This window comes from Pseudoalteromonas sp. S3785 (assembly GCF_005887365.1).
Taxonomy (GTDB): Bacteria; Pseudomonadota; Gammaproteobacteria; order Enterobacterales; family Alteromonadaceae; genus Pseudoalteromonas.
In genome coordinates this window covers 1-57,671 of sequence record NZ_PNCT01000055.1, presented here as the reverse complement: position 1 = coordinate 57,671, position 57,671 = coordinate 1, and the positions used below count along the sequence as shown (strand labels likewise).

Annotated in this window: 47 protein-coding genes and 1 pseudogene (1 of these 48 running past the window's edge); 26 read left to right on the top strand and 22 right to left on the bottom strand. The window is 41.7% G+C overall.

The genetic code is table 11. From position 1 onward, the window contains the following. The 6 genes and pseudogenes from ilvA to CWC17_RS14355 all read left to right on the top strand — a co-directional run. On the top strand, window positions 1-281 hold the end of the coding sequence (gene ilvA / locus CWC17_RS14380) for a threonine ammonia-lyase, biosynthetic (RefSeq protein ID WP_138613621.1). Its footprint begins 1,273 nt before the window's first position; 281 of the gene's 1,554 nt are visible here — the last part of the coding sequence; the start codon falls outside the window, past its left edge; it ends in the stop codon at window positions 279-281. A 143-nt stretch (window positions 282-424) separates the two neighbouring features. Next, window positions 425-1,411: an ABC transporter substrate-binding protein gene (locus tag CWC17_RS14375; RefSeq protein WP_138613619.1), complete on the top strand. Its 987-nt coding sequence runs from the start codon at window positions 425-427 to the stop codon at window positions 1,409-1,411. A gap of 62 nt (window positions 1,412-1,473) precedes the next feature. After that, window positions 1,474-2,649, top strand: coding sequence for a methyltransferase (locus tag CWC17_RS14370; protein ID WP_138613617.1), 1,176 nt, complete (start codon window positions 1,474-1,476; stop codon window positions 2,647-2,649). Window positions 2,650-2,713: 64 nt separating this feature from the next. Continuing rightward, on the top strand, window positions 2,714-3,373 hold the full coding sequence (gene can / locus CWC17_RS14365; RefSeq protein ID WP_055014553.1) for a carbonate dehydratase: 660 nt from the start codon (window positions 2,714-2,716) through the stop codon (window positions 3,371-3,373). An 8-nt stretch (window positions 3,374-3,381) separates the two neighbouring features. After that, a pseudogene (locus CWC17_RS14360) lies at window positions 3,382-3,834 on the top strand (NAD(P)H-binding protein); the annotation flags it as partial. Window positions 3,835-4,148: 314 nt separating this feature from the next. After that, complete coding sequence (locus tag CWC17_RS14355) at window positions 4,149-4,295, top strand: hypothetical protein (RefSeq protein ID WP_212747441.1); 147 nt, start codon at window positions 4,149-4,151, stop codon at window positions 4,293-4,295. A 79-nt stretch (window positions 4,296-4,374) separates the two neighbouring features. Here CWC17_RS14355 and ubiK read toward each other — a convergent pair whose 3' ends face one another. After that, a complete protein-coding gene (ubiK, locus tag CWC17_RS14350; RefSeq protein ID WP_138613615.1) occupies window positions 4,375-4,638 on the bottom strand; it encodes a ubiquinone biosynthesis accessory factor UbiK in 264 nt (87 codons plus the stop codon). 161 nt (window positions 4,639-4,799) lie between these two features. On the opposite strand from ubiK, the gene rep reads away from it, so the two are divergent. Then, window positions 4,800-6,818: a DNA helicase Rep gene (gene rep, locus CWC17_RS14345; RefSeq protein WP_055014556.1), complete on the top strand. Its 2,019-nt coding sequence runs from the start codon at window positions 4,800-4,802 to the stop codon at window positions 6,816-6,818. On the opposite strand, the gene CWC17_RS14340 is transcribed toward rep, so the two are convergent. The 3 genes from CWC17_RS14340 to elbB form a co-directional block, all read right to left on the bottom strand. Then, window positions 6,811-9,384 (bottom strand): sensor domain-containing diguanylate cyclase, encoded by a 2,574-nt coding sequence (locus CWC17_RS14340; protein ID WP_138540943.1) that lies wholly within the window; start codon window positions 9,382-9,384, stop codon window positions 6,811-6,813. The two genes, rep and CWC17_RS14340, sit on opposite strands and share 8 nt — an antisense overlap. Before the next feature lie 181 nt (window positions 9,385-9,565). After that, a complete protein-coding gene (locus CWC17_RS14335; RefSeq protein WP_138613613.1) occupies window positions 9,566-9,961 on the bottom strand; it encodes a c-type cytochrome in 396 nt (131 codons plus the stop codon). Window positions 9,962-10,164: 203 nt separating this feature from the next. Next, on the bottom strand, window positions 10,165-10,812 hold the full coding sequence (elbB, locus tag CWC17_RS14330; protein WP_138613611.1) for an isoprenoid biosynthesis glyoxalase ElbB: 648 nt from the start codon (window positions 10,810-10,812) through the stop codon (window positions 10,165-10,167). 524 nt (window positions 10,813-11,336) lie between these two features. Between elbB and polA the strand changes: the two genes are divergently transcribed. The 3 genes from polA (at window position 11,337) to CWC17_RS14315 (ending at window position 15,616) form a co-directional block, all read left to right on the top strand. Beyond that, the gene (gene polA, locus CWC17_RS14325; protein WP_138613609.1) at window positions 11,337-14,066 is read left to right on the top strand and encodes a DNA polymerase I; all 2,730 of its coding nucleotides are present in this window, start codon (window positions 11,337-11,339) and stop codon (window positions 14,064-14,066) included. Window positions 14,067-14,513: 447 nt separating this feature from the next. Further along, window positions 14,514-15,101, top strand: coding sequence for a YceI family protein (locus tag CWC17_RS14320; RefSeq protein ID WP_138613607.1), 588 nt, complete (start codon window positions 14,514-14,516; stop codon window positions 15,099-15,101). Continuing rightward, entirely contained in the window at window positions 15,098-15,616 is a 519-nt protein-coding gene (locus CWC17_RS14315; protein WP_138613605.1) for a DUF1285 domain-containing protein, read from the top strand. Before CWC17_RS14320 ends, CWC17_RS14315 begins: the two co-directional genes overlap by 4 nt. Window positions 15,617-15,626: 10 nt before the next feature. Here the strand turns inward: CWC17_RS14315 and yihA are convergent, their stop codons facing one another. Beyond that, entirely contained in the window at window positions 15,627-16,286 is a 660-nt protein-coding gene (yihA, locus tag CWC17_RS14310; protein ID WP_055017789.1) for a ribosome biogenesis GTP-binding protein YihA/YsxC, read from the bottom strand. 279 nt (window positions 16,287-16,565) lie between these two features. On the opposite strand from yihA, the gene CWC17_RS14305 reads away from it, so the two are divergent. The 3 genes from CWC17_RS14305 to CWC17_RS14295 all read left to right on the top strand — a co-directional run bounded on the left by CWC17_RS14305 (window position 16,566) and on the right by CWC17_RS14295 (window position 19,062). Continuing rightward, window positions 16,566-17,198, top strand: coding sequence for a c-type cytochrome (locus tag CWC17_RS14305; RefSeq protein ID WP_055014564.1), 633 nt, complete (start codon window positions 16,566-16,568; stop codon window positions 17,196-17,198). Between the two features lie 739 nt (window positions 17,199-17,937). After that, window positions 17,938-18,534 (top strand): Der GTPase-activating protein YihI, encoded by a 597-nt coding sequence (gene yihI, locus CWC17_RS14300; protein WP_138613603.1) that lies wholly within the window; start codon window positions 17,938-17,940, stop codon window positions 18,532-18,534. 12 nt (window positions 18,535-18,546) lie between these two features. After that, entirely contained in the window at window positions 18,547-19,062 is a 516-nt protein-coding gene (locus CWC17_RS14295) for a DUF2489 domain-containing protein (protein WP_055014566.1), read from the top strand. A gap of 48 nt (window positions 19,063-19,110) precedes the next feature. Here CWC17_RS14295 and hemN read toward each other — a convergent pair whose 3' ends face one another. Together hemN and yjgA are read right to left on the bottom strand one after the other, a co-directional pair. After that, window positions 19,111-20,484, bottom strand: coding sequence for an oxygen-independent coproporphyrinogen III oxidase (hemN, locus tag CWC17_RS14290; protein WP_138613601.1), 1,374 nt, complete (start codon window positions 20,482-20,484; stop codon window positions 19,111-19,113). A gap of 111 nt (window positions 20,485-20,595) precedes the next feature. Next, a complete protein-coding gene (yjgA, locus tag CWC17_RS14285; RefSeq protein WP_138540933.1) occupies window positions 20,596-21,129 on the bottom strand; it encodes a ribosome biogenesis factor YjgA in 534 nt (177 codons plus the stop codon). A 144-nt stretch (window positions 21,130-21,273) separates the two neighbouring features. Here yjgA and pmbA point away from each other — a divergent pair, with 144 nt between their 5' ends. From pmbA to CWC17_RS14270, 3 genes are all read left to right on the top strand, one after another. Further along, window positions 21,274-22,623 (top strand): metalloprotease PmbA, encoded by a 1,350-nt coding sequence (pmbA, locus tag CWC17_RS14280; protein ID WP_138613599.1) that lies wholly within the window; start codon window positions 21,274-21,276, stop codon window positions 22,621-22,623. 277 nt (window positions 22,624-22,900) lie between these two features. Continuing rightward, on the top strand, window positions 22,901-23,389 hold the full coding sequence (locus tag CWC17_RS14275; protein ID WP_138541910.1) for a DciA family protein: 489 nt from the start codon (window positions 22,901-22,903) through the stop codon (window positions 23,387-23,389). A gap of 243 nt (window positions 23,390-23,632) precedes the next feature. After that, window positions 23,633-25,708 carry a M13 family metallopeptidase gene (locus CWC17_RS14270; RefSeq protein WP_138613597.1) on the top strand — a complete coding sequence of 692 codons (2,076 nt, stop codon included), beginning with the start codon at window positions 23,633-23,635 and terminating at the stop codon, window positions 25,706-25,708. Window positions 25,709-25,788: 80 nt separating this feature from the next. Here CWC17_RS14270 and CWC17_RS14265 read toward each other — a convergent pair whose 3' ends face one another. The 4 genes from CWC17_RS14265 to CWC17_RS14250 form a co-directional block, all read right to left on the bottom strand. Then, window positions 25,789-26,856, bottom strand: a complete 1,068-nt coding sequence (locus CWC17_RS14265; protein ID WP_138613595.1) for a phosphotransferase enzyme family protein — start codon at window positions 26,854-26,856, stop codon at window positions 25,789-25,791. Window positions 26,857-26,861: 5 nt separating this feature from the next. Beyond that, window positions 26,862-27,260: an 8-oxo-dGTP diphosphatase MutT gene (mutT, locus tag CWC17_RS14260; RefSeq protein ID WP_055014573.1), complete on the bottom strand. Its 399-nt coding sequence runs from the start codon at window positions 27,258-27,260 to the stop codon at window positions 26,862-26,864. 59 nt (window positions 27,261-27,319) lie between these two features. Beyond that, window positions 27,320-30,028 carry a preprotein translocase subunit SecA gene (gene secA / locus CWC17_RS14255; protein WP_138541913.1) on the bottom strand — a complete coding sequence of 903 codons (2,709 nt, stop codon included), beginning with the start codon at window positions 30,026-30,028 and terminating at the stop codon, window positions 27,320-27,322. Between the two features lie 365 nt (window positions 30,029-30,393). After that, the gene (locus CWC17_RS14250) at window positions 30,394-32,421 is read right to left on the bottom strand and encodes a methyl-accepting chemotaxis protein (RefSeq protein WP_138613593.1); all 2,028 of its coding nucleotides are present in this window, start codon (window positions 32,419-32,421) and stop codon (window positions 30,394-30,396) included. Window positions 32,422-32,537: 116 nt separating this feature from the next. Between CWC17_RS14250 and CWC17_RS14245 the strand changes: the two genes are divergently transcribed. Continuing rightward, window positions 32,538-33,308 carry a Rossmann-fold NAD(P)-binding domain-containing protein gene (locus CWC17_RS14245; RefSeq protein WP_138613591.1) on the top strand — a complete coding sequence of 257 codons (771 nt, stop codon included), beginning with the start codon at window positions 32,538-32,540 and terminating at the stop codon, window positions 33,306-33,308. Here the strand turns inward: CWC17_RS14245 and hutH are convergent. The 3 genes from hutH to hutC form a co-directional block, all read right to left on the bottom strand. Next, window positions 33,286-34,839, bottom strand: a complete 1,554-nt coding sequence (gene hutH / locus CWC17_RS14240; protein ID WP_138613589.1) for a histidine ammonia-lyase — start codon at window positions 34,837-34,839, stop codon at window positions 33,286-33,288. The two genes, CWC17_RS14245 and hutH, sit on opposite strands and share 23 nt — an antisense overlap. Window positions 34,840-34,841: 2 nt before the next feature. After that, window positions 34,842-36,515, bottom strand: a complete 1,674-nt coding sequence (hutU, locus tag CWC17_RS14235; protein WP_138613587.1) for a urocanate hydratase — start codon at window positions 36,513-36,515, stop codon at window positions 34,842-34,844. A gap of 67 nt (window positions 36,516-36,582) precedes the next feature. Next, window positions 36,583-37,290, bottom strand: a complete 708-nt coding sequence (hutC, locus tag CWC17_RS14230) for a histidine utilization transcriptional repressor HutC (RefSeq protein WP_138613585.1) — start codon at window positions 37,288-37,290, stop codon at window positions 36,583-36,585. A 112-nt stretch (window positions 37,291-37,402) separates the two neighbouring features. Between hutC and hutI the strand changes: the two genes are divergently transcribed. Both hutI and CWC17_RS14220 read left to right on the top strand, forming a co-directional pair. Then, the gene (gene hutI / locus CWC17_RS14225) at window positions 37,403-38,650 is read left to right on the top strand and encodes an imidazolonepropionase (RefSeq protein WP_138541919.1); all 1,248 of its coding nucleotides are present in this window, start codon (window positions 37,403-37,405) and stop codon (window positions 38,648-38,650) included. A 122-nt stretch (window positions 38,651-38,772) separates the two neighbouring features. Further along, the gene (locus CWC17_RS14220; RefSeq protein ID WP_138613637.1) at window positions 38,773-40,437 is read left to right on the top strand and encodes a GGDEF domain-containing phosphodiesterase; all 1,665 of its coding nucleotides are present in this window, start codon (window positions 38,773-38,775) and stop codon (window positions 40,435-40,437) included. 89 nt (window positions 40,438-40,526) lie between these two features. Here CWC17_RS14220 and CWC17_RS14215 read toward each other — a convergent pair whose 3' ends face one another. Together CWC17_RS14215 and rraA are read right to left on the bottom strand one after the other, a co-directional pair. Further along, window positions 40,527-41,582: a formimidoylglutamase gene (locus tag CWC17_RS14215; protein ID WP_138613583.1), complete on the bottom strand. Its 1,056-nt coding sequence runs from the start codon at window positions 41,580-41,582 to the stop codon at window positions 40,527-40,529. 76 nt (window positions 41,583-41,658) lie between these two features. After that, a complete protein-coding gene (rraA, locus tag CWC17_RS14210; RefSeq protein ID WP_004589330.1) occupies window positions 41,659-42,156 on the bottom strand; it encodes a ribonuclease E activity regulator RraA in 498 nt (165 codons plus the stop codon). A gap of 202 nt (window positions 42,157-42,358) precedes the next feature. On the opposite strand from rraA, the gene CWC17_RS14205 reads away from it, so the two are divergent. The 3 genes from CWC17_RS14205 to CWC17_RS14195 all read left to right on the top strand — a co-directional run bounded on the left by CWC17_RS14205 (window position 42,359) and on the right by CWC17_RS14195 (window position 45,901). Then, window positions 42,359-42,898 (top strand): phosphatase PAP2 family protein, encoded by a 540-nt coding sequence (locus tag CWC17_RS14205; protein ID WP_055014582.1) that lies wholly within the window; start codon window positions 42,359-42,361, stop codon window positions 42,896-42,898. Next, window positions 42,895-43,932: an MJ1255/VC2487 family glycosyltransferase gene (locus CWC17_RS14200; RefSeq protein WP_138613581.1), complete on the top strand. Its 1,038-nt coding sequence runs from the start codon at window positions 42,895-42,897 to the stop codon at window positions 43,930-43,932. The genes CWC17_RS14205 and CWC17_RS14200 overlap by 4 nt, the downstream gene beginning before the upstream one ends. An 88-nt stretch (window positions 43,933-44,020) precedes the next feature. Further along, on the top strand, window positions 44,021-45,901 hold the full coding sequence (locus CWC17_RS14195) for a methyl-accepting chemotaxis protein (RefSeq protein WP_138613579.1): 1,881 nt from the start codon (window positions 44,021-44,023) through the stop codon (window positions 45,899-45,901). A 31-nt stretch (window positions 45,902-45,932) separates the two neighbouring features. Here the strand turns inward: CWC17_RS14195 and CWC17_RS14190 are convergent, their stop codons facing one another. The 5 genes from CWC17_RS14190 to priA all read right to left on the bottom strand — a co-directional run bounded on the left by CWC17_RS14190 (window position 45,933) and on the right by priA (window position 51,033). Then, window positions 45,933-46,307 (bottom strand): gamma-butyrobetaine hydroxylase family protein, encoded by a 375-nt coding sequence (locus tag CWC17_RS14190; protein ID WP_138541924.1) that lies wholly within the window; start codon window positions 46,305-46,307, stop codon window positions 45,933-45,935. 62 nt (window positions 46,308-46,369) lie between these two features. Beyond that, window positions 46,370-47,698, bottom strand: coding sequence for an ATP-dependent protease ATPase subunit HslU (gene hslU, locus CWC17_RS14185; protein ID WP_138541925.1), 1,329 nt, complete (start codon window positions 47,696-47,698; stop codon window positions 46,370-46,372). Between the two features lie 11 nt (window positions 47,699-47,709). After that, on the bottom strand, window positions 47,710-48,228 hold the full coding sequence (hslV, locus tag CWC17_RS14180) for an ATP-dependent protease subunit HslV (RefSeq protein ID WP_004589336.1): 519 nt from the start codon (window positions 48,226-48,228) through the stop codon (window positions 47,710-47,712). A gap of 79 nt (window positions 48,229-48,307) precedes the next feature. Beyond that, on the bottom strand, window positions 48,308-48,835 hold the full coding sequence (locus CWC17_RS14175) for an SPOR domain-containing protein (protein WP_138541926.1): 528 nt from the start codon (window positions 48,833-48,835) through the stop codon (window positions 48,308-48,310). Between the two features lie 11 nt (window positions 48,836-48,846). Further along, window positions 48,847-51,033 carry a primosomal protein N' gene (priA, locus tag CWC17_RS14170; RefSeq protein WP_138613577.1) on the bottom strand — a complete coding sequence of 729 codons (2,187 nt, stop codon included), beginning with the start codon at window positions 51,031-51,033 and terminating at the stop codon, window positions 48,847-48,849. A gap of 232 nt (window positions 51,034-51,265) precedes the next feature. On the opposite strand from priA, the gene rpmE reads away from it, so the two are divergent. Next, the gene (rpmE, locus tag CWC17_RS14165; RefSeq protein ID WP_008115018.1) at window positions 51,266-51,481 is read left to right on the top strand and encodes a 50S ribosomal protein L31; all 216 of its coding nucleotides are present in this window, start codon (window positions 51,266-51,268) and stop codon (window positions 51,479-51,481) included. Between the two features lie 520 nt (window positions 51,482-52,001). After that, complete coding sequence (locus tag CWC17_RS14160) at window positions 52,002-53,243, top strand: malic enzyme-like NAD(P)-binding protein (protein WP_138541928.1); 1,242 nt, start codon at window positions 52,002-52,004, stop codon at window positions 53,241-53,243. Window positions 53,244-53,304: 61 nt separating this feature from the next. Here the strand turns inward: CWC17_RS14160 and metJ are convergent, their stop codons facing one another. After that, entirely contained in the window at window positions 53,305-53,625 is a 321-nt protein-coding gene (gene metJ, locus CWC17_RS14155) for a met regulon transcriptional regulator MetJ (protein ID WP_004589341.1), read from the bottom strand. Between the two features lie 268 nt (window positions 53,626-53,893). On the opposite strand from metJ, the gene metB reads away from it, so the two are divergent. Continuing rightward, the gene (metB, locus tag CWC17_RS14150; RefSeq protein WP_138541929.1) at window positions 53,894-55,141 is read left to right on the top strand and encodes a cystathionine gamma-synthase; all 1,248 of its coding nucleotides are present in this window, start codon (window positions 53,894-53,896) and stop codon (window positions 55,139-55,141) included. Between the two features lie 6 nt (window positions 55,142-55,147). Next, complete coding sequence (gene metL / locus CWC17_RS14145) at window positions 55,148-57,493, top strand: bifunctional aspartate kinase/homoserine dehydrogenase II (protein ID WP_138613575.1); 2,346 nt, start codon at window positions 55,148-55,150, stop codon at window positions 57,491-57,493. Window positions 57,494-57,671 lie beyond the last annotated feature (178 nt).

The following is a 57,671-nucleotide window of genomic DNA, read 5'->3' as shown; positions in this document are numbered from 1 at the left end:
TACGGTTTGAATTTCCAGAATACCCAGGCGCTCTAGCACGCTTTTTAGATACCCTAGGTAGCAATTGGAATATTACTTTGTTCCATTACCGTAATCATGGGGGGTCTATCGGAAATGTACTGGCGGGCTTTGCGATTGAGCCTAGCCAATTTGAGATGTTTAACGAGCACTTAAACCGCTTAGGTTACAGTGTGCAAGACGAAACACATAACCCGTGTTTTACGCAGTTTTTAACCTCTCAGCCACAAAGCTCAAACGTTGGTAACGTAGCCTCAGCTTAAGGCTTCATAAGCAAGTATGCGCCTTTGCATGCTTGCTTTATTGTGTGTTTTAAATATAGTTACACCTAATGACTACTATTTGGAACACTCAGTTGCTTATTAAAGGATTAATACTTGCAAGCTTGCTTTTTTGCAGCCAGCTAATGGCTCAAGAATCAGTCACTTTACAACTAAAATGGACCCACCAGTTTCAGTTCGCCGGCTATTATATGGCTCAGCAAAAAGGCTACTACAAAGACGCCGGACTTGATGTAACCATACGCGAAGCCAATCCTAAAATGCCTGACACTTTCACACCTGTAGCAAGTGGAGAAGCCCAGTTTGGCGTAGCGCATTCGGGTATTTTACAACAAAGAGTAAACGGCCAACCGTTTGTAGCAATGGCGGCTATTTTACAGTTTTCTCCGTACTGTTGGATGGTAAAAGACAGCTCTGATATTTTTCACCCTCGCGATTTTACCGCTAAACGTATTACCGAAGTGAGTAAAAAAGACAGTACCGAGCTGCTAGTTATGCTTAAACGCAGCGGTATTGATATTGCTACTTTAGAGGTATACGAAGGCGATGAGCCTGCACTGCAAGCGTGGCAAGAAAACAAACTTGATGCAATGCAAGTGTATGTCACCACTCAGCCTTACTTTATGACTCAGCAAGGGGTATCGCACCGCCTTATATGCCCACAGCGTTATGGTATGGATGTATACGGTGATGTGTTATTTACCAGCGAATCAATGCTTAAAAAGCACCCGCAAACGGTCGAAAAGTTTTACCAGGCGAGCTTAAAAGGTTGGCGTTATGCCTTAATGAATATGGATGAAGCCATAGCTATTACTCAGCAAGTGTATGCGCCAAACAAAAGTTTTCATCAGCTAGCCTACGAGGCCGAAGTATTGAAAGACTACATAATGCCGCCTACGACCCATTTAGGGAATATGTCGATGGCCAAGTGGCGCTTAATTGCAGATTATTATGGCATTAAGCAAATGCAATTTGACGAGCACAAAGCTGGGTTTGTTTATAAATACCAAGAGCCAGAGCGATTACAACTGTCGTGGATGCTAATAGCCGCCTTTATTGTGAGTATTATTTCGATCCCCCTTTATTTGCGTTTAATACTTGGAAAAAAATAACCGCTTAATGCTGCTCTGCGCAACTGGTATAATTAAACGTCTTTTTACTATTTTAAGTTGTTATGAACCTAGCTGAGCAGTTTGCAGCACTCGATGCAGTGCTAATGAATACCCGCGAATATTGGCAATGTACAGCATTTGATTTTGATGAATTACCCTGGCCTGAGCTACAAGCGGCGTTAAATAACTTATCAGATGAAGATGTCGCAAGGCTTGATAACGATCAACAACAGCTTTATCAATTTTTTAGCCCATTTATTGCCGGGGTAGAGCAGCTACCTGAGCTGTGCAATTTACCAAAAAGCCAGCAGCAACGTAGTGAATACCCGTTTTGGATAAGTAACGGTATTAAAGGGCGTAAGTTTGAGCAACTGCAAGACTTTGTTTCAGCATTGCCTTTTACAACGCAACCTGTTTTAGAGTGGTGCGCGGGCAAAGGCCACTTAGGGCGTATGCTTGCTTATAACGGGGCGCAAAGTGTGCGAAGTGTTGAGCTACAAGCACACCTATGTGAGCAAGGAGAGCACAGTGCACGTAAGCAAGGTTTAGCGATGCAATTTAGCCAAGCAAATGTACTTGAAGATGATATAAGCCACTTTTTTAATACCGACACACATGCGGTGGCACTGCATGCATGTGGCGCCCTGCACCAAACATTTATGCAACACGCCAGTGCCGCTAGGGTAAAACGTATTAGTTTTTCGCCGTGCTGTTATCACTTATTTACTGATAATAAGTACCATGCAATGAGTGAGCTTGCCCTTACCAGTAAGCTGAATTTAACGCACCGCGATTTAAAGTTGGCGCTGCAAGAGACAGTTACAGCCCCTTCACGTGTGGCTAAAATACGAAAAACTGAGGTGGAATGGCGCTTAGGGTTTGACGCACTTCGAAAGTCAATTACTAATGAGCAGTTTTACGTAAGCGTGCCATCGGTTAATAAGGCGGTATTTTCTGGCTCGTTTGCACAGTTTTGCGCTTGGGCGGGTGATAAAAAGTCTCTAATTATCCCTCAAGATACTGATTACGATAAGTTTTTAGCTGTTGGTAAAACCCGCAAAAAAGTGACAGAGCGAATCGAACTGGTTCGACATGTGTTTAGAAGAGCAATAGAAGTTTGGCTTGTGCTCGATCGTGCTTTATATTTGCAACAGCAAGGTTATCATGTTTCAGTTAGCACCTTTTGCGAGAAACAGTTAACTCCTCGCAATATTTTAATTCTTGCAAACACCAACTAAAAAGGCGCTCATTATTTGTCTTTTTTGGGGTGTAATTCCTATCCCAATCTAAATAAGAGATGCAATGAGAAAGCTAAAAAATTTATTCGAAAACAACAAACGTTGGGCTGCACGTACAACCGAAGCCAATCCTGAGTTTTTTAAAATATTATCAATGCAACAAAACCCAGAGTATTTGTGGATTGGCTGCTCCGACTCGCGTGTTCCTGCAAACCAAATTGTTGATTTATTACCAGGTGAACTATTTGTACACCGCAATGTGGCTAATGTAGTGGTACATACTGACCATAACTGTTTATCGGTAATGCAGTACGCGGTAGAGGTGCTTAAAGTAAAACATATTATGGTGGTGGGACACTACGGCTGTGGTGGTGTACAAGCGGTATTAAATAACGCCAAATTTGGTTTTATTGATAATTGGTTACGCCATGTTGGCGATGTAAAAGAAAAACACTTAGCGCAGCTTAATGCAATGGGTGAGCAACAGCGTTTAAGTCGCTTAATTGAGCTAAACGTTATTGAACAAGTACGCAACGTGTGTAGAACAAACATAGTGCAAGATGCATGGGATAAAGGGCAAGAGCTCACGATTCATGGCTGGGTATATGGATTAGAGAACGGCCACTTACACGACTTATCATCGGTTGTAACCTGCGCCGATGAAGAAGCCGAGGTGTATAAAAAAGCCGTTGCACATGTACTCGCTAAAGCCGGTTGCGAGTAGTTTAAGCAATGACTAAAACGGCGATAATCATAGGGGCAACAGGGGTTGTGGGGAGTGAGCTATTAGCGCTTTTACTGCAAAGCCCTGAGTTTTGTAAAGTGGTTGCTATTACTCGCCGTAAGCTAGACATTAAACATACTAAGCTCACTAACCAGATTATTGATTTTGATTATTTAACTAACTACTGCGCGTTATTTAAAGGGGATGTGCTTTTTTCGTGTTTAGGCACTACCAAAAAGCAGGCTGGCTCAATCGCGGCGCAGCGTAAAGTTGATTTTGATTATCAGTTTATTGCGGCGCAAATGGCAGCAAACAATGCAGTGAGCCATTATTGCTTGGTGTCATCAAGTGGCGCTAATGCACACAGCATCAGCCCTTACTTAAAAATGAAAGGCGAGCTTGAGCAGCATATAAAAACGCTGGGCTTTGCAAAAGTAAGTATATTCCAGCCGTCTTTATTAGGGCCTGTTGACCTTTCAGGGTTATAACTTGTTCAATCTAGGGGCCATTTAATCGCGGCGCGAGGTTTGTAACCTAGTGGGCTAAGTAAAAACCGAGTAACAAAGAGTAAATGGCCCCTAGGCAGAACCCGAAGGGCAGCACCTGTTTGGCATTTATACGTCGTTATCGCCTATTTATGGGGAGCAACCACACTACATAGGCTCTGCCTTGCCTAAATACCAAACAGACTGCTGCAAATTTAACCTCGAAAGGTAAACAGGCCCTAGTCGGTGAGCGAAGCGATACACGAATAGCTGAGCAAATAGGCGCATTTGTGTTACCTGTTATTACTCAACTTCCTTTTTTAAACCGTTATAAACCTATTACGGGCAAGCAAGTGGCGCAAAAAATATGTGCTGTGAGTTTGGCGCAGCAACAACCACTGCAATACTATGTATTAGATGCATTGTTTAGTACATAGTGGATAAATGTTTAAGTTAAAAGCCAAAAAGCAGCCTTGGCTGCTTTTTTTTGGCTGAGTATACATACGTAAATACGTGCTACTCGGCGTTATTTTTAGCATTTAGTTGTTGTTCTAGTAACACAACTTTTGCTTCAAGCTCTGTGAGTTTTTCACGAGTACGAATAAGTACTTGGCTTTGCACATCAAATTCTTCGCGGCTAACAAAGTCCATTTCAGCCAGCTTACTTTGTAAAACTTGTTTGGTTTTACCTTCGAGTGTATCTGCTAGGTTTTTTACACCTTGCGGCATGTTATTGGTGATTTGCTTAGCAATTTCTTCAAGTTTTGCTGGATTGATCATAATCGTCCCTTGCTGTTGCCCTAAAATGATAATGACTAATATTACCTTATACCTAAGGCATTTAATACATGATCACCATAATGGAATTAATTAATCTAATGGCTATGCCTGTATCTGTGGTTACGGTAAAATTAGCTGCCTTTTAAAACTCCATGGTCGTTATGAAACTCAATCCAAAACAAGATGAAGCAGTAAAATATATTAGTGGTCCGTGTTTAGTACTCGCGGGTGCAGGCTCAGGTAAAACGCGCGTAATCACTAACAAAATTGCTTATTTGGTGCAAAAGTGCGAGTACAAAGCACGTAATATTGCTGCGGTAACGTTTACGAATAAAGCGGCCAAAGAGATGCGCGAGCGTGTATTACAAACACTTAATAAGCAAGAGGCAAAAGGGTTGTGGGTATCAACCTTTCATACATTAGGCTTGGAAATAATAAAAAAAGAGCTCAAAACACTTGGCTTTAAAGAAGGTTTTTCACTGTTTGATGACCAAGATACTAACCAGCTGTTAGGTGAGCTAACCGAAGACGAGCTTAAAAAAGATAAAGACCTACTAAACCTACTTAAGATGCAAATAGGCAGCTGGAAAAATGAATTAATTTTGCCTGAGCAAGCCATACGCGAAGCACGTGATGCGCAAAAAGCGTTATTTGCGCAGCTTTACGCCCGTTATCAAAATCAGCTGCGAGCATATAACGCACTGGATTTTGACGATTTAATCATGATCCCCACTTTATTACTTAGTAATAATGCCACCTCACGAGAGCGTTGGCAGCAACGATTTAGGTATTTGCTGGTGGACGAATACCAAGATACCAATACCAGCCAGTACCAGCTTGTTAAGTTATTAGTAGGCGAGCGAGCGCGTTTTACTGTGGTAGGGGATGACGACCAATCTATTTACTCATGGCGCGGAGCCCGTCCCCAAAACTTAGTGCTGTTAGGTAAAGATTACCCCGGACTTAGGCTCATAAAGCTTGAGCAAAACTACCGCAGTGCCCAGCGCATTCTTAAAGCTGCAAATATTTTAATTGCTAATAACCCGCACGATATCGAAAAAAAGCTATTTAGTGAACTTGGTTACGGTGAGCCAATTAAAGTGATTGGCTGTAGGGATGAAGAGCATGAGTGCGAGCGAGTTGTTGCTGAAATAATTTCTCATAAATTTATGAAACGTACCAGCTATAAAGATTACGCTATTTTGTATCGCGGTAATCACCAGGCACGCGGTTTTGAAAAATCATTAATGAGTAACCGCATTCCTTATAAAATTAGTGGCGGAATGTCGTTTTTTTCGCGCTCAGAAATTAAAGATATTATGGCGTATTTACGCTTATTGGTTAACCAAGACGACGATAACGCATTTTTACGCATAGTTAATACACCGCGCCGTGAAATAGGCACCGTTACACTTGAAAAGCTAGGCACGCTTGCAAACGAAAAACACCAAAGCTTATTTGCCACTTGTTTTGATAACGACTTAGGCTACCGACTCAAAGGCCGTGGTTTAAATGCGCTTTCGGGGTTTGCACGTTGGGTTGTTGAGCTTTCAGATAATGCAGTGCGTAGCGATACACTCGAAGCGGTAAAAGACTTAGTGCGTAATATTAATTACGAAGCGTATTTATATGAGTCATCGCCAAGTGCCAAAGCGGCAGAAATGCGCATGAAAAACGTCTCTGAGTTGTATCGTTGGATCACCGATATGCTCACCGGCGATGCCGATAACGAACCAATGACCTTACCAGAAGTAGTCAGCAAACTAACACTTCGCGATATGCTAGAGCGTAACGAGGAAGAAGATGAATCCGATGCGGTACAGTTACTTACTTTGCATGCATCTAAAGGCTTAGAATACCCGTACGTATTTATGGTTGGTATGGAAGAGGGGTTATTGCCACACCAAGTAAGTATTGACGAAGAAAACGTAGATGAAGAGCGCCGTTTAGCATACGTAGGGATCACCCGGGCCCAGCAAGAGCTGACACTAACGTATGCAAAAATACGTCGTCAGTTTGGCGAAACTTCACAAACAGAGCTAAGTCGCTTTGTGCAAGAGTTACCGCAAGATGACCTAGCGTTTGAAAACAAAAAAGCCCCCAGCTCGCAAGCTGAGCGCATGGAAAAAGGCCAAGCACGGGTCGCTAACTTAAGGGCTATGCTGAAAAAACCTAGTTAATAGACTGCGCAGCGTTGTTATTAGCCTCTATTGGCTGCGATAAGCCTTGCTGCTTAGCAACAAATAAGTTTAGTCCGTATTTATCAAGCAAGGCTCTAAAGTTGAGTATAGAAGGGCCTTTGGCAATGACTTTTATGCCTTTTAGCTGAGTGATTGCCAGTACACCTTGTAATTGCAAGTTAAAGCTTTCTTGTTGCAGTACGCGTTTACTAAAGGTTGAGCTAAGTAGTACATAATCGAAGGTAATGTCGGTCAGTGCATTTAGCTCACAGCGGTCTTTTGCAAAGTTATTTAAGCCAATGCTGTAGCCAAGCTGCGAGAGTTTTTTAAGGTTTTCTAGTTGAGTTGCACAGGCGTAACGTATTTCTTGGTCGTCAAAGAGTAAACACAGTTGGCTTTGCCCTTGCAGCTTACTTAATACCTCAGTAAATAAATTGAATTCAAGCGCTTCTAAAAGTAGCCCTGAGCAAGGCATCAATACCATGGCCACATTGGCCGCTAAGGCATGGGCGTAAGCGTGTTGCAATAGCTCTAACTCAACTTGGAGGTGCTGCTCTTTATCGGTTGCAAACTTTTTCAGCACTTCAAAACAGGTATAACCTAATACAGGGTGCTCACCAAATGCTTCAAACAGTGACTCTGATTGCTGTTGCTCATCAAGGTTTATAATATCAGCACTTCTAAAGCTCATCGGAAGTGAATCAAGATGGTGCTGTGCTGGAGATTCTGCACTTGTTAGTGTCTGCATTAATAGTGGATGGAACAACTCATAGCGGTCGCGGCCGGCATTTTTAGCGTAATACATAGCGGCATCGGCATCGCGAATAATTTCATCGGTATGCTGATAACTCGAATTTGAGTAAGTTATACCAATACTTGCACCACTTTGAACGCAGGTACCTTTACTGCAAAATGGCTTTTTCATTATATTAATAATGCGATCAGCCACATCTTCTGCTTGTTGTAACTCTGTTAAGTGGGTAAGCAAAATGACAAATTCATCACCACCAAGGCGGGCGAGCAAGTCGTGTTCACGAATACAATGGGAAAATAAATCAGCCACACTTATTAAAAATTGATCGCCAGCATGGTGCCCTAGTTGATCGTTTATATCTTTAAATTTATCTAAATCAATAAATAAAACAGCAAAGTGGTGCTCAGGAAAGCGATGGTAATGCTGCAATGTTTTTTCTAGCTGGGTTAAAAACAGGCTGCGATTAGGGAGGCCTGTTAATGAGTCATGATGTGCATCATGATAAAGCTGTTGTTCTACTTTTTTACGCTCATCAATTTGCATTTGTAAATGTAAGTTGGCCTGCTGCAACGCTTTTGTTTTTTCATTAACGCGATACTCTAACTCTTGGTGGCTAGATTTAAGTGCTTGCGTGGCTAACTTTGTTTGCAGAACTGTGGCAATTTGATGCGAAACAAATGTAATAAGTTCGCAGTCATCTTTACTAAAAATATGTTTATTATTGTACGCTTGGCATGCAATCAGGCCGATAACGCCTTGCGATGTTTTAAGTGGTGCGCCTAGCCAGCTGGTGGCCATTTGTTCTTCTGGTATTGGGTTATTTCGTTGTACGTCACCACTTTCTAACAGCTCTTTAGCTCTACTTGGGTGAATAAGTTGGGTTTGCTCGCTGCTAATAACTAGCTCACTATAACCTTTTGCAAACTTTCTAGGCTCGGTGTTGTCTTTAAATTCATCTACACAATATGGGAAGCTGATCCAGCCTGTTTCTTTGTTATAAAGTGCAATGTATAAGTTTTCTGCGTATGTAATGGTTTTTATTATTTGATGAATTTTTACATAGGCATCATCTAAGTTTTGCGCTTGCGTTGCCAACTCCGATATTTTAAACAGAATTTGTTGGCGTTGTAGTGCGCGTTTTCGTTGTTCAATTTCTAGGTTTAATGCCTCATTACTTTGTGTCAGTGCGCGGGTACGAATTTTTACTTCGGATTCGAGCAACTCTCTTTTTTTAACCCGCTCTATTGCTGTCGCTAAATATAAAGACATTACTTCGAGTAAGTGCACTTGCTGGCTGCTGTAGTCTTGCTGTTTGTCGTAACTTTGCGCAGCAAGCACACCAATAATATTTTGCTCTTGGTAGATAGGCACGCCTACCCAATGTTCTGCAGGTGAGCCAAGCGCTTTAAATAAGCCATTTTGAGCAGCGCTTTGCATTTCTTGCTTGGTAAAGCACGTGGTTCTGCCAAGTCTGTAAACATAGCCTGTAGCGCCTTCTTCAAAACTATTATCCTGATTAAGGGCAACTGATATACCATCTTTTTCATCGCAAAAATAAGAAAGCTCAAGAGCATGAGTATATTGATTAGCAAGTACTACATAAAAGCTTTTACTAGGTAGGTATGCTTGTAAAATGTCATGGATTGCGGGATAAAGTAAGGTTAATTCGGCAACAGAGCTCGCTTGCTCTGATAATTGAATCAAGGCATTTTGTAAGTGGTGAGATTGCTTATACTTTTCTAATAGCGTTCTGAGACGTTTATTCTGATGCGCTAATTTACTAAGGTTAGCGGCCTTATCTTCCGATGACATGAATCATATTATTTTATTATTGTATGTTTATTAAACGTATAATTTCACTTTTAGTTGCGATCGTCAAGTAACTAATGCCCTAAAACTGCCACTAAAACATTATTTTAGCAACAAAAAAAGGCCTATTATAAAAATAGACCTTTTTTAAATAATCACCCTAATTATCAGAGGGTTAATTAAATTATTTAGATGTCATGAAATTAATAGCTGCGCTAATCTCATCATCAGAACAATCCATACATGTTCCTTTTGGCGGCATCGCATTAAAGCCATTGATAGCATGATCAAGCAACACATCTTTACCTTTAGCGATACGGGGTGCCCAGTCATCAGCTGATTTAGGTGCACCTAATGCGCCAGTACCGTGACAGGCAAAACAGGCGCCTTGGTAAACTTGCTCACCAGAACGAGGGCCACTAGGCGCTGCCGCAGCAGCAGCTTTTTCGCCTTCAAGATAAACAGCGCCAACTGGAGCTAAACGCTTTTTAATCGCATCTTCAGTCATAGAGTTATCATATGGCTGTGCGTATGCGGTGGTTGCTAGCACTAATAATGCTGCAGCTGATAGTTTTTTCATTTTGCCTTGCTCACTTCGATTTGAACGTGATCAATCACGATTATAGATGACGGAAATTAAACCGATTATACCTCTGTGTAACAATTTATAAAACGCCCACTGGTGTTTTTATCAATAAAACTGTCTAATTTTTGCGTTAACGCAATAAAATTGCATGTTTCAGTTAATAAACTTTTATAATCGGTGGCTTAGTAAATCACTATTTAAGCTAATGCTAATACGTTTTTAACCAATTTTTCGATCCCCGCATCGGCATCTAAAATAGACTGCGCCAGCATATAAGCAGGGGTGGTAACGAGTTTATTGTCTTCATCAATCACAATATCATCAACTGCACAGGCTGCGTGAGTAGAGCCTAGCTGGGTTAAAGCGTTTACGGTCTGTTCATCATTACCTATGGTTAAAGTAGCCTTGGGATATATAAACGGAATTAAAGCCGGCGCAATACACATGTAGCCAGCCGCTTTTTGTGCACTGGCAAATTGTTTACACGCTGCTAAAACTATTTCGTTTATCTGCGCATCAGCGCCTTTAACGGCAAAGTCACATAAGTTTTTAGCGGCGCCAAATCCCCCAGGGACTATTAACGCATCAAATTCAGATGCTTTTAATTCGCTTAAAGGTTTTATATCACCACGGGCAATGCGTGCTGCCTCAGTGAGTACATTACGGTTGCTTGGCATTTCTTCGCCGGTGAGGTGATTAATCGTGTGAAGTTGTTTTATATCAGGAGCAAAACATTGATATGCAGCACCATTTTTAGCTATGTGTAGTAATGTTAATACTGCTTCGTTTATTTCACTGCCATCGTACACACCACAGCCGGCTAATATTACAGCTATCTTTTTCATGCTTCTGTGCTCCTTAAGTATTTTAAATAAGTCGTTTGGGTGAAGTTTAACACGGGGTAAAACACTCACTAAAATAATTTTTTAGCTTAAAAAGTATTCGCAGTGCAAGTTGTATTGCGGTTTATGCCATTTTTGCCAGTGCGCTTATAAAAAAAATTATAAAGGATCGCTATGATCTTTGATCCATTATGCTAGAATACTCCTCCGGTTATTTAAATGGATACAAATAACTAAAGTGACTAACAGCGGATGTATCAGTTAGAAAACCTTTTTCCACATTGGTTTTAAAATAATAAAAAAAGAACCTCGTATTATCTTTTTTAAACAAAACAAGCAGTTATTTATTTTTCTAAGCATTTAATTATGTATTGGAGGAATAGTTCGTGGCTGTTATCTACAAAGTTATCCACAGGTTGCTCTGCAATAATTATAGCTACTAAGCGTAATTCACTGTCGTTTTATTCACAACCTTATGGCATGCTTGTAATAATATTACTCTTTTGTATTTAGGATCCAAATTCACCATGGCTCAGATCCCCGAAAACCCGCTAATTTTAGTTGATGGCTCTTCATATTTATTCCGTGCTTATCACTCTCCACCGCATTTAACCAACTCAAAAGGTGAAGCAACAGGCGCTATTTATGGCGTGGTTAACATGCTTAAAAGTTTGATCAAACAATATGATCCGAGTCACATGGTGGTGGTGTTTGATGCCAAAGGCAAAACGTTCAGAAACGACATGTATAGCGAGTATAAAGCTAACCGTCCGCCTATGCCTGACGATTTACGAACGCAAATAGCGCCACTGCACAGTATTATTAAAGCAATGGGCTTTCCACTGATCAGTATAGAAGGTGTTGAAGCCGACGATGTGATTGGTACGTTTTCGCGAATAGCGACTGAGCAAAAGCGCCATGTATTGGTTTCTACCGGCGATAAAGACATGGCTCAACTAGTTAACGAGCATGTGACGCTAATAAACACCATGACCGATAGCATTTCAGATCCTCAAACCGTTGTTGAAAAATTTGGTGTAGGACCTGAGCTAATCATCGATTATTTAGCATTAATGGGTGATAAAGTTGATAACATCCCAGGTGTTGAAGGTTGTGGACCTAAAACAGCTGTTAAATGGCTACAAAAATATGGGTCACTTCAAGGTGTTATTGATAATGCCGGCGATATTAAAGGCAAGATTGGTGAAAAACTTGCAAACGCCCTAGATCATTTACCACTAAGTTATGAGCTTGCCACCATTAAATGTGATGTTGAGGTAGAGTCAGACCTAGACACCTTTAAAGTACAAGAGCCAAATAAAGATGAGCTTATTGCACTGTATGGTGAGTGTGAGTTCCGCCGCTGGTTAGCTGAGCTACTTGATAATCCAAAAGGTGCAGAAAAAGCACTCCCTACTGAGGAAAATGAACTACCAAAAGTAGAAGACGCTCATTATGAAACTATTTTAAGCGAGTCACAGTTTGATGTGCTTATAGAGCAGCTAAATAGCGCTGAGCTATTTGCTTTTGATACCGAAACAACCAGCCTTGATTATATGCAAGCGCAGTTAGTAGGTATGAGCTTTGCTGTAAAAGCAGGCGAAGCCGCTTACTTACCCATCGCACATGACTACCCGGGTGCACCAGAGCAATTAAGCCTTGAATATGTAATGCAAAAGCTTGGGCCAATTCTCGCCGATGCTAACAAAGCTAAAGTAGGGCAAAACCTAAAATACGACAAGAGTGTACTGGCTAATGCCGGCTATGAACTCAATGGCATTAAGTTTGATACTATGCTTGAGTCGTACGTATTTAATAGTGTGGGCACTCGCCATGATATGGATTCATTAGCGCTTAAATACTTAGGCCATAAAAACATTAGCTTTGAAGATATTGCCGGCAAAGGGAAAAAGCAGCTTACCTTTAATCAAATTGAGCTTGAAAAAGCTGCGCCTTACGCAGCAGAAGATGCCGATATTACACTGCGTTTACACCAAGTACTGTGGCCAAAATTAGAAGCTGATGAGAAGTTAAAGTCAGTATTTGAAACCATAGAAATGCCCCTAGTTGATGTTATTTCTGATATTGAGCGCACTGGTGTAGCTATAGATAGCAATATGCTTGCCGCACACAGTCAGCGTTTAGGCGAGCGTTTACTTGAGCTTGAAAAAGAAGCGTTTGAAATAGCTGGCGAACCATTCAACCTAAGCTCGCCAAAGCAGCTGCAAGTACTTTTATTTGAAAAACTTGAGCTGCCAGTCATTAAAAAAACACCTAAAGGTGCGCCTTCAACGGCTGAAGAAGTGCTACAAGAACTTGCTCATGATTACCCATTACCTAAAGTGATTATTGAGCATCGTGGTTTATCTAAGCTTAAATCAACGTATACCGATAAATTACCATTGATGGTAAATGAGAAAACACAACGCGTGCATACTTCTTATCATCAAGCTGTTACGGCCACAGGGCGTTTAAGTTCTACTGATCCTAACTTACAAAATATTCCTATTCGCTCTGAAGAAGGGCGCCGTATACGTGAGGCATTTGTAGCGGCGCCAGGTTATAAAATTGTGGCTGCCGATTACAGCCAAATTGAGCTGCGTATTATGGCGCATTTATCGCAAGACAAAGGGCTACTAAATGCCTTTGCTAATGGGTTAGATGTACACAGTGCCACTGCTGCTGAGGTATTTGGTGTTGAGCTTGATAAGGTAACCACCGATATGCGTCGTAAAGCGAAAGCAGTAAACTTTGGTTTAATTTACGGCATGTCAGCCTTTGGTTTAGCGCGTCAGCTTGATGTACCACGTCACGAAGCGCAGCACTACATAGATAAATACTTTGAGCGCTTCCCTGGGGTACTTGATTACATGGAAACAACGCGTGAGAAAGCGGCTGAGAACGGGTACGTAGAAACTATTTTTGGTCGTCGTTTACACTTACCAGAAATTAATGCACGTAATGGAGCTCGCCGTAAAGGCGCCGAACGTGCAGCAATCAATGCACCAATGCAAGGCACAGCCGCCGACATTATTAAAAAAGCAATGTTGAGTGTACATCAATGGGTTAATGAGCAAGCCCCTAACACGATTAAATTACTCATGCAGGTACACGATGAGTTGGTATTTGAAATTAAAACCGACTGCGCACAAGCTTACACCAAGCAAATTTGTGAACTAATGTCGCAAGCTGCGAGCTTAGATGTGCCTTTAATTGTTGAAGCCGACGAAGGTGAAAACTGGGAACAAGCCCATTAACCTCAAAACATGCTTATAGTTTAAAAGCGCCGCAAGGCGCTTTTTTATTGCCTCTAAATAACTCACTCAATTAGGCGAATCGATATACGTATTTCTGTGCGTAAACAAAGTTTAGTTAAAAGTAGGTTAATTTAAGCAACTATTTGTATTAAATAGTTATATGTTCGTCAATTCGAACTATTTTGGCGGAATATGATTGTATTTTTATGCGCGCTTTTGTTAAAGTGCGCGCGTCCTCATCCTGTAGGACATCCTGTTGATGATGCATCTGAAAAGGTGCAACAAATTGATAGCTTCTCCCCAGTTTGCTATACCGGCCTGCTTGTTTTAAGCAGGCCGTTTTTTCTTTTCAATCCCCTTTATTATTTATTTTGAGTTGGTATGCATATACCGCAAGTGGTAGTATCGAAAGCGCTATTATTCTCATTTAAATTTAAGGAGTGCGTTATGTTTAAAACGTTAGCCGCTGTAGGTTTATCGTTAACTAGTCTTGTTTTGTCTAATGCCGCTCATGCAGATTGGCAGCTCGTTAATGATAAAAGCCAAGTAAGTTTTGTTTCTATAAAAAAAGACACGATTGCTGAGGCGCATCATTTTACTAATCTAGAAGGGACACTTTTAGACAGCGGTGCGTTTAGTGTAAATATTGACTTAACCTCTGCAGAAACACTGATCCCCATTCGCAATGAACGTTTAACTCAATTTGTATTTGAAGCGGCAAAATTCCCTAACGCAATTTTAACCGCAGATTTAAAAAAGCAATTAAGTAATATTAAAAAACCAGGCCAACATGTATTAAAAGCGGTTGATGCGCAGCTTGATTTTCATGGTAATAAAAAGCCATTAAAAATAAATGTACTTGTTAGCAGTTCAAAAAATGGCGATTTAAGTGTGTCGTCATTTACGCCTGTGATTGTAAATAGCCAAGACTTTGGTGTGACCGAAGGCGTTAAAAAGCTACAGCAATTAGCTGGTTTACCTGCCGTTGCTACAGCCGTACCAGTTACTTTTGCGCTAACACTTAAAAAACAGTGATCTCCTTAGCGGCGCTTAGTAAGCAATTAAGCGAGCCTAGTAAACCGTTTGATAGTTGGCAGCCAACCCAGTGTGGTGAACTGCCAATTACTATTAACGAACAAGGGCTGTGGTTTTACGATGGCAGCGAGATTACTCGCCTCGCTATGGTAAAACTATTTGCCAGTGTTTTATGCAAAGAAGGCGAGCAGTTTTACTTAAAAACACCCATCGAAAAAATAGCGATAGAAGTACAAGATGCGCCATTCGTTATCGTAAGCTGGCATATAGAGAGCACAGCGCAAGGGCAGGTTATGTGTTGTATAGATAATTTAGCACGGCAATGGTTAATAAGTGCTGAGCAGCCTCTTTATATAAAAAACTATAAAAATGCAGCGGTGCCTTATTTGCAATTACCTTATGGGTGTAGCGCGCGGGTATCACGAAGTGTGTTTTATCAGTGGGCTGAAATAGCCGACGCAGATGAGCGCGGCTATTTTATAAAATCTGCAGGTGAAAGGTTTTATCTCTCATAGATGCTTATTTTTAAGCGTCTGAGTTATCTTCATCACTTGGCTGTGGTGCAACAGCCACGATTGGTCCTAAGTACCACTCATCTAATTTTTTGGCGACTTCCGGTAAACCCGTCCCCTTAAGTGATGAAAAAGCATGAACAGTAATATCACCGTCTAGTTCACTTAATTCACGACGTACTTGTAATACTTGTGCTTTACGCGCACCTTGTTTGAGCTTATCCGCTTTAGTTAAAAGCGCCAATACAGGGATTTCACTGCCAATAGCCCAATTAATTAAATCTTTATCTAAATCTTTTAATGGGTGACGAATATCCATTAATACCACAATGCCTTTTAAACTTTGACGTTTTTGTAGGTATTCACCCAGTGACTTTTGCCATTTCTTTTTCATTTCAATGGGCACTTTAGCAAAGCCATAACCAGGTAAGTCGATTAAGCGCATATCATCCACTTCACCTAATTCAAACGTGTTGATCAATTGCGTACGACCCGGTGTTTTACTGGTACGAGCAAGTTTTTGATCTGTCAGTGCATTAAGAGCACTCGACTTACCGGCATTAGAGCGACCTGCAAACGCGACTTCAATTCCCGTATCAGCAGGTAATTTAGTGATGTCTGGCGCGCTTGTAACAAAAGACGCAGTATTATATTTGATACGAGATTTGAGCACAGGCTCTCCTAAAACGTAAAAGTTAATCTTATTGAGCTAAATTGACTCAGGGCGCGTATTTTATACTATAAAGGATGTATTAAAAAGCGTATTTAAACACCTAAAAATGCTATAAATGGCACTATTAAAGCTGCTTAAAGGTTAATCTAGGTCAAAACCCTATAAATTATAAGCTTAATATGAGTAGAAAACGTGCCAGAGAATTTTTTATCGTGTAGAATACATGAATTACAACATCCATATTGTAGATGATACAGGGTCGGAAACAGAGAATTCACCATGAAAAAAATAGCACTATCTTTAACAATATTGCTTGGTGCGTTGTCAGCAAGCAACGCAACAGCATTTGATGGCGATGTAAACGCAGGTAAAGAAAAATCAGCAACGTGTGCGGCTTGTCACGGCCCAGACGGTAATGCACCGGTTAATATTTACCCTAAACTTGCAGGCCAGCATCCAGATTACATCCTTAAACAACTTAAGGATTTAAAACTAGGTATGACTTCAGGCGGTAAAGAAGGTCGTATGGATCCTGTAATGAGCGCGATGGCTATGCCACTTAGCGAACAAGACATGAAAGACCTATCTGCTTATTTTTCTTCATTGAACATGACTGAAGGCGCCACCCCTAAAGACGTGGTTGAAGTTGGTCAAAAGCTTTACAAAGCGGGCGATGCTGAACGTGGTATTCCAGCTTGTGCGGCGTGTCATGGTCCGCGCGGCAATGGTTCGTCACTTGCTAAGTTTCCTAAAATTTCTTTCCAGCACCCAGAGTACATTAAAGCTCAGCTAGAGAAATTCCGTGATGGTACCCGTAAAAACGACCATAACGGTATGATGCAAGATATAGCGAAAAAGCTAACAGACAAAGATATTGAAGTACTTTCTCAATATTTGGGTGGTTTACACTAAAGTCGTATTTATTTAGTATTTGCTAATGTAATACTATGAAATATGGTTAAAAAGCAGCTTACGCTGCTTTTTTTGTGTCCGTAATTTAACGATATCACCCTTTAGTTTGTGAGATATTTGCCATACCGAATTGTGAGAAATAACTTATTTTTAAACTTTTTAAGTGTGTAACTTATTAATTTATATTGTTTTTAATGAATTTATATGTGTGACATGTAAGAAAAATTATATAAACCAGTTGTAACAAAATTATTAATGGGTAAATTAACCACTGTCGCAAAACAACAATAACAACATGGATTATGCTAAAGGAAAATAGCGCGGCACGACTGAATAGCATACTGAAGGTGCTACAAAAGGAAATAACAAGAAAGCGTCAGGATGACCGTAAATAATAAAATCTCAAGGAAGTTAAAAATAAAAACAAAATGGAATGTAACAAGGAAGGTTAAAATAATAACAATACGGACTGATAATAATAAAAATAATAAAGACTAAAAAAGTCGAAGGGAGAAGTGTCCAGATAATGGCGCTCAGATTAGTAGGCGGTAGAGATGTTTTCTCTACCGCCTTTTTATTTGTCCTGTTACAATACCCACCGTTTAGCAATAAGCTAATGCGCTAACTCAACAAGCAACCCAAGCTTTAATGCGCAAATCGAATTCTTCTGGCTAGGCCAGCACTGCGATGCTCATGTTATGTGCCTCGCTCAAAACCTCTTAAGTGAGATGATCAAGATATGAGTAGAAAGAAAAAGTCACGTAAAATTCCTTCAAACGGCCCTGTTCGTTTAAGCCAAGATAAGCTTAAAGAAATGCGTGCGTTAAAGGAGCAACGTGTTAAAAAGCCAAAGGGCGCTAAGCCTGGCTCTCGAAATGCACCTGAGCTATTAGATAGCGACACTAAAAAAGTAAGTTCAGCACCAAAAGATAAACGTGTGGGCAGTAAAAAAGCGGTACCTTTAGTGGCTGCCGCACCACAGCCGCAAGTAGAAATGAAGCGTAACTTAAAGCCAATGGCAGAGCTTAAAAAGGCGACAGAGCCAGAGCTGACACCAGAGCAAGAGCTAGAAGCGCTTGAAAACGATGAGCGTTTACTTAAGCTCGTTGAGCGTCATGAACAAGGTGAAATGCTGACGGGTAAAGATGCAAAGTATTTTAATAGCCGTATTGCACGCCACCAAGTGCTTTGTAAGTTACTGGGTATAGAAGATGAGGATGAGGACGAGTTTGAAGATGATTTTGAAGACAACGTCGAAAGCGACGGTAACTCAGACTTTGATAAATACCTTTCAGATGATTTAGCCAATGAGTGGCTAGATGATGACGATAAATAGTAAGGGCGCTTAATGAGTACCGCAGTGATTGTAGCCTTGTTTGTAGGTGCTGTTATTATTGCTGGCTTAGCATTTTATGCAGGTCAGTTACTCTATAAGCTTAACGCGCAAAAAAAGTTAATTGCGCAAAAGCAAGCAGAGCAACAGCAAAAGCTTAAGCAGTCGCGCTTAAAGCGAAACGCTAAACTTGCAGATAGCATTCATTTAATTGCTCGTGCAATGGCTGAAAAGCAATGTGAGTATTCTGAAGGCTGTTTACGGATTTGGGTGTTAATGTCTCAGTACGCTTTTGAAGATGAGCGAGATTTAACCGAGGCGTACCCAGGCATTTATAAAATGTATAATGTCGTTAAAGAAATGCCGACTCACGATGCACGCAAAAAATACTCTAAAAAAGAGATTTTTAAACAAGATACAGCTCGTTGGCGAGCAGAAGAAAACTTTAGCGATGAGATTAAAGCCGATTGCGACAAAATCATTGTCGAGTTTAAAGCTGCGCCGGGCAGCGAAAACATAGTGTTTAATTAAGCTCAAAAATAAAAAAAGCAGATTTAGGTCTGCTTTTTTATGCCTGCTTTAAATCACCCGTGAGAAACGGGTTTTACTTATTTGCTTTTGTAAGTGAGCATCAAAGCACATACATATAATACGAATAAACAAGTTCCCACGAGGCGTGACGCGTATTACGTTATCATTTATATGTACCATCTCATCGTCTATTAAAGGCTGTAGTGCCAACAGGGCATCTGCAAAATACTCATTAAATTGAATAGTATGTTTTTTCGCAAAAGCCTGTGTGTCTAATTCAAACTGGCAGATAAGGGATTTAATAGCCTCTGCACGTATTACATCATCATGCGTTAAATGCATTCCTTTATGTATAGCGCTCCCAGCTTGCGTTTCAATGGCGTGATAATAATGCTTAAGCACTTTTTGATTTTGTAAAATGGCCGTGCCAATTTGTGAGATGGACGAGACCCCTAAGCCTAACAAGTCGCAATTACCGTGGGTGGTATAGCCCTGAAAATTGCGATGTAGCAGCCCTTTGTTTTGCGCAACTGCCAGTTCGTTGTCGGCTTTTGCAAAATGATCCATACCAATAAACTGATAACCTGCTGATGTCATTTGCGACAAGGTGTTTTTAAACATTGTGAGCTTGTCGTGGGCTTTGGGTAAATCAGCTTCTTTTATTTTACGTTGCGCAGCAAAGCGCTCCGGTAAATGCGCGTAATTAAATACAGAGACTCTGTCTGGGCTTAAGGCAATTAATTGCGCTATTGTTTTCTCAAAGCTTTGGGGTGTTTGTTTAGGTAGGCCATAAATCATATCTGCATTTATTGACTTAAAGCCTAGCTCGCGGGCTTGGGTTATCAGCGCTTTAACGGTCTCAACTTGCTGTGTGCGGTTAACTGCTTGCTGTACCTCATCGTTAAAATCTTGAATACCAAAGGATACGCGGTTAAAACCTAAAACCCGTAAGTGTATAAGCATATCTTTAGCAAGGGAGCGTGGGTCTATTTCAATGCCACGTTCAGTGTTGCGGGTAAAATGAAAGTGCTGCTCTAGCAAATTAATTAGGCGCGTCATTTGCTTTACAGTTAAAAAGGTTGGCGTACCACCGCCTAAGTGCAATTGCTCTACCGTGTAGTGTTTGAATAATGGGGCATGCGCTGTTATTTCTTTTGCTAAATAATCTAAGTACACATCGGCTTTAGACTGATGGCGCGTAATCACCTTGTTACATCCGCAGTAATAGCAAAGCTCACTGCAAAATGGGATATGAATATACAAAGAGAGTGAGCGACTCGATGATGATTTAATAGCGCTAACAAGGTCTTGTTGCTGATATCCCTCGCTTAAAGACAACGCGGTAGGATAGGAGGTATAACGCGGCCCTGACACGTTATACTTATTTATAAGAGTTTGATCCCATTTTGGAAGCTTTATCATCACGCGCACCTTATATATTAATCAGGGGGTGAGTATAAAAAGCTTTTAAGGAAGGAGTTTTGATCTACAACAAAAAAGGTGCCTAAGCACCTTTTAAAAGAGTATGTTTTGTTAATACGTTATGTTGTGGGCATCTTTTAAGTATTGAAACAATTCTTTATAGCCCTTGCCTGGCTTCTCGGCTTTAACCTCTTTGGCGGCGTTGCGAACCAATTGGCGCATTTTTTGGCGCTCAAGGGTCGGGTATTGCTCAATAGTTTCGTTGATTAAATCGTCGCCTTGTTCAATTAAGTCAGTACGTAATTGCTCAATTTTTTTAATTAAAACCTCAGCTTGGTTATTTTTATTAAGCATTACGTCAATAATTGCTTTAATTTCTTCAACGTTTTCTACTGTGCGCAGCGTTTTAGCAATGTAATTTAAATGACGACGGTACGCATCGCTTTTATTGCTAATTTTATCAGCAACCACCATGGCTTCTTTTAAATCGTCATTGAGTGGTAAGCGTTCGCGTTGTTTTTTCCCCATTTTAGCAATTTCAGAACCTAACTGGTGAAACTCTTGCGCGTCTCGCTTTAGCTCACTTTTTGATACGTAAATAATTTCTTCTTCAATTTCAGCAGGCTTGCCTTTTTTCTTCGCCATGGGGTGCTCTTAAGTAAAAATAACTTTTGCTATTATACGCGATTCTTTTAGTGATTAATATTAGCTGATGTGGTGCAGTGAGTGTGTTAGCATTTAAAGATAAGAAATGCGTGCAATATTGCCTTAAGGCTCAGGACTTAATTTATGAAAAGCCAACAACACGATCCAATTTATTCTCAAATCTCTCAAGTAAAAGATGCCGTAGCTGAAGTGCTCGAGCATGCTAAAAAATTGGGGGCTACTGCCGCAGAAGCTGCAATGTCGAGTACATCGGGTTTATCGGTAAGTACACGCATGGGTGAAGTAGAAACCATAGAGTTTAACCAAGATGGCGGTTTAGGTATCAGTGTTTATGTAGGGAATAATAAAGGGTCGGCATCTACTGCTGATCTCAACCCAAAAACACTACGCACTGTAGTCGAAAAAGCCATTGATATTGCCAAGTTTACCTCCGATGACCCATTTAATGGCATTGCGGATAAAGAGCTACTTGAGTTTGCACCTAAAGATCTCGATTTATATCATCCGTGGGATGTAAGCCCTGAGCAAGGTATTGAACTTTGCCATGCCGCCGAGCAAGCCGCCTTAAATGCTGATGAGCGTATTGTAAATTCAGATGGTGCAAGTTTTTCATCTCACCAAGGTTTACGTGTATACGGTAATAGCCATGGTTTAATTGCTGGTTTTCCACGTACGCGCCATAGTATTAGTACTATGGTAATAGGTAAAGAAGGCGAGCACATGCAGCGCGATTCGGCGTACACTGTTGCGCGCGATCAAGCTGGTTTAAACGATGCTGCAGCAGTGGGCCTTGAAGCTGCAACCGAAACACTTGCTAAGTTAAACAGCCAAAAACTAGGGACTATGAAAGTACCTGTTATTTTTAGAGCCGATATAGCTAACTCATTGTTTGGACATTTGGTATCGGCTATAGGCGGTGGAGCGCTTTATCGTAAATCGAGCTTTTTACTCGACAGCCTAGGCACCCAAGTATTTAGTAAGAGCGTTAATATTGCTGAGCGTCCACATATATTAAAAGGGTTAGCATCATCACCTTTTGATAGTGAAGGGGTTAAAACAATTGACCGTGAAATTATTCAAGGCGGTGAACTGCAAACGTATTTATTGGCAAGTTATGCAGCACGTAAATTAAGTATGGCCCCAACAGGCCATGCAGGCGGTATTCATAACTGGTTAGTAGAGCAAACGCATAACGATTTAACCGCGCTATTAAAAACCATGGGAACAGGCTTATTAGTTACCGAGCTGATGGGGCAAGGCGTAAACACCGTTACCGGTGACTACTCGCGTGGAGCAGCTGGTTTTTGGGTTGAAAACGGTGAAATTCAGTACCCTGTTAGTGAAATTACCATTGCCGGAAATTTAAAAGACATGTTTAAAGGTATTTCGGCCATAGGGGGCGATATTGAGCGCAGAGGCGGCATTCAAACCGGCTCAGTGCTTATAGAACAAATGCAAATAGCAGGCGCTTAATACCAATCCGCAATAATACTTAATTATTTTTAGGGGCTAAACGTGTCGCTATCTGCGTCAAAAAATTCTCATTTAGAGCAACTAAATAGCGAATTTTTTGCCTTGCTATCAACACGTTTATCCATCCTCAAAATAGATCACTTAATTATGCGCATTGGTATAATATTAATTTGCACTAATACTTAATTAGGCAAATTGAGATCCTATAAGCACTCATTTAGGCCAAGTATTTAAGGGCTTGGCTTAAACGTGTTTTATTTAATTGATGAGGTGTTGAATGGCTAAAGATAGGTACGCACCAAAACCCCTAACTGACATTATGGCAGGTCTTAATAATCGCTTATCTGCTTATGCAGGTAAAAGCCAAGCGCTAGATAAACAGCAAGTATTGCTTAAAGAGTTTTTAGGCCCAAAGCTTGCTGAAAAATGCCGTGTAAGTAATTACCGCGATGGCACGCTGATGATCGAAGCTGTATCGGCAGCAATTGCCCTTAAACTTAATTATTTAAAAATGGATATGCAGTCGCATTTTAGAGCGGCAGGCATGGCAGAGCTCGGCCAAATTAAAATTGTCGCAAACCCTCAAGCAACAGCGCGCTTAAGCCCAACAACAGATAAACGAGGCCCCGTAGGCAAAGCACCTGGCAATTCAAGAAAAATGAGCCAGCAAACCTCAGATTACCTTAATGCCATTGCAGCCTCTGCGCCCCCTTCACTCAAAGAAAAGCTAGAGCGCCTTGCTCAGCATGGAAAAAATAAGTCTTAATTGCCCTATTTATGTAGTTGGTAGGGCTATTTTGTTGTCTCGTCTCACGGCAAATACTTTGTTACATATTCTATTTTATTGTTTCTTTAATGGGGTTTATCATACAAATTCGGCGTGTTGTTTTAACCGCCTAAATATTAATTTCATTAAGTGAAAGCATTGCGGGGCGCTTTTTATCTTTCTCTGTGGCGCCATATCTTAATGAAATAGGTATTTTATTCTTTACTAACAAACGGAATAATTATGAAAAAAGTAACTATTACCGCCGCAAGTATTGCACTTGCGCTGGGCCTAGTAGGTTGCGGTGAAAAACAACAAGAAACACAAGTAGCCGATACAGCTACTGTTGCAGCACCTGCAGAAAAAACCCTTGAGCTAGGTGTAGACCTTGCCAATATGGATGAGTCAGTTCGTGCGCAAGATGATTTTTATTATCATGTAAACGGGCAATGGCTTGCTAAAACAGAGATCCCTGGCGACAAGTCTAACTATGGCTCGTTTACACAGTTGTATGAAGAGTCGCAAAAAGCGATGAAAGCAGCACTTGAAAGTGCCGCTAAAAATAGCAATGCTAAAAAAGGCAGCGACGAGTACAAAATTGGTGCTTTTTATAAAAGCTACATGGATAAAGACACACGTGATGAGTTAGGTATTACACCTTTACAATCTTCACTTAATACCATTGATAGCCTAGATTCAAAAGCTGAACTTGCGCCTTTAATGGCTAAAATTCAGCAGCAAGGTGCTAGCTTACCTTTTGGCTGGTTTGTAAATAACGATGCTAAAAATTCAAGTGAATACGCGCTGTACTTATCGCAATCTGGGCTTGGCTTACCTGATCGTGACTATTACTTAAAAGATGATGAAAAATTTACTAAAATTCGTGCATCTTACGAGCAATACATCACAGATATTTTAGCTAAATCAGGCGTTGAAAATGCCGCTGATGCCGCTAAAAGCGTTATCGCATTTGAAAGCGCTTTAGCACAGGCACAGTGGAGCCGTGTACAAAGCCGTGATGCCACTAAGTCATACAATAAAATGACTGTAGCTGAGGCAAGTAAGCTAACAGGCGACTTTGATTTAGCTGCGTTTTTCAAAAGCGCTGGGGTAGATACCTCAGACATTATTGTACGTCAGCCAAGCTATTTAGAAGGGTTTGCTGATGTGTACAAAGAAACAGATTTAGCCACGTGGAAAAACTACTTAAAGTTTCATTTTGTAAGTGGTTACGCACAGTTACTAAGCACTGACTTGGTTGATCTTAAATTTGATTTTTATAGCACCACATTACGCGGCGTAAAAGAGCAAGCGCCTCTTTGGAAAAAAGCGGTGGATGCATCTAACAGCGTACTTGGCGAAATTTTAGGTAAAGTATACGTAAAAGATAACTTCCCACCTGAAGCAAAAGCGCGCATGGAAGAGCTGGTAGATAACGTTATTAAAGGTTACGGCGTTGCTATTGAAAACCTTGAGTGGATGAGCCCAGAAACCAAGCTTGCAGCCCAAGAAAAGCTAAACAAATTTACCCCAAAAATTGGCTACCCAGATAAATGGAAAGACTACTCTGAGCTTACAATTAATCCTGATGATTTAGTGGGTAACTACATACGTTATAGCCAGTGGGCTTACAGCGATATGATTGCTAAATTAGGCAAGCCAGTTGACCGCTCTGAGTGGCACATGACCCCACAAACCGTTAATGCCTACTACAACCCAGTAAATAACGAAATTGTATTCCCAGCTGCTATTTTACAGCCACCGTTTTTTAATTTAGACGCCGATGACGCTGTAAACTATGGTGCAATTGGCGCAGTAATTGGTCATGAGCTAGGCCACGGTTTTGACGACCAAGGCGCTAAATACGACGGTGACGGTAACTTACGTAACTGGTGGAGTGAGTCTGACCTTAAACAGTTTGAAGAGCGTACCGGCGCGTTAGTGGCGCAATACAATGAATATAAACCGTTTGAAGATGCCGGTGTGAACGGCGAGCTTACGCTTGGCGAAAACATTGGCGACCTAGGTGGCTTAACGGTGGCTTATAAAGCGTATCAATTATCGCTAGGCGATAACAAAGCGCCTGTAATTGACGGTTACACTGGCGATCAGCGCTTCTTTATGGGGTGGTCACAAATTTGGCGTCGTAAGTACCGCGATGAAGAATTACGTAACCGCTTAATGACAGACCCGCATTCACCAAGTCACTACCGTGTTATTGGTATCTTGTCGAACATGCCTGAATTTTACGACGCGTTTGACGTAAAAGAAGGCGACAAGATGTATATCAAACCAGAAGACCGCGTAAAAATTTGGTAATTGTTATGCTTTCTTGGCTAACTTAGTAAAAACCAGCAAGTGTTTAGCTTGCTGGTTTTTTTATACCAATAACACTGCAGTTATTGCATGAGGATTTTATGCATCCAGCTTTGATTGCTTAAAATATTTTTATACAAAGCGAGCTGGTTTTGCGCACGTTCTAAATTATGTTCTGCATGGGTGGTTTTAAAGTACACGTCGTTATTTAAGTAATCAGTTAAAAACCGTACACTAAGCATTAGCGGCATAACTTTAGCGCCAAGCAGTAAACTTGCTTGCTCTTTGTTGCTAATTGCCGATTTAAGGGGGGCAAGGTAGCCTTTAACAAGCGCAGTAAATACCTCTTTGCGAATAACCACTTTACTAAGGTTAGTTGAATCTTCTGCCTCAGCGCAGCAAAATGTGCGTACCATGTCTCCAAAGTCATAAAGTAAAAAGCCGGCCATGCAGGTATCTAAATCGATAACTGCTTTTGCTTTATATGTATTGCTGCAATACAGCATGTTATTTATTTTAGTGTCGTTGTGGCACACCCGGGTAGGCAAATCAGCTGTTACCTCAGCCAGTTCTTTTACCAAATGCTGTTGTGCAATGCAGTAGTCAATGTCGGTTTTACACTGTTGCAGCCGCTTATTAGTGGCTGTGGCAATGGCTGTATTAAGCTGCTCAAAACGCATGGCTAAGTTATGAAAGTCTGCAATAACAGGGTAGAGGCTTGATGCGTCAAAATCGAGCAAGGCACGCGTAAATGTGCCAAATGCAAATGCCGCTTGCTTTGCATGTTTAGGCTCTTTGACGATATCTTCACTTGCACTTTGGGTAATAAAATTAAGCACGCGGTAGTATGCGTTATTAATTATTATAAGGTGTTCACCTTGGTGGGTACTTATATGCTTAACAATATCGAGCGGGTAAGTATTTGCTTGTTGTTTAGCGCTTAAGTGCTGCTCAATTAACTGGGCGTTATTGACCAGTTGTTCTGGATTTTCAAATACATGAGTGTTGAGCTTTTGAACAACAAATTGCTGACCAGCATTGGTGAGCAGCCAGGTGGTGTTTATATGTCCGCTGCCTAAAGAGCTCACCTGAGTATGCTCTGGGTTTAGCGCTAATAGCTCACTTAATTTATTTTGTATTGCTGTATTCATGTGCTTTACGCGTATCGCGCGTGTATTTTTTCAATAATCTCGGCGTTAGCAGCAGGGAACTCATAGTTACTAAGCTCATTAATAGCGACCCATTCACTAGGTTGCCCCTCGGCGCCATGTGCTTCACCGCTAAAGTTACTTACAACGTGAATATCAAGTTTTACACATTTATCGCCGTAGTCATGTTCAATCACCATCAGTTGGCTAGAGCTGTGAATGGTAATGCCAACTTCTTCACTTAGCTCACGCTTAAGTGCGGCAAATACGCTTTCGCCAGCTTCTACTTTCCCGCCTGGAAATTCCCATAAGCCACCTTGATGTTGCTCATTAGCGCGCTTACAAATGAATATAGCATTATTTTTTTTTATTACGCCTACCGCTACGTTAACTATTTTTGTTGTCATGTTTTTCTCCATAAAAAAAGCGACGCTAGCGTCGCTTTTTAATTACATACAATGCGTCGTTACTTTAATTTACCACAACATTGCTTAAACTTTTGGCCTGAGCCACATGGGCACGGATCGTTACGGCCAACTTTAGGCGCTGTTCTTGCCATTACAGTTGCGCTTTGAGGGGCTTCACCGCCTACGTGCTCTGCTTCTTCGTGTTGGTACTCGCGAGGGGCATTTTCACTTTTACGGTGTTGCTCTTCTACTTTTTCAACATCTTCTTCGGCACGAACTTGTACTTTACTTAAAATGCCCACGACATCAACTTTTAAGTTTTCAAGCATTTCGGTGAATAGTTCAAACGACTCGCGCTTATATTCTTGCTTAGGATTCTTTTGTGCATAACCACGTAAGTGAATACCTTGGCGTAAGTGATCCATTGCAGCAAGATGATCTTTCCAGTGTTGATCGAGGCTTTGTAGCATAATCGCTTTTTCAAACTGGCGTAGTACAGAGTCGCCAACTTGTTCTTCTTTTTGCTTGTAAGCTTGTTCAACCGCTTGTTCAATACGCTCACGAAGTTTCTCTTCGTATAGTTTATTGTCATCAGCTAACCACTGTGTGATAGGCAACTCAATCAGGAAGTCTTGTTTTAAGCGTTCTTCAAGCCCAGGGATATCCCACATTTCAGCAAGGCTTTGTGGTGCGATGTATTGATCGATCACTCCATTGAGTACATCTGCGCGAATTGCAGTGATTGTTTCTGAAATATCGCCTTCTTCAAGCAACTCGTTACGCTGGGCGTAAACAACACGACGTTGATCGTTTGCTACATCATCGTACTCAAGTAATTGCTTACGAACATCAAAGTTACGCGCTTCTACTTTACGCTGAGCGTTTTCAATTGCACGGTTAACCCATGGGTGCTCAATGGCTTCGCCGCGTTGCATGCCTAGTTTACGCATCATGTTAGTCATGCGCTCGCCGGCAAATATACGCATTAGCGCATCATCCATCGATAAGTAAAAACGGCTAGATCCGGCATCACCCTGACGACCAGCACGGCCACGTAATTGGTTATCTATACGGCGCGATTCATGACGTTCAGTACCAATAATATGTAAACCGCCAGCATCAATTACTGCATCGTGGCGAATTTTCCACGCTGCTTTAATTTCAGCAATTTGTTCATCTGTTGGGTTTTCTAGTTTTTCAACTTCACTGTTCCAGTTACCACCAAGCACAATATCGGTACCACGGCCGGCCATGTTGGTAGCAATTGTTACAGTACCAGGTAAGCCTGCATCCGATACAATGTCAGCTTCTTGCGCATGGAACTTAGCATTAAGTACGTTGTGCTTAATTTTTTCTTTGCGTAAAAACTGCGATAAATACTCAGAGCTTTCAATTGAAATAGTACCTACTAGCACAGGTTGCCCGCGCTCTTGGCAATCTTTAATATCAGCTAAAATAGCTTCGTATTTTTCTTCTTGTGTTAGGTAAACTAAATCAGCGCGATCATCACGGATCATCGGCTTATTAGTTGGCATAACAACCGTGTCTAGACCGTAAATAGATTGAAACTCAAATGCTTCTGTATCGGCAGTACCTGTCATACCGGCTAAGGTTTCGTATAAACGGAAGTAGTTTTGGAAAGTAATTGAAGCCAGTGTTTGGTTTTCGTTTTGAATTTTTACACCTTCTTTCGCTTCTACAGCTTGGTGTAAACCTTCAGACCAACGACGACCTTCCATTGAGCGCCCAGTGTGCTCATCGATAATGATGACTTCGTTTTCTTTAACAACGTAATCAACATCTTTTTGATAAAGCTTGTGAGCACGAAGCGCAGCATACACGTGGCTTAGTAGAGTGATACTACTGGCTGAGTAAAGCGAATCGCCTTCTTCAATTAATCCACGCTCAGTAAGTAGGTCTTCTACTTTAATTTGACCGCGCTCTGTTAAATGAACTTGTTTAGACTTTTCGTCGATAGTGTAATCGCCATCGCCTTCAATGCCTTCTTCGTCTTCTTTTTCTTGAAGCTCTAAAAGCGGCACAATTTTATTGATTTCGATGTATAGCTCAGAGCTATCTTCAGCTGGGCCTGAAATTATAAGTGGCGTACGAGCTTCATCAATTAAGATTGAATCCACCTCATCCACTACCGCATAAAACAGTGGGCGTTGTACACGCTCATCAATGCTAAATGCCATGTTGTCACGTAGGTAGTCAAAACCAAACTCGTTATTAGTACCGTAAGTAATATCGGCACTGTAAGCTTGTTTTTTCTGTTGTGGCATCATGCCTGGTACGTTACAGCCTACAGTTAGGCCTAAGAACTCAAATAACTCGCGGTTTGTTTCAGCATCACGTTTAGCAAGGTAGTCGTTCACGGTAATTACGTGCACGCCTTTGCCTGTTAAGCCATTTAAGTAGGCTGGAAGTGTGGCTGTGAGTGTTTTACCTTCACCGGTACGCATTTCTGCTATACGGCCTTGATGTAAAACCATGCCGCCTAATAGCTGTACGTCAAAGTGACGCATGCCATTTACACGCTTTGACGCTTCACGTACCACAGCAAATGCTTCTGGTAGAATGTCGTCAAGGCTTTGTCCGTTATCGTAACGTTCTCTAAACTCAGCTGTCTTAGCTCTTAAATCTTCATCAGAAAGCGCTTCTAATTGCGTTTCTAGCGCGTTAATTAGCGCGACCGTCTTTCTTAGGTTTTTAATAGTGCGGTCATTGCGACTACCAAAAATCTTGGTAAATAAATTAGATATCATGATAAAACCGTTACAATGTATTCTTTGCTAACCGAGTGTCGGCTAACCCATTTTTTACAATTGGTAATTAATATGTACTTTTACATAACCTGTAGAACATATTAATTAGCAATTTTGTATTAAAGAGCATTAAAAGCACTGTTTAATACGTGTGCTACTATACCAGACTCTGCCAAACAACAAACTATCTCGATAAAAAGATGTGTATTTAAAACAGAAAAATTTGATCTGATGCGCAAAAAACTAGTTTTATTACGCCAAAAAATAGCAGCAAGTTGTGAAGATATGGTGTTAAAAAAATTAAAAACAAGAGTATAGGGTGGGTAAGTTTTATACTGAGTTACCCACCCTATGACGTAGTGTATTTAAAGCTTAAACTGATTAACCGTTTTGTTTAAGGCAACGGCTAGGTCGCTTAAATCACGCGCTTCATCTGCTAAAATGTGTGCGTGATCAGCAGTGCTGTTTACTAAGCCATTAATTGCTGCAAGGCTGGTGTTAATGTCCTCTGCTACAACCGTTTGCTGCTCTGTTGAGGTGGCAATTTGGTGGCTTTGGTCTTGCACTTTAGTTACCGACTGAGCAATGTTTTGTAATGAACTTAGCACTTCTTTTGTTTGCGATACTGAGCCTTCTGTTTGCTCTTGCCCTTGCAGCATCATTACCGACGCTTGTTGGGCAATTTGCTGTAAGCGAGAAATCATATTACGTATATCGTCTGTTGATTCTTGCGTACGGCTTGCAAGAGAGCGTACTTCATCGGCAACTACCGCAAAACCACGGCCATGCTCACCTGCACGCGCAGCTTCAATGGCGGCATTAAGAGCAAGTAAGTTGGTTTGATCGGCAATGGAGTTAATCACATCCACCAATGCACCAATGTTATTACTTTCTTGCTCAAGCCCTGCCACCACTTTAGACGCTTCACCTATGTGCAGCGCAAGTTCGGTCATCACACGTTGTGCTTGAGTTGAGCGGTCAGCCCCTTCGGCAGTAATGGCTTGTACTTCTTCGGCGGCGCTGTTGGTATGCTGTGCGTTACGCGATATTTCAAGTACAGTGCTGGCCATTTCGGTCACGGCGGCACTAACGCTGTCTACTTGTTGTTTTTCTTGCTGTATTTCGGTATTGGTTTGGGCTGATACATTTTTAAGCTGCGCTGCGGCATTGGTCAATTGCTCAGCTTGTGCGGCTGTTTCTAACATCATGCCGCGCAGCTTATCAATGAATGTATTCATGTGATTGGCAAGCTGGCCAACCTCATCTTGGCTGTTAATATTAATCTTTTGGGTTAAATCGCCTTCGCCCGATGCAATATCACGCATAATATTAGTTAGCGCGGTAATAGGCTGCGAAATCATGTGGGTTGCCCATAATATCATCGCTAAAATGATCACTAAAATAATCACCACTGCGGTGGTTGTGGTGGTAACCGCTTCATTAACGGGGGCTTCAATCATGCTGGTTGGAATAAGTATACCTACATACCAGTCAAGATAAGGTTGCTCTAGTTGTAAGCGATGATACACCACATAATACGCTTCGCCTTTTAAAGTCACCAATTGGCTGCCTTCAAGGTTGTTACGCATTTGGGCATTAAGCTCTGTAAAACCTGATGTGTTGCTAAACTGGCTTTCAAGGCCATCTAGCCCTTCTTTACCTTTAGGGCCTTCATCGGTGTTAGACAGTTTATGGCCAGTGGCATTTGAAAAGTGCACCACCTTTTGATTGCCATCGAGTAAAAAGCCATAGCCTTGGCCGTTAAAGCGGATACCTTCTACCATGTCGTTGATTTTATTGAGCTGTAAATCAACGCCGCCCATACCAATAAGTTTACGCTGTGCGTTGTATACCGGCTGTTGTACAACTGCCGAGGCAACACCTGTAGTTAAATCGACTGATATAGGGCCCACGTAAAGTTTATTAATTTGCAGGGCTTCTTGCCACCAACCACGTTTATAGGCGTAGTAAGGTTGGCCATTGTAATGGCTAGTACGCTCGTTCTCTTTAAAGTATTCGCCGGTGGTTGCTGAGGCAAAAAACGCCGACAGTATATTTTCGTCATTTGAGCTAATACGCACAAAATCTTGATTAACTTCGTTGTAGCCCGGTGCGTTTTTGATTGGCTGATCGCGAGTATCCCAATTTTCAAAAAAATTAACTAAGTGGGGATTATTAACGAACGTAGATACCAGCTTGCCATACTTTGCAAAGTAGCTTTGCATTGAAAGTTGTTCGCTTTGTAGGTAGCTTTGAGCTTCGCGCTCAATGTTTACTCTGGAAAGGTTAGCGATGTGATTTACAAAAAATGTTGAAGCAATAATTAGCAAAATGGTGATGGTACCACCAATCAATAATAATATTTTCTTCCGTAATGATAAATTATTTAGCATGAGTGCACGTATTATTGTTATTTAGTAGGTGATATCTAATCATATCTTACTTTAAATCTCTATGAAGTTAGATAAAAAGCACTAATTATGCGTTTAAAATGAAGGGTTATGCAAAAATGGAAACAAAAGCTAATAAATTAGTAGTATTAGGCGCAGGCTGGTTAGGTCATGCTTTATGCTTACAAGCTAAGCAAGCCGGTTGGCAAGTACAAGGTACACATAGAAGTGATGAGTATACAGAGGATTTTCAGCGTCAATTTGTCCTTAATGATGGGCAGCTAACACACCAAATAGATTTACACGACGCTTACTGGGTGTGTGCAATCCCCCCACGGAGCAGACACAGTGAAAGTAACTACCCAGAAACACTTAGTGCTGCACTTACTCTTTCTAAACAATTAACTGCCAAAGGCTTTATTTTATGCTCATCTACTGGTGTGTACGACCAAGAGCCAGGTGTTTACACTGAAAGCAGTGAAATAAGCTGCACCAATGAGCGACAAATAAAACTGTTCGATAGCGAAGAAAAAGTACTAGAACAAGACGGTAAGGTACTGCGTTTAGCGGGCTTATTAGGACCTAACCGTGAGCCTGGACGCTTTGTGGCTGGTAAAGAATTAAACTCATCTAGCGAGCAAGTGGTTAATATGGTGCATCAACAAGATGTGATAAACGCTATTTTTGCGGTAATAGAGAACTATAATTCGGGGCAAAATATTTATAACGTGGTGAATCCATCGCACCCCACTAAAGCGAATTATTATGCACAAAAGTGTGCAGAGCATGGCGGTGAAATGCCAACCTTTACCAGTAATGAAAGTGCTGAGCGCAAGGTGCTTGGCTCAGCAATTGAGGCGTTAGGTTTTAGCTATCAGCATGGAATTTAACATGCGAAGGTAGCGGGTTGAGATTAATAAAGTCGCACAACGCCCCCTGTGATAAAAGCGTATTGGTCGCGTCTATATCGGGGGCAAAGTAGCGGTCTTTATCATAGTAACTTACATGCTCGCGCAGCAGTGCTTTTGCTTTTTCTACTTGCGGTGAGGGTTTTAGCGGGGCTCTAAACTCAAGCCCTTGAGCAGCCCCAAGCCATTCAATTGCTAATACCCCGCGGGTGTTATTGGCCATTTCATTTAAGCGCCTTGCTGCAAAGGTTGCCATAGAGACATGATCTTCTTGATTAGCAGATGTTGGCAGGCTGTCTACCGAGGCGGGGTGCGCAAGCGATTTGTTCTCGGAAGCAAGTGCCGCCGCAGTTACTTGGGCAATCATAAAGCCTGAGTTAACACCGCCATTTTCAACTAAAAAAGGCGGCAGTGTAGAGAGGTTTGAATCAATAAGTAGCGCGATTCTTCGCTCTGCTAGCGCGCCTATTTCGGCAATCGCAATGGCTAAGTTATCAGCTGCCATAGCAACGGGCTCTGCATGAAAATTACCACCGGAGATAATATCGCCCACATCGGCAAATACCAGCGGGTTATCGGTAACGCCATTTGATTCACATAACAACACTTCTGCGGCTTGGCGAATTTGTGTTAAACACGCGCCCAATACCTGAGGTTGGCAACGCAGGCAGTAAGGGTCTTGCACTTTTTCACAGTTTACGTGAGATTGGCTAATTTGTGATTGAGTACTAAGTAGCTCTCTAAATACACTGGCTGTATCGATTTGGCCGCGTTGCCCCCGTATTTCGTGAATGCGTGCATCAAAGGGGGCACGGCTGCCCTTAGCAGCTTCTATGCTAATAGAGCCTATAACACAACTTTGCGTGTATAAATCTTCTGCTTTGAAAAGCCCTTGTAACGCAAGTGCGGTAGAAGCTTGTGTACCATTTAACAGCGCCAGCCCTTCTTTTGCACCTAAAGTTAGGGGGGAAAGGTTTGCAATTTTTAACCCTTGTGCAGCACTTATAATTTCACCTTTGTGACGCATTTTACCTTCACCTAGCAGCGGTAGACACATATGAGCAAGCGGCGCTAAATCGCCCGAAGCACCTACAGATCCTTTTTCTGGTACGCACGGGTAAACTTCACTGCACAGTAGCTTAATAAAAAACTCAATCACCTCAAGGCGTATTCCAGAGTAGCCCCGAGATAGAGAGTTTATTTTTAAGGTCATCATTAACCTTACTGTGCTGTCGTCCATGAGCTCACCAATACCGGCAGCGTGCGAAAGTACAATACTACGTTGAAGTAACTCAAGCTCGTCATCCGCTATTTTTGTATTGGCTAATAAGCCAAAGCCGGTGTTAATACCGTACACCGTTTGGCGTTTGCTTATTACGTTTTGAACGGTTTGTGCGCTGGCGGCTATTTGTGTACTGGCGCCATCGACAAGGTTAAGCGTGACAGCTGAGTCATTAATTTTTCTTAGGGTGTTTAAGTCTAACTGCCCTGGTGTGAGAGTGTGTGAAATCATGACTATTCCTTGTTTAGCATAGGGAGATCGAGATGGTGCTCTTGCGCACAATTTTTTGCAATGTCGTAACCTGCATCGGCATGACGCATAACACCGCTGGCAGGATCGTTCCAAAGCACGCGGGCGATACGCTCTTTTGCTTCATTAGTTCCATCAGCAACAATTACAACGCCGGCATGTTGGCTAAAGCCCATGCCAACACCGCCACCATGGTGCAGTGAAACCCATGTAGCGCCGCCTGCAGTGTTTAATAAAGCATTGAGTATTGGCCAATCCGACACGGCGTCTGAGCCATCTAGCATACTTTCTGTTTCACGATTCGGGCTGGCTACAGAGCCTGAATCGAGATGATCGCGTCCAATTACAACCGGCGCTTTAAGCTCGCCATTTTTAACCATGTCGTTAAAAGCCAGTGCAAGGCGGGCTCGATTTTTTAAACCAACCCAGCATATACGTGCTGGTAAACCCTGAAATTGAATGCGCTCACGGGCCATATCAAGCCAGTTATGTAAATGGGTATCTTCTGGGATAAGTTCTTTCACTTTTGCATCGGTTTTATAAATGTCTTCGGGGTCGCCCGAAAGCGCAACCCATCTAAATGGGCCAATGCCTTCACAGAATAACGGGCGGATATAAGCGGGCACAAAGCCCGGAAAATCAAACGCATTGGTAACGCCTGCTTCAAAGGCCATTTGGCGTATGTTATTGCCATAGTCGGTAGTGGCAGCACCGGCTTTTTGCAGTACTAACATGGCTTTTACTTGCACTGCCATAGATTGCTTAGCGGCTTTAACTACTGCTTGTGGGTTTTGTTCACGCATTTTTGCTGCATCTTGCAAGTTCCATCCTTGGGGAAGGTAGCCATTGAGTGGGTCGTGCGCTGAGGTTTGGTCGGTCACGATATCGGGGGTAATGTTGCTGTTTGCCAAAGCAGTAAAAATATCAGCAGCATTACCTAATAAACCTACTGATATAGGGCTGCCTTTAATACACGCATCGGTAATCAGTTCAAGTGCGTGTTCAAGCGTTGTGGCTTTTACATCAACGTAGCCGGTTTTAATTCGAAAATCGATGCGGGTCTCGTCGCATTCAACAACCAAAGCACTAAAACCTGCCATGGTTGCTGCAAGTGGTTGTGCGCCCCCCATACCGCCAAGACCTGCGGTTAAAACCCATTTACCTTTTGCATTACCGCCAAAGTGTTGTTTTGCCATTGCTACAAAGGTTTCGTAAGTGCCTTGCACTATGCCTTGTGAGCCAATATAAATCCAAGAACCTGCGGTCATTTGCCCATACATCATTAGGCCTTTTTTATCGAGCTCATTAAAGTGCTCCCAATTTGCCCAATGCGGTACCAGATTAGAATTAGCAATGAGTACTCGTGGCGCGTTTTCGTGGGTTTTAAATACGCCCACGGGCTTGCCCGATTGCACAAGCAGTGTTTCGTCGTTTTCGAGCCTATCAAGGGTTTCAATTATTTTATCAAAGCTTGGCCAGTCTCTTGCTGCACGGCCAATACCACCATAGACCACTAACGCATGAGGGTGTTCTGCAACATCAGGGTCTAAATTGTTCATTAACATGCGTTTAGCGGCTTCGGTTTGCCAACTTTTAGCGCTAATTTTGTCGCCATGGGGCGCGCGGATTTCACGGTGTGTGTCGAGCCGATTGTTCATGAATTTCTCCTGTTGTATATACAAGATGGTCAGCTATAAAAAAACGCCCTTAAGCGTTACCTTGTTATTATTTTTTAAATGTTAAGTGTCCGCCCAAGCGGTATTTACTGCCCGGTGATACTAAGCGAGCAAAGCTCACTATGCCTTTTGTAGACCAAGTACGACGAATGACCTGTAAGCAGGGCTCTTCGTTATACAGGTTAAGCCATTGGCACATTTGCGAGTTAGGCATAACCGCTTCCACTGTGTGGCGTGCTTGTGTGAGTGGCGCTACGCTCGATAAGTACTCATGCGGGGTAAGGGTGCTAAAGTCTTGTTGTAAATAACCCGCGGCTAAAGCTGGGTTTACAAACCGCTCTTCAACTTGCAGTGGTTTGTCGTTCTCGTTGTGTACCAGCACACTGCGATACACCACGCTATCTACTTCAACGCCAAGCGCAATGGCGATGGGGGCAATGGCATTGATAGATTCAAGCACGTGCACGCTACAGCTGTAATGCCCGTTACGCTCTTTTACTTCATCGGCAATGTTTTTAATTTCGAGTAGAGATGACTGCGATTTAAAACTTGCTACAAACGTACCTAATCCTTGGCTGCGCGTTAAAATACCGGCATCTGTTAATTCGCTCAGTGCACGTCGTGCGGTCATACGGCTTACAGAAAATTGACTGCTAAGCTCGTTTTCCGAGGGGACGCGTTGATTTTCTTGCCATGCGCCATTTTTTATTTTATCGACAATAAATTGTTTTATTTGTGCAAATTTAGGAGTGGTCATTACTTATTACTAGCTGTATTTAAAATAAACTATTTAATAAAGATGGCATAATTGTCTTGTATATACAAGGTGTATTGTTAGACTGTATTTTAAGCACGTTAGGGAGCTAAGTATGCAAAATAAAACAACGGGTTACGCCTTAGAAGATCTCGACTTATTATTGATAGATGCCAACATAGCAACCATGGATAGCACAGTTGCTGCGCCTTATGGGACGATAGAAAATGCGGCACTGGCGATTAAAAATGGCGAGATTGTATGGTTAGGTGAGCAATCAAACTTACCCAGTTTTGATGCCTTTGCTACCCCTACATTAAGTATTAAAGGGCAATGGTTAACACCTGGGCTTATTGATTGCCATACACATTTAATATTTGCAGGCTCCCGAGCAGAGGAATTTGAGCAGCGCTTACAAGGTACAAGCTATGAACAAATAGCTGCACAAGGTGGCGGTATTGCCAGTACAGTTAGGGCTACTCGCGCGGCAAGCCATGAGCAACTATTTGTTGATGCAAAAGATCGCTTAAACACTTTACTTGCCGAGGGCGTGACGACAGCTGAGATAAAGTCGGGATATGGGCTTGATGTTGAAAACGAAATTAAAATTTTAGAAGTAGCGCGTTTGCTTAATGAGCATCACCCTATTGATATTAAAACCACGTTTTTAGGTGCGCATGCGTTACCCCCTGAGTACAAAGGCCGTACAGATGAATACATTGATTTAGTATGTACACAGATGCTTGAGCAAATAGTGGCTAATAACCTTGCAGATGCTGTGGATGTATTTTGTGAAAATGTAGGCTTTAGTCATACACAAACAAAGCACGTGTTTGATGCAGCTAAAAAACATAACTTGCCGGTAAAATGCCATGCTGAGCAGCTTTCTAATCAGCAGGGCGCGCAGCTGGTGGCTGAGTATAAAGGCCTTTCAGCTGATCATATTGAATACCTTGATGAAAACGGCGTAAAAGCTATGGCAGAGGCTGGCACTGTGGCTGTTTTATTGCCTGGGGCTTTTTATTTTTTACGTGAAACGCAGCTTCCGCCCATCGATTTGCTGCAAAAGTATAAGGTGCCTATCGCCATTGCCAGTGACTTTAACCCAGGGACTTCGCCTTTATGCTCTGTGCAATTAATGATGAATATGGCTTGTACTTTATTTAAGCTTACCCCCGAGCAAGCTCTTGCGGGCGTAACGCGCAATGCAGCGCAAGCGTTAGGGTTGAAAGATAGAGGTGTACTAAAGGTGGGTGCAAGGGCTGATATTGCACATTGGCAAATAAGTCACCCTTCACAATTAAGTTACCAATTTGGCGTAAATAAACTGTTAAATCTATGGATTTTGGGTAGAATTAATTAGTTTGTATTATTTTTGTTCATATTAAACATGCTTTTATTAAATTTTATAGCTAATGGAGTGGCGTAAGCTTGAGTATTTTGACTGATAGTAACTTTCCTATATTTTTTAGCGGCGCGCTATTAATGGCGATGGTGGCTACGTTAGTTGCGGTTAAGAATGCCAGTATTAAATTTAGTTATTTATGTACAGCAGTTGTTGGTTTAGCCATTTTAAGCAGTGGTGCTGCTTGGTTGGCAATATTACTCGCCTTTGGTTTTTGCTTTCACTTATGGCTGACATTTGAACGTAATAGTTGGAGCATGATTATCACAAGTGCTGTTTCTGGCTTGCTATTTGTGGTGTTGTTTTCGGCGCATTTACTCATGAATGTGCCTCTATTTTGGGTGGTGGTGGCTATTATTCTGCAGGCGGTTGTAGGGCTAATGAACGAGGAAGAAGAGCCCAAAGTTGAAGATTTGCATAATATCAACGAGCCTGAACCGTACCAAGATGACTCTCCCCTTGCTGCATTTGCTGATAAACAACAGTTACGTCAAGGTTATTACAGCTGGTGTAAAGAAAAACAGTTAGAAGCTGCACTGGTGATTGTGCGTTTAGAAGGGTTTGAGCAAGTTAATCAGCATATTGGTAGAGACTTTGGTGATTTGTTGTTGGCACAATCAGCTAATAGAATAAAAGGCTTACTAAATAACGACGATGTGATTGATTTAGGGGGCTATGAAAAGCTGGCGCATTTAGGCGGTCTTAACTTTGCGTTTATTTGTAGCCTAGCTGCGCATAAACACACTCATGAGCACATTATTGAGCAAATTATTGGCGCAACACTCAAGCCGTTCAATGTTGCTAATTGTACAGTAGAGGTAAAAGCAAGAGCCAGTTACGTTAATTGCGATGAGCAAGATGCTAACTTTGATAACTTAGTATCGTGTGCTTACTTAGCTCTTGATAGACAGCCTAAAAAAGCAGTGGTTGTGTACCATCAACAAATGATGGTTGAACAGCTCGAGCAGCAAGCCCGCTTAAAAGAGCTGGCTAATATTGATTTTGTCAGCGAACTTGAGCTTTATTTTCAGCCTATTATTCGTAACGATGACGGCCAAATTGAATTTTTAGAACTCCTACTGCGTTGGCAGCATCCCCAGCAAGGTATTTTATCTGCCCACCGATTTATTGATGATATTCGTATTGCGGGCTTAGCTTATCCACTAGCTAAATTTGTTATAGAGCGCGCTGCAGAGCTTGCCATGGCACTTCGCATTGAGGGTATTGCTATACCACTGAGCATCAACTTATTTGGCCCTGAAATGCTTAACGAAGAGTTTGTTGAGTTTGTTGATGGCGTAGTGAGTGAACACAACTTACAGCATGGAGATTTAATTGTTGAATGCCCTCTGCATATATTCACAGATTTAGATAATAAGGGCCGCGCCATGATTGCGCGATTAAACAATTTAGGTTTAAAAATATGTGTTGATGGGTTAGGCGATAACCCAATTGTGCTTTCTAAGCTGCCAAATTTAGCGGTTGAGTACATTAAAGTGGCACCATCGCTAACCGCCGATTTTAGCAATCAGAATAATATTCGCAGCCTAGTTGGCGGTATGGTTGAAATGCATAACCAACAAAATACCAAGGTTATTTTTGAGGGCGTTGAAACCTTAGATCAATTAAAGTTTGTAAAAAGCTTAAAAGCCCATGCGGCACAAGGTTATTATTTTGGCCACCCGTTGAGTAGTATTGGTTTAATGAGTTGGCTGAAGCAGTGGCAGGCTCATCAAGCACAATGAGTTATCATTTTTTAAAGTGGCGCTTTATCATCTCGATAGGCCCGTCTAATCACCTCGCTTTATGAGATTGCTCAGAGTACTCAATGTTACTATTTCGTGCTAACTAATTTTGCCTGTAAGTATGCATTTACTAACGCACTGATAATTTGCCCACAGCTTTGCATGCCGGCTTTTAACCCTGCAGGGTGATTTATCGGTGCAGCTTCACATAAATGTAGGTAACGGGCAGTGCTGTGTTTTGCTGTTAAATATACATAGTGCTCAGCATCACTGACACTAAAACCACAGCATGTGTAAGCGCTGGCTGGTAAAAATGAAATACTGTCTAGGTCGAGTTCAATACCCAGTGGCGCATTATTAAACCCTGCTAAGGCGTGCTGTACGGCATCGGTTAGTGATATTTCTCGACGTATATTAATGGCCTGATAGCTGTGATAACGACACTGATTTTGCGCGATCAAATCAAAAATGGCTTGGTTATTTTTTTGCTCATGCAGGCCAATAATATGATATTGCTGCAATGCATTTTTTTTCAAAGCATAGCTAAACCCATTGCCACTATGACGGCCTTCGCAAGGGCGTAAGTCTGCATGGGGGTCAAAATTTATAGCGTTAACAGCAGCCCCAATATACTTGCTTAAAGCACTGAGTATACCAAAGCTATTATTGTGTCCGCCGCCAATAACAATAGGCTCAAGGCCAGCATTAAATATAAGCATTAATACCGCCTCTACTCGCTCATCTATTGTTGCGCATAACTTGCGTAGTTGAGCCAGCTCTTCAGTGTGCTGGTTATTTAAGCCTTGGGCTTGCGCCATTACATCATCAACGTCAATTTCGCCTAACAGCAGTACCTGCTGTGCTGCGCTAAACTGGTTAACAGGTTGGTTTAAAAAGTATTGTAAAAAAGCGGACCATGCCTGATGCGAGCCACCCCGGCCTAAATTAGCGCGAGGGCCGATATCTTCACATACACCAATTAATACGTAGCGAATACCAAATTGCGCTGCATCATTAAGTGCTTGTTGTACATCTACGTGGGTGTCTAATAGAGCAACAGACTGCCAGGTTTTTGTTTCGTTAGTGCGTGTGGAGCAATAGGGTTTAACGGCGTTTTCATCATACACTTTTAAGGTAGGGTGCACTGTGTTGAATCCGTATTGAGCAGTAAATAAATAGGGGTGGAGTAAGCTGTGCTTTTTTAAAGCACAGCGTGTTACTTTATTCTTCGATAACTTCTAGTTCAAGTTCTTCGGCTGATAATACAATGCCAGTACTATCTGCATAGATAAAATCATCATCAAAAAACGACACACCGGCAAAGTTAACGCCAATGCCATCTTCACCAGCGCCTTCGCTGTCGGCGGCAACAGGGATTGATGCAATTGCTTGAATACCTAAATCTATTTCTTCTAGCTCGTCTACATGACGTACAGCACCAAATACAATAATGCCGTTCCAGTTATTATCAAGTGCAAGCTCTGCAAGTTCAATGTCGATAAGAGCGCGTCGTGTTGATCCGCCTCCGTCGATAAGTAGTACTTGATCAGTACCATCTTGTGAGAGTATTTCACGGATCAGTTCATTATTTTCAAAACATTTAACGGTTTTAATTCGGCCGCCAAACGTGTGTCGACCACCAAAGTTGATGAACATCGGTTCAAGCACGTCAACCACATCGGCAAAAAAATCACATAAGTCAGAAGTGCTGTAATCCATTATTTTATCCTCAAAGGGTACATAAGTTACCCTCAGTATACCCTCCTTATATGCAATAACAACGACTTAATCGCAGTAAATTTATTCAAAAAATAACGAAATTAGAAATGGCAACAATAGTGTCTTAAAAGCGTCACTCAATTGTTATTTTCAGCCACTAAGCTTTCATTGTGGTTAGATATTGTGCAGCTGAAGGTGAATAATGAATGACAACAACGTGTTTAAAAAAATGGCTCGAATAGATGAACAACTGTTTTTAACTTTATTTAATTATAATTCCCCCAAATGGTTAAAAACGGCTGCGCTTGGTTTATCTAAAAGTGGTAATGGTGGTTTATATTTACTTATGTGTTGCGCAGTTTGGTGGCTAAGTACCAATGAGCAGCATCAGTTATTACCAATATCGGTGTTACTGGGGTTTGCAATTGAAAGACCGATTTATTTTTTAGCAAAGCGTAGCTTTGCCCGTATCCGCCCCTGCGATTGCCTTGTGAGCAATGCGTATATTGTCCCGAGTGATAAATTTAGTTTACCTTCTGGGCACAGTGCGGCTGCTTTTTTAGTTGCGGTAATATTGGGTCACTTTTTTGCAGAGTATGCATGGCTATGGTTTAGTTGGGCCTCAGGTGTGGCGGTTTCTCGCGTGGTATTAGGCGTACATTTTCCAGCAGATATAATAATAGGCGCCGTTATTGGCAGTTCATGTGGTTTATTTGCGCTAGCTTTGGTGGTGCCAGTATGAAGATACTATACGGCATACAAGGTACAGGTAATGGCCACATTACGCGTGCCCGTGTTATGGCAAGTTGTTTTAAAGAGTTAGGTATAAATGTTGATTACGTTTTTTCAGGACGCCCTGAAAAAGAATACTTTGATATGCAGGACTTTGCTGATTACAAAACGTTTCGGGGGTTATCGTTCAGCACTAAAAACGGCCAAGTAAAAAGCTATCAAACATTAAAAAATGCCCGTGTCTGCGAGTTGGTTAACGATATAAAATCATTTGATGTAAAAAAATACGACTTTGTCTTAAATGACTTTGAGCCTATTTCAGCCTGGGCGGCAAAGTGCTCAGGCGTGCCTGTAGTTGGTATTAGTCACCAGGCGGCTTTTTTATCTAATAGTGTGCCTATGTTTGGTCGAGGTTTATTTAGAAAATCTCTTATTAAGCACTATGCGCCAGCAAACACCTATTTAGGCGTACATTGGCAGCCTTTTGCAGATAATATTATACCGCCCTTCATTGCAAACCATAACCATGGCAACCCAGTCGCGGTTATGAATAAAGTGCTTGTATACTTACCTTTTGAAAGCCTCGACAACATTATTGATTATTTGAAGGACTTCCCTGAAAAAGAGTTTTATTGTTACCACCCACATGCGCAAGATAAATCCCTTGGACACATTCATTTACGCGCTCCTTCACGGGCGGGGTTTTTAAACGATTTAGCAAACACGAGCGGTGTTATTGGTAATGCAGGCTTTGAACTAGCAAGTGAGGCTTTAAAGCTTGGGAAAAAGTTATTACTTAAACCACTCGATGGCCAGTTTGAACAAGATGCAAATGCGCAAACATTACGGGCGATGAAAATGGCTCATGTAATGAACTACTTAAACCCCCAAGCCTTAGATGACTGGAATAGTGCTCCGCAAAACAAGCAGATCAACTTTCCCAGTGATCCAGCTCCTCTGGTGCACTGGTTGCTTAAAAAACAATGGCATAACACTCAATCATTGCATAAAAATTTATGGGGTAGTGTCAATCTAATGGCATGACTTACATACAATAAAATTAACAAAAAGTTTAAAAAAAAGCGCCATAACGTACTACACTAATAGTGCATATTTAATATAGGTGTTTTCAATGAATTTTTTACAAAACTTAACTATTAAAAGACGTTTACAACTTAATGCAGTGGTAGTCGGTCTGGCAATGGTCATTTTGTTGTGTGTGATAATTTATGAGTCACGTGTAACACTTAATCTGAACAAAACAATTCAGCTTGCAGAAGAGCTCAACGTACACGCACTAGAGCTTAGAAAGTATGAAAAAAACTTTCTTTTTTACAAGCAGCAGGAAGCACTTACATCATTTGATAAGGATTTTAAACAGCTAAGCACTAAAATCAAAAAGCTGCAGGAGGTAATGCAAAAGCAGGGTATTACCACAGCGCAAATTGAGCATTTTCATACGCTTATTACTAGCTACAACAACAATTTTTCAGAGGTTGTTAGGTTACAGCAGCAGATAGGCTTAAACCCTAAAGATGGGTTATATGGCAAGCTTAGAAATGCAGTACATGAAGTTGAAGAACTATTAAAAGAGCAAGACAATTTTGAGCTTTTATCAGTGATGCTTCAGCTGCGACGTGCTGAGAAAGACTTTATGCTGCGCTTTGATTCAAAATACGTAACTCGCTTTAATAACCTTATCAGTACGTTTAAGAAAAAAATTACGCAAGCTAATTTGCAAAGTAGTTATAAGTCGCAAATAAACCCGTTAATAGATACTTATCAGGTCGCTTTTCAAAACCTAGTTAAAGCACAAACTGAGTTAGGACTAGATTTAGACTCAGGGGCACTAGGCGTTATGCGTATTAATGTAGAAAAAAGCGATCAGGTTGTTGGTCAAATTGTTGAGTCAACCAAGTTGGAAGTTGAGAAAAGCGTTGACCAAGCGCAGTTTATTGCCCTCGTTGTATTTGTTGTTTCGGGCATTATAGTATTAGCATTAGTGTACTTTACTAGCCATTCAATCATTGTACCTATTGAACGAGTGTATCACACCATAAACGACATACGCCGCAATAACGATTTAAGTGTGATGATAGAGCAAACAGGTAATGACGAAGTTACCATCATGACCTCAGACTTTAATAGCTTAATAGGCGATTTTAAAAACCTCATAAACGAAGTTAATACTGCGCTTAATACGTTAAATGTAGCAACAGAGCACTTATCTGAAAGCACCTCTGCAACAAGTTCAGGCATGCAAGAGCAATTACACGAAGCGGATATGGTGGCCACTGCGGCTACGCAAATGCAGGCAACGATTCAAGATATTTCGCATAACACCGAAGCTGCTGCTAAAAAAGCAGAGTCAACTAATCTAAGCGCGCAGCAAGGGCGCAATGAAGTAGATTCTACGGTTATGCACATACGCGATTTATCTTCGTCGTTAGGCAATGCATCAAGTGTGGTATCGCAACTTGAAAAAGACGGTGAAACTATAGGCTCAGTACTCGATGTAATCAGAGGCATTGCAGAGCAAACCAATTTACTGGCATTGAATGCCGCCATAGAAGCCGCTCGCGCTGGTGAGCAAGGGCGAGGATTTGCTGTAGTGGCAGATGAAGTGCGCTCGCTTGCGCAACGCACACAAGAGTCTACCAGTGAAATTGAAGGCATTATTAATACGCTTCAGCAGCGCACGCAAGAAGTAGTAAGTATTATGCATCAATGTCGCTCGCAAGGTGATGAGAGTGCTTCACAAGCTATTAAAGCGGGTGATTTACTCGGCGCTATTACCGAAGATGTGCAAACCATAATGGAAATGAGCACGCAAATTGCCGTTGCTATTGATGAGCAAAGTCAGGTGGCATCAGAGGTAAACAAAAATGTAGTACGCATTAGAGACATTGCCCAAGATGCCTCTGAGCATGCAGTGAATAATGCGCAAACCAGTGAAGAAGTCTCTGAACAAGCGCGCGTATTATTTTCGGCTATTGATAAGTTTAAAGTGTAGTACAGCGTAGCGTTTAAAAAGCCAATAAGGTTTAGGGAACAAACTTTATTGGTACGCTATCTTTGTTTTGTTCGTGCTCAGCAAGGCGCGCTTGGTATTTATCCCACAAGGTTTTTTGCTGCGCTTGTAGTGTTTCAAAGTAACTCCAGCTAAATAGCCCGCTGTTGTGGCCATCATCAAAGTCTAACCTAAGTGCGTAATGCCCCACCGGTACAATCCCTTTTATACCAACATGTTGTTTATTAAGTACCAACTTCATTGGCTCTGCACCATGCCCTTGCACTTCGGCAGAGGGGGAGTGAACGCGTAAAAACTCGCAGCTAAATACAGTCATACTGTCATCATCAAAGTAAACATCTAGGTTTTTACTCACGCTATGATAATGCACTTTTGTTACGTGTTTCATTTTATATGTCCCATTAAAAAGCCCCCAATATGGAGGCTTTTAGTATAGTATTTTTGCCTACCTTATAAAATAAAGCGGCTTAAGTCTTCGTCTTCTACAAGTGCACCTAAGTGTTTTTCTACGTAGGCGGCATCTATAGTAAGGGTAGAGCCTGCCTGCTCAGATGCATCGTATGAAACTTCTTCCATTAGCTTTTCCATTACTGTATGTAAGCGACGCGCACCAATATTTTCGGTTTTCTCGTTAACTTGCCATGCCGCTTTGGCAATACGATCTATTGCATCATCACTAAACTCAACGTTAACTTGCTCAGTTTTAAGTAGCTCACGTTGCTGCTCAGTAAGTGAAGCATGTGGCTCGGTAAGAATACGTTTAAAGTCATTAGCACTGAGCGCTTCAAGTTCTACACGAATAGGTAAACGGCCTTGTAACTCAGGGATCATGTCTGATGGCTTAGCCATTTGGAACGCGCCCGATGCAATAAATAACATGTGATCGGTTTTAACCATACCGTGCTTAGTATTTACAGTTGAGCCTTCAATTAGTGGAAGCAAGTCGCGTTGCACACCTTCACGACTTACATCTGGACCTGACGAATCGCCACGCTTACAGATTTTGTCTATTTCATCAATAAACACAATACCGTTTTGCTCTACAGCAAAGATAGCCTGCTCTTTTAACTCTTCAGGATTAACGAGCTTAGCGGCTTCTTCTTCAGTTAATAGTTTGAAGGCTTCTTTAATTTTTAACTTACGCTTAGTACGTTTGTCGCCACCCATGTTTTGGAACATGCTTTGCAGCTGGTTGGTCATATCTTCCATACCAGGCGGTGCCATAATCTCTACATTTGGCTGCGCTTGCGCTAAATCTATTTCTATTTCTTTATCATCAAGCTGACCTTCGCGTAATTTTTTACGGAATGTTTGGCGAGTCGATGAGTTGTCATCGCGCTGCGTTTCACCGTATTGATCTTTAGCGGGTGGTAAAAGTGCATCTAAAATACGCTCTTCTGCTGCTTCTTCTGCGCGGTGTTTAAACTTTTTAGTTTGTTGCTCGCGGGTCATTTTAATTGATACATCAACTAAATCGCGAATGATAGTTTCTACTTCTTTACCAACATAACCTACTTCAGTAAATTTAGTCGCCTCTACTTTAATAAAAGGCGCATTTGCTAGTTTAGCTAAACGGCGGGCAATTTCAGTTTTACCAACACCGGTTGGACCAATCATTAAAATGTTTTTAGGGGTTACTTCGCTACGTAAGTCATCGTTTAATTGCATTCTGCGCCAGCGATTACGCAAAGCAATAGCCACGGCTTTTTTAGCTTTAGCTTGACCAATAATATGCTGATCTAACTCGTGTACAATTTCTCTTGGGGTCATAGCAGACATAATGGGTCCTATTATAGTTCTTCGATTGTTTGGAAGTTGTTGGTAAATACACAGATGTTGCCAGCAATGGTCAGGCTTTTTTCTACGATATCGCGAGCGCTTAAATCGGTATTTTCTAATAGGGCAGTGGCTGCTGATTGAGCAAAGTTACCACCGCTACCAATAGCAATTAAATCGTTCTCTGGCTGCACTACATCACCGTTACCTGTGATAATTAGTGAAGCGGTTTCATCTGCAACTGCCAACAACGCCTCAAGCTTGCGTAGGGCTCGGTCGCTACGCCAATCTTTGGCCATTTCTACAGCGGCTTTAGTGAGGTTGCCTTGGTGCATTTCTAGTTTACTTTCAAAGCGTTCGAATAGGGTAAAAGCATCAGCAGTACCGCCGGCAAAGCCAGCAATTACTTTGCCATTATAAAGGCGTCGAACTTTGCGGGCATTGCCCTTCATTACGGTATTACCAAGTGATACTTGGCCGTCGCCACCAATTACTACTTTATTGTCGCGGCGTACACTTACGATAGTGGTCATGTTATTCCTCATCATCAAGCTGCGAGGGCAGCTTGTAAAAAACGATTATGAAGAGGTTATATGGGTGAATGCACTAATTTCAAGTCCAGCCCCAAATTCCGCAGCTAACAACATGTACTCGCTTGAGTTTGTTTTTGTCGCTTTCGGCTTGGCGCTTTGTTTTATAAGGACCTAAACGCACTTTATACCAAACACCATTAGTACCGGTGGTTTTTTTGATTTCTGAAATTAAGCCCGCGAAAGCGATTTTAGCTTTAAGGGTTTCAGCCTGTTCATGAGTTCTAAACGACCCACACTGCATAACATAGGGGCCTTTTTGCTCAATTTCTCTCACTTCTACTTGGATCTCATGCTCTTTAATTTCTTCAATGAACTTAGGGGCGCGAGGTTTAGCTATTTCTACTTTTTCAGCTGTTTTAGGGTGTGCCTGCTGCTCAACAAGCTCAGGATCAGCATTATTTTTAATAAACCATAAGCCGTAGGCAAACCCACCTACAAGCAAAACAGTAATAACAACTAAAAGTATAGGAAATGGTTTTTTAGCAGGGGCCTGCTTGGTGTTTTTTCTACCCGCTGGTTTTTTATTAATATAATCGTGCTGTGCCATTTGGCTTTAACCTAAATCATGTCTATAGGGTCAACATCAAGGCTCCAGCGCACTTTTTGTGCGAGTTTGCTGGTGCTTAAATAGTCAACCATTTGCGCAAGATACTGATGCAATACTTTGCGGTCTTGCGCTTGAATGTGCAATTGAAATCGATACATACCCGCCACTCTTTCAAGTGGAGCAGGGATTGGACCGAGCAATTGTATACCAGATACACCGTTAACAGGAACCAAATCCGTCAAAAAATCGACAACTTGCTTAATACTGTGCCCTTGTGCCCTGACTATAGCCATATTAGTGATGGGTGGTAAGTCAGCGTCATCTCGCTCGCTTAAAGCAAAACGGGCAAAGTCTTGATAGCCGTTATTAACTAAATCTTGTAAAAGAGGGTGTTCTGGAAAGTGCGTTTGCAGTAATACTTGGCCAGGCTCGCCCGAGCGACCCGCGCGCCCAGCAACTTGAGTCACTAGTTGGGCTAAATGCTCAGTAGCTCTAAAGTCACACGAGTACAAACCACTATCTACATCTAATATAAGCACTAAGCTAACATCGGCAAAATGGTGACCTTTAGCTAACATTTGTGTGCCCACTAAAATACGCGCTCCACCTTGGTTTATTTCTTCTAAGGCTTTTTCTAAGCTTCCTTTACGGCGGGTTGAATCGCGGTCGATGCGACTTACGGGCGTATCGGGAAATTCACTCGATAAAAACTCTTCAATTTGCTCTGTGCCTTTTCCGTTAGGAAAAATTTGCGTGCTACCGCAATCAGGGCATTGATGAGGTACAGGGTGCTGCTCACCACAGTGATGGCAAATCATTTGACCAATGGCTTTATGAAAGGTGGCACTAGTGCTGCAACGATTGCACTCACTTAGCCACCCACATTCGTGACAAATAAGCGTAGGAGAAAAACCGCGGCGATTTAAAAACACCATAACTTGCTTACCGCGGTTTAAATGTTGGCGCATAGTGGCAAGGCTTGCATGAGCAATACCCGCTTGATCGGGCTGACCTTTCATATCAAGCAACATAAACTTATTATCGGTTGCTGTTTGCGCGCGCTCTGTAAGGCTTAAAAGTTGGTATTTATTGTTTATAGCTTTGTGTAGTGTTTCCAGTGCTGGGGTGGCACTGCCTAAAATAAGCGGTATTTTATGCTGAAATGCCCGATAAGCTGCTAAGTCGCGTGCGTGGTAACGTAAGGTATCTTGCTGTTTGAATGATGAATCGTGTTCTTCATCAACCACTATCATTCCTAACTTTAAAAAAGGTAGAAAAATACTTGAACGGGTACCTATTACAATTGCGCAGCTGCCTTTTTCGCAAAAACGCCATGTTTGCAAGCGCTCGTTATCGGTGAGGGCTGAGTGCCATAGCATTATTGGGGTATCAGGGAAGCGACGACGAAATCGGTTGACGGTTTGTGGCGTTAACCCTATTTCAGGCACTAGCACTAGGGCTTGTTCGCCACGTTTGAGGACTTCTTCTAAGCATTGTAAATATACTTCGGTTTTACCGCTGCCGGTCACACCTTCTAATAAAAAGCTATTAAAACCAACGCTTTGATTTATTGTTGTGCACGCTACGGCTTGCTCTTTATTCAGTACTGGCTTAGTACCGACTGTGGGCGCAACGCTTTGCCATTGGTTGTCGTGCTCAATGCTTTGGGTTATAAATTCTTTATCTATTAAGGCATCTATTGTTTTTTTACTAAAGCCGAGCGCTTTTAGTTCGGTTAATGATGACTTACCTGATTGTGCGAGCTGCTTTAACAAGTTTAACTGGGTTTTCGCTTTTAATGACGGTATTTTTGCGCCTTTTTCGGTAAGACTAACCATACTTATGCTGGTTTTATCAGGGTGTTCACCTTGGCGAAGCGCACTTGGCAGTGCAATATGTATCGTTTCACCGAGTGGATAGCAATAGTAACGTGCGGTAAAGCTAAGCAGTTCTAAATGCTGCGATGATAAAATGGGGGTTTGGTCAATAACTTCACTAACCGCTTTAATTTTGTTCTCGGGTACATCGGTATGCGTTTTAAGTGCAAGAACAACAGCTACTTTCTTTTGATTCCCAAAAGGCACCAAAACACGCATCCCAGGCATAATTGTCGCTGTGGGCGAGATAAGTTGTTCATCTATTTTATAATCAAAGGTGCGTGGTAACGGAACTTTTATAGCAACTTCAACAAAGCGCATAACAACTCATGTGATAAAGGGTAATAGCTTAATGTACTAAAAATAAGGCTAAAAACCTACACTCAAATAGTCGCTCTAAGGCTAGTTGGTTACTTTTTTGACAAAAAGCGTAATTAAAGCTTGTGCGGGGCAGGCTAGTTGGATAAAATCCGCGGCCTATAAATTTGTTTTAACGACGTATGGTGCCAGACTTCGGGTTTGGAGAGCGATGCGGCCTTAACTAGAGGTTCCTATGAAAGAAGGTATTCACCCTAAGTACGAAGTAATTTCTGCAACATGTTCATGCGGAAACAAATTCGAAACTCGTTCTACTCTTTGTAAAGACATTCACCTAGACGTATGTTCAGCGTGTCACCCGTTTTACACTGGTAAGCAAAAGATTTTAGACACTGGCGGCCGTGTTGATCGCTTCAACAAGCGCTTCGGTGCACTTAGCAGCAAAAAATAATTATTGCTGTTTAGTAAAAAAAGCATCTTCGGATGCTTTTTTTGTGTCTAAAATTCACCTTTTGGGGTAGAAAACTACCAATTATTACCATATCCCCACTGCATAACTATTTCCTGTTCTTATTCTGAATATGCATAAAGCTTTGCAGACAAACAGACAATTCTTCTCTATATTTTTTATACGTTAATTTTTAACCAAGTTGTTAAAAGCGCTAATCGTGGCGATATTTGTTTTTAACAGTGATTAACGCGCCATAATGGTGCAGTTTGATAAACTAATATCATGCAAAATACCAAAAATATTGTTTAGGTAAAATGAACCTCAAAAAGCACTTTTTGAATGAATTTTTATTTGTTTAATGTTGATAACTTTTAGCGAAGTTGCTGATAAATCACTTAAAATTAACGGATATAGCATATAACAGGATAGACCTGATATTGCTTGGAATTTAAAATTAATAAGAGTATCTTAGCGCCATACTCCCTCTCACTTAACTTAAATTGCAGGATACCATCGCGTTATGTCAGATTTTCGTGAACAAGCATTACATTACCATTCTCACCCCGTTCCAGGCAAAATCAGCATTGAGCTAACAAAACCAGCTGAAACGGTGCAAGATTTAGCATTAGCCTATAGCCCAGGTGTAGCAGAGCCTGTGCGAGAAATTGCAGCAGATCCAGCCAATGCGTATAAATACACCGGTAAAGGGAATATGGTTGCAGTTATCAGTAATGGTACGGCAATTTTAGGTTTAGGTAATTTAGGGCCACTAGCCTCTAAGCCTGTTATGGAAGGTAAGGCGCTCTTATTTAAGCGTTTTGCCGGCCTTGACTCTATTGATATTGAAGTTAAGCATCGCACCACCGAAGATTTTATAAATACAGTGGCCAACATTGCAGACACGTTTGGTGGTATTAACTTAGAAGATATTAAAGCGCCAGAGTGTTTTGAAATTGAAAAAGCGCTTATTGAACGCTGCAGTATTCCGGTTTTTCATGATGACCAACACGGTACCGCTATTGTAACTGCAGCAGGGATGCTTAACGCATTAGAAGTGCAAGGCAAATCAATAGAAGATGCCATTATTGTATGCTTAGGTGCCGGTGCTGCAGCAGTTGCGTGTATGGAGCTGTTAATTAAGTGTGGAGCATTGCGCGAACATATTTATATGCTAGACCGCAAAGGGGTTATTCATACTCGTCGTGATGACTTAAATGAATACAAACAGCTTTTTGCTAACAATACAGATAAGCGCACGCTGCAAGATGTAATTGCTGATGCAGATGTATTTGTAGGTGTATCGGGTCCTAATTTGCTAGCACCTGAAGACCTAAAGTTAATGGCCGATAAGCCAGTGGTATTTGCATGTTCAAACCCAGATCCTGAAATTGCACCTGAGCTTGCGCACAGTGCGCGTAAAGACTTAATTATGGCCACAGGGCGTTCTGATTTTCCTAACCAAGTTAATAATGTTTTATGTTTCCCGTTTATTTTCCGTGGTGCTTTAGATGTGCGTGCAAGCGCAATTAACGATGAAATGAAAATAGCTGCTGTTGAAGCTATTCGTAGTATTGCTAAAGAGCCAGTGCCTGAGCAAGTATTAACAGCGGCGGGTGTAGAAAAGCTCGAATTTGGTGCAGATTACATTATTCCTAAGCCGATGGACCCGCGTTTATTACCACGTATAGCCAAGGCGGTTGCGATGGCGGCTGTTGAATCGGGCGTGGCACAAATCGACTTGCCTGAAAATTACATGGCGTAATATATAGCGCTTAAACAAAAAAACCTCAGCATGCTGAGGTTTTTTTGTTTAAAAAGACGTTTTATTCTTCGTCTAAAATAGGCACTTCTAAACCCATTTCTTGCATTATTTTTTTAACTTCTTCAGGTACTTTTTCTGCGTTGTCTTTACGTAGGTCATCATCATTAGGTAATGGTTGGCCTGTAAATGCATGCAAAAACGCTTCGCATAGTAACTCGCTATTTGTTGCATGACGCAGGTTGTTTATTTGACGACGTGTACGCTCATCAGTTAATACTTTTAATACATTTAGCGGGATCGAAACGGTGATCTTTTTAACTTGCTCTGATTTTTTCCCGTGTTCTGCGTATGGGTGAATATACTCACCATTCCATTTAGCCATAAGATGTATCGTTGCCTCAGATTATTAATTTCTCACACGGCGTAAAAAGCGTGTAAATATGCGTGAAATTCTATCGTTTTAAAAAAGATAGTCAAATAATAGATAGCAATCTATCTTAATAAGCTGGCTGTAACGTCAAATAAAGATTTATGAGGGCTTTACACGTATATTATTTTTAGCCATCTAGAGCTTTAAAAGCTTTGACTTATTATAATGGATAACTTACTCTTTTAGACGTCTAAACATCCAAATTAATCAGGTGACGAATATGAGCGAAAAAAACAAAGCAACCATTGCTGTACGAAATGGGGTTGATGCCGATAAACATCATGGCGCCGTTGTACCGCCAATTTATTTATCGACGACATATTCGTTTGCCGATTTTGATACTAAGCGCGCATATGACTATGGGCGCAGTGGCAATCCTAATCGCGATATTTTAGCTGAAACGCTAGCAGAGCTTGAAGGTGGCGCGCGGGGAATTATTACTGCTACGGGCATGGCTGCGGTGCATTTAGCCACACAGTTATTAAATAACGATGATACCTTGGTTATCCCTCACGATTGTTATGGCGGCAGCTACCGTTTATTTACGTCGTTAGAAAAACGCGGCTTGCTTAAACTTAAAGTACTAGATTTAACTAACTCAGAAAACCTAGAACAAATTTTAACCATTAAACCTAAATTAATTTGGATAGAAACACCCAGTAACCCTGTGCTGCGCCTAACGGATATGAAAGCCGTGACGGATATAGCAAAACAGTGCGGTGCATTAGTGGCTGCCGATAACACCTTTTTATCTCCGGCATTACAAAATCCAATTAAGTTTGGCGTAGATATTGTGGTGCACTCAACCACTAAATATATCAACGGCCATTCTGATGTTGTAGGCGGTGCAGTTGTTGCTGCAACACAAGAGCTTGGTGATGAGCTTGCTTGGTGGGCCAATAACATTGGCATTACCGGCGCTCCATTTGATAGCTATTTAACGTTACGTGGTTTACGTACTTTAAATGTGCGCTTAAGGCAGCACCAAGAAAATGCTCTGGCGATTGCTAAATACCTTGAAAGCTCTGAGTATGTTAGCCAAGTTTACTACCCTGGCCTTGAATCGCACCCTCAACATACGCTTGCTAAAGCCCAACAACTTGGCTTTGGTGGCATGGTTAGCTTTGATATTAAGGGGGATGTGGATGATGCTGCGGCGTTTTTAACAAGCCTTAAAGAGTTTAGCTTAGCTGAATCGCTAGGTGGGGTTGAGAGTTTAATTTGTCACCCTGCGACCATGACTCATGCAGGTATGGAGCCAAAAGCGCGTCTAGAAGCGGGAGTGGGCGATACGTTAATTCGTATTTCGGTCGGTATTGAAGATGTAGAAGATCTATTAGCTGATTTTGAGCGTGTTTTTAACTTAGTTAAACCTGGACAAAATAAAAATGTAGGGCGCGTTGGTAAAGCCGCAGGCAATGCCAATGGTGATGTAAAGCAGCAGGCTGCCCATCCAGCTTTGTGGTGATTGAGTATGGTAAATAGTGTACATAAGTTTGGTGGCTCGAGCTTAAGTTCGAGCGAGCGCTATCAAAGTGTGGCAAAAATTATTATTGCTCACACACAGCCAGGCGACTGCGTGGTTGTATCTGCTGCGGGTAAAACCACTGATACCTTGGTTTCGCTGTGGCAAAGTTATCAACAACAAGATAAGCAAGCCGTTGCTGATATTTTACTGCAATTGAGTAACCACCAAACAGCATTAATTGAAGCGTTATTAAAAGCCGATGCTAAACACGCAGCTTTAGCTGTGTTAGCGCAAGAGCTAAGTGATGTGGCAGAGCAAGCCAACGAGCAGCAGTTGCAAGAGGCGGCGCTACTGGCGCATGGCGAACTGTGGTCTGCGCGGTTATTGGCGGCCTATTTAACGCAATTAAACATTCAAGCGTGTGCTCATGATGCTAGAGCGCTGTTTAGTGTAACAAGCGGGGAGCTTTTGCATGCGAAAAACAAGCAGCAATGCAGCCAAGTTATTGAAGCAAATAAAATTAACGTAGTAACAGGGTTTATCGCAGCAAGTGCTGATGGCGAAACAGTTACGCTTGGGCGTAATGGCAGTGACTACAGCGCCACTTTATTAGCCAATTATTGCGACGCACACAATGTATGTATTTGGACTGATACACCTGGCGTGTTTAGTGCAGATCCCCGTAAAGTTGAAAAGGCGATTAAGTACAACAAAGTGTGCCGTGAACAAGCTAACCTATTAGCTCGGTTGGGTAACCCTGTGTTACATGCAAAAACGCTTTCGCCTTTAAAACATAGTAATATTAAACTGGCTGTACGTAGCAGTTTTGATGTGCAAACTGCCCCTACCAATATTGTAAAACAAGGCAAAGCTAAGCAAAAACGTTTCATTACTACATTACAAAACGTTGATTTACTACTTGTAGAAGGTATTAACGCGGGTGAAGTGGCGCATGTTAGCCAACTTATTCAACACAGCCTTCATCATTTTATACACAACGGCGATACATACTTAGTTGTGCCCGCGGGGGCAACGCATCAAGTAGTGAGTTATTTTGCTGGGCGAGCAAACATAAGTGAGTCTAATTTAAATGGCTGCGCGGTTGTTGCACCTACGCAAGATGTTTACACCCTAAGTACATTAGCGGCTGAGGTTTTAAATCAGCAAAGTATTTACCCTCGTTTTATTCATCAAGATACAGGCTATACATTGCTGTTAACTGATCAGTTAATAGAAAGCGATGTATTGAGTTTATTGCACGAAAAATTAATTAATAAAGGCCAAGAGATTGCCTTAGTTGTGGCTGGTTTAGGTAATGTAGGCGATGAATTTTTAAGCCAGCTAGAAGCTCAATTTAAGCGTTTGTCGGGCGATTATAGTATTAAGCTAGTTGGGTTAATTCGCTCGCAACATATGCTATTTAATGCCTCGGGTATTACGCTTGGGCAATGGAAAAAACAATGGCAGCATAATGCCGTTGCTTATGAGCAGGCGGATTTATTAAGTGCATTAAACGAACTTGATTACGAGCACAAAGTTGTTGTTGATATAACGGCAAGCGAGCAATTTAGCCAATTATACACCGACTTTGTAGAGCGAGACTGTCATTTAATAAGTGCTAACAAGTACGCGGGCACGGCTGCATCAAATTGGTATAACGCGCTGCGCCAAAGTATTAGCGAGCGTAACTTGCATTGGCGCTATAACACCAGTGTAGGGGCTGGGCTACCAATTAACTTTGCATTGGCCGATTTACAAAATAGTGGCGATAAAATTACGCGTATTGAAGGTGTTTTCTCGGGCACACTCTCTTGGTTGTGCAGTAAGTACGATGGCAGTGTAGCATTTTCTGATCTTGTTCTTGAAGCGCAAAAAATGGGCTTTACAGAGCCTGATCCGCGCGAGGATTTATCAGGTCGCGATATGCAACGTAAATTACTGATACTTGCGCGCGAGCTTGGCATTGAATTAGATTTAGATGATATAAGCTTACAAGCATTAATGCCTGATGAGTTAGCCCAAGGTTCATGGGATGATTTTTTAGCGAATAAAGATAAGTTAAATGCCTTTATTAAGCACCATGCCGATGCGGCAAATGCGCAAAATGCTGTACTTAGGTATACAGGCTTATTGGCATTAGAGCCGGGCAAAGTAACGGCTAAGGTAGGTATAACTTACGCGCCTAAAGGAGATGCCTTAGCTAACTTAACACCTGGCGATAATATCTTTGTTATTAATAGCCAGTGGTATAACGAAAACGCCTTAGTAATACAAGGCCCTGGGGCAGGCAAACAAGTGACCGCCGCGGGAGTGCACTCTGATTTATTTTGGTTAGTTAAAAACTTAAAATAGCGGGGCCAAATATTAATAGTAAAACGGCAGCGTGTGCTATACCAATCCTCAATAACACTTAATCATTTTCAGGGGCTAAACGTGTCGCTATCTGCGTTAAAAAAATTCTCATTTAGAACAACTAAATAGCGAATTTTTTGTCTTACTATCACTACGTTTATCCATCCTCAAAATAGAT

Coding starts and splice junctions, on each gene's coding strand:
- CWC17_RS14375 (WP_138613619.1), top strand. CDS start 425: ATGGCTCAAGAATCAGTCACTTTACAACTAAAATGGACCCACCAGTTT.
- CWC17_RS14370 (WP_138613617.1), top strand. CDS start 1,474: ATGAACCTAGCTGAGCAGTTTGCAGCACTCGATGCAGTGCTAATGAAT.
- can (WP_055014553.1), top strand. CDS start 2,714: ATGAGAAAGCTAAAAAATTTATTCGAAAACAACAAACGTTGGGCTGCA.
- ubiK (WP_138613615.1), bottom strand. CDS start 4,638: ATGATCAATCCAGCAAAACTTGAAGAAATTGCTAAGCAAATCACCAAT.
- rep (WP_055014556.1), top strand. CDS start 4,800: ATGAAACTCAATCCAAAACAAGATGAAGCAGTAAAATATATTAGTGGT.
- CWC17_RS14340 (WP_138540943.1), bottom strand. CDS start 9,384: ATGTCATCGGAAGATAAGGCCGCTAACCTTAGTAAATTAGCGCATCAG.
- CWC17_RS14335 (WP_138613613.1), bottom strand. CDS start 9,961: ATGAAAAAACTATCAGCTGCAGCATTATTAGTGCTAGCAACCACCGCA.
- elbB (WP_138613611.1), bottom strand. CDS start 10,812: ATGAAAAAGATAGCTGTAATATTAGCCGGCTGTGGTGTGTACGATGGC.
- polA (WP_138613609.1), top strand. CDS start 11,337: ATGGCTCAGATCCCCGAAAACCCGCTAATTTTAGTTGATGGCTCTTCA.
- CWC17_RS14320 (WP_138613607.1), top strand. CDS start 14,514: ATGTTTAAAACGTTAGCCGCTGTAGGTTTATCGTTAACTAGTCTTGTT.
- CWC17_RS14305 (WP_055014564.1), top strand. CDS start 16,566: ATGAAAAAAATAGCACTATCTTTAACAATATTGCTTGGTGCGTTGTCA.
- yihI (WP_138613603.1), top strand. CDS start 17,938: ATGAGTAGAAAGAAAAAGTCACGTAAAATTCCTTCAAACGGCCCTGTT.
- CWC17_RS14295 (WP_055014566.1), top strand. CDS start 18,547: ATGAGTACCGCAGTGATTGTAGCCTTGTTTGTAGGTGCTGTTATTATT.
- hemN (WP_138613601.1), bottom strand. CDS start 20,484: ATGATAAAGCTTCCAAAATGGGATCAAACTCTTATAAATAAGTATAAC.
- yjgA (WP_138540933.1), bottom strand. CDS start 21,129: ATGGCGAAGAAAAAAGGCAAGCCTGCTGAAATTGAAGAAGAAATTATT.
- pmbA (WP_138613599.1), top strand. CDS start 21,274: ATGAAAAGCCAACAACACGATCCAATTTATTCTCAAATCTCTCAAGTA.
- CWC17_RS14275 (WP_138541910.1), top strand. CDS start 22,901: ATGGCTAAAGATAGGTACGCACCAAAACCCCTAACTGACATTATGGCA.
- CWC17_RS14270 (WP_138613597.1), top strand. CDS start 23,633: ATGAAAAAAGTAACTATTACCGCCGCAAGTATTGCACTTGCGCTGGGC.
- CWC17_RS14265 (WP_138613595.1), bottom strand. CDS start 26,856: ATGAATACAGCAATACAAAATAAATTAAGTGAGCTATTAGCGCTAAAC.
- mutT (WP_055014573.1), bottom strand. CDS start 27,260: ATGACAACAAAAATAGTTAACGTAGCGGTAGGCGTAATAAAAAAAAAT.
- secA (WP_138541913.1), bottom strand. CDS start 30,028: ATGATATCTAATTTATTTACCAAGATTTTTGGTAGTCGCAATGACCGC.
- CWC17_RS14250 (WP_138613593.1), bottom strand. CDS start 32,421: ATGCTAAATAATTTATCATTACGGAAGAAAATATTATTATTGATTGGT.
- CWC17_RS14245 (WP_138613591.1), top strand. CDS start 32,538: ATGGAAACAAAAGCTAATAAATTAGTAGTATTAGGCGCAGGCTGGTTA.
- hutH (WP_138613589.1), bottom strand. CDS start 34,839: ATGATTTCACACACTCTCACACCAGGGCAGTTAGACTTAAACACCCTA.
- hutU (WP_138613587.1), bottom strand. CDS start 36,515: ATGAACAATCGGCTCGACACACACCGTGAAATCCGCGCGCCCCATGGC.
- hutC (WP_138613585.1), bottom strand. CDS start 37,290: ATGACCACTCCTAAATTTGCACAAATAAAACAATTTATTGTCGATAAA.
- hutI (WP_138541919.1), top strand. CDS start 37,403: ATGCAAAATAAAACAACGGGTTACGCCTTAGAAGATCTCGACTTATTA.
- CWC17_RS14220 (WP_138613637.1), top strand. CDS start 38,773: ATGGCGATGGTGGCTACGTTAGTTGCGGTTAAGAATGCCAGTATTAAA.
- rraA (WP_004589330.1), bottom strand. CDS start 42,156: ATGGATTACAGCACTTCTGACTTATGTGATTTTTTTGCCGATGTGGTT.
- CWC17_RS14205 (WP_055014582.1), top strand. CDS start 42,359: ATGAATGACAACAACGTGTTTAAAAAAATGGCTCGAATAGATGAACAA.
- CWC17_RS14200 (WP_138613581.1), top strand. CDS start 42,895: ATGAAGATACTATACGGCATACAAGGTACAGGTAATGGCCACATTACG.
- CWC17_RS14195 (WP_138613579.1), top strand. CDS start 44,021: ATGAATTTTTTACAAAACTTAACTATTAAAAGACGTTTACAACTTAAT.
- CWC17_RS14190 (WP_138541924.1), bottom strand. CDS start 46,307: ATGAAACACGTAACAAAAGTGCATTATCATAGCGTGAGTAAAAACCTA.
- hslU (WP_138541925.1), bottom strand. CDS start 47,698: ATGTCTGCTATGACCCCAAGAGAAATTGTACACGAGTTAGATCAGCAT.
- hslV (WP_004589336.1), bottom strand. CDS start 48,228: ATGACCACTATCGTAAGTGTACGCCGCGACAATAAAGTAGTAATTGGT.
- CWC17_RS14175 (WP_138541926.1), bottom strand. CDS start 48,835: ATGGCACAGCACGATTATATTAATAAAAAACCAGCGGGTAGAAAAAAC.
- priA (WP_138613577.1), bottom strand. CDS start 51,033: ATGCGCTTTGTTGAAGTTGCTATAAAAGTTCCGTTACCACGCACCTTT.
- rpmE (WP_008115018.1), top strand. CDS start 51,266: ATGAAAGAAGGTATTCACCCTAAGTACGAAGTAATTTCTGCAACATGT.
- CWC17_RS14160 (WP_138541928.1), top strand. CDS start 52,002: ATGTCAGATTTTCGTGAACAAGCATTACATTACCATTCTCACCCCGTT.
- metJ (WP_004589341.1), bottom strand. CDS start 53,625: ATGGCTAAATGGAATGGTGAGTATATTCACCCATACGCAGAACACGGG.
- metB (WP_138541929.1), top strand. CDS start 53,894: ATGAGCGAAAAAAACAAAGCAACCATTGCTGTACGAAATGGGGTTGAT.
- metL (WP_138613575.1), top strand. CDS start 55,148: ATGGTAAATAGTGTACATAAGTTTGGTGGCTCGAGCTTAAGTTCGAGC.